General features: G+C 62.9%; 47 protein-coding genes and 1 riboswitch (1 of these 48 cut by a window edge). Of the genes, 30 read left to right on the plus strand and 17 right to left on the minus strand.

Annotated features, from left to right (window positions below):
* Positions 1 to 14: 14 nt before the first annotated feature.
* The 3 genes from serS to HXS66_RS02880 form a co-directional block, all read right to left on the minus strand.
* Positions 15 to 1292, minus strand: a complete 1278-nt coding sequence (serS, locus tag HXS66_RS02870) for a serine--tRNA ligase (RefSeq protein ID WP_077371807.1) — start codon at positions 1290 to 1292, stop codon at positions 15 to 17.
* A gap of 135 nt (positions 1293 to 1427) precedes the next feature.
* Positions 1428 to 1805: a fluoride efflux transporter CrcB gene (gene crcB, locus HXS66_RS02875; RefSeq protein ID WP_077373113.1), complete on the minus strand. Its 378-nt coding sequence runs from the start codon at positions 1803 to 1805 to the stop codon at positions 1428 to 1430.
* A gap of 206 nt (positions 1806 to 2011) precedes the next feature.
* The gene (locus HXS66_RS02880) at positions 2012 to 2869 is read right to left on the minus strand and encodes a pyrroline-5-carboxylate reductase (RefSeq protein ID WP_077371804.1); all 858 of its coding nucleotides are present in this window, start codon (positions 2867 to 2869) and stop codon (positions 2012 to 2014) included.
* A 350-nt stretch (positions 2870 to 3219) separates the two neighbouring features.
* Here HXS66_RS02880 and HXS66_RS02885 point away from each other — a divergent pair, with 350 nt between their 5' ends.
* From HXS66_RS02885 to cobO, 5 genes are all read left to right on the plus strand, one after another.
* Complete coding sequence (locus HXS66_RS02885) at positions 3220 to 6435, plus strand: FAD-binding and (Fe-S)-binding domain-containing protein (RefSeq protein ID WP_176502803.1); 3216 nt, start codon at positions 3220 to 3222, stop codon at positions 6433 to 6435.
* A 209-nt stretch (positions 6436 to 6644) separates the two neighbouring features.
* Positions 6645 to 8612, plus strand: coding sequence for a sodium:proton antiporter (locus HXS66_RS02890; RefSeq protein ID WP_077371798.1), 1968 nt, complete (start codon positions 6645 to 6647; stop codon positions 8610 to 8612).
* A gap of 282 nt (positions 8613 to 8894) precedes the next feature.
* Positions 8895 to 10136, plus strand: a complete 1242-nt coding sequence (locus tag HXS66_RS02895; RefSeq protein WP_077371796.1) for a NupC/NupG family nucleoside CNT transporter — start codon at positions 8895 to 8897, stop codon at positions 10134 to 10136.
* Positions 10137 to 10294: 158 nt separating this feature from the next.
* Positions 10295 to 10536: riboswitch (cobalamin riboswitch) on the plus strand.
* Positions 10537 to 10667: 131 nt separating this feature from the next.
* On the plus strand, positions 10668 to 12554 hold the full coding sequence (locus tag HXS66_RS02900; RefSeq protein ID WP_084209184.1) for a TonB-dependent receptor domain-containing protein: 1887 nt from the start codon (positions 10668 to 10670) through the stop codon (positions 12552 to 12554).
* Positions 12555 to 12637: 83 nt separating this feature from the next.
* Positions 12638 to 13237 (plus strand): cob(I)yrinic acid a,c-diamide adenosyltransferase, encoded by a 600-nt coding sequence (gene cobO / locus HXS66_RS02905; protein ID WP_077371790.1) that lies wholly within the window; start codon positions 12638 to 12640, stop codon positions 13235 to 13237.
* 15 nt (positions 13238 to 13252) lie between these two features.
* On the opposite strand, the gene HXS66_RS02910 is transcribed toward cobO, so the two are convergent.
* On the minus strand, positions 13253 to 14113 hold the full coding sequence (locus HXS66_RS02910) for an ABC transporter substrate-binding protein (RefSeq protein WP_167593048.1): 861 nt from the start codon (positions 14111 to 14113) through the stop codon (positions 13253 to 13255).
* Between the two features lie 257 nt (positions 14114 to 14370).
* Between HXS66_RS02910 and HXS66_RS02915 the strand changes: the two genes are divergently transcribed.
* Complete coding sequence (locus tag HXS66_RS02915) at positions 14371 to 15198, plus strand: SIMPL domain-containing protein (RefSeq protein WP_170212639.1); 828 nt, start codon at positions 14371 to 14373, stop codon at positions 15196 to 15198.
* A gap of 130 nt (positions 15199 to 15328) precedes the next feature.
* Here HXS66_RS02915 and pyrF read toward each other — a convergent pair whose 3' ends face one another.
* On the minus strand, positions 15329 to 16036 hold the full coding sequence (gene pyrF / locus HXS66_RS02920) for an orotidine-5'-phosphate decarboxylase (RefSeq protein ID WP_084209187.1): 708 nt from the start codon (positions 16034 to 16036) through the stop codon (positions 15329 to 15331).
* A gap of 293 nt (positions 16037 to 16329) precedes the next feature.
* On the opposite strand from pyrF, the gene HXS66_RS02925 reads away from it, so the two are divergent.
* Positions 16330 to 16701: a helix-hairpin-helix domain-containing protein gene (locus HXS66_RS02925; RefSeq protein ID WP_176502804.1), complete on the plus strand. Its 372-nt coding sequence runs from the start codon at positions 16330 to 16332 to the stop codon at positions 16699 to 16701.
* A 15-nt stretch (positions 16702 to 16716) separates the two neighbouring features.
* Here the strand turns inward: HXS66_RS02925 and HXS66_RS02930 are convergent, their stop codons facing one another.
* From HXS66_RS02930 to rfaH, 3 genes are all read right to left on the minus strand, one after another.
* Complete coding sequence (locus HXS66_RS02930) at positions 16717 to 16881, minus strand: hypothetical protein (protein ID WP_176502805.1); 165 nt, start codon at positions 16879 to 16881, stop codon at positions 16717 to 16719.
* A gap of 561 nt (positions 16882 to 17442) precedes the next feature.
* Positions 17443 to 17949: a peptidylprolyl isomerase gene (locus HXS66_RS02935; RefSeq protein ID WP_176502806.1), complete on the minus strand. Its 507-nt coding sequence runs from the start codon at positions 17947 to 17949 to the stop codon at positions 17443 to 17445.
* Positions 17950 to 18016: 67 nt separating this feature from the next.
* Positions 18017 to 18544, minus strand: coding sequence for a transcription/translation regulatory transformer protein RfaH (rfaH, locus tag HXS66_RS02940; protein ID WP_077371768.1), 528 nt, complete (start codon positions 18542 to 18544; stop codon positions 18017 to 18019).
* 265 nt (positions 18545 to 18809) lie between these two features.
* Here rfaH and HXS66_RS02945 point away from each other — a divergent pair, with 265 nt between their 5' ends.
* The 9 genes from HXS66_RS02945 to HXS66_RS02985 all read left to right on the plus strand — a co-directional run bounded on the left by HXS66_RS02945 (position 18810) and on the right by HXS66_RS02985 (position 30084).
* Positions 18810 to 20015, plus strand: coding sequence for an AmpG family muropeptide MFS transporter (locus HXS66_RS02945; protein WP_103751364.1), 1206 nt, complete (start codon positions 18810 to 18812; stop codon positions 20013 to 20015).
* 276 nt (positions 20016 to 20291) lie between these two features.
* Positions 20292 to 20648, plus strand: coding sequence for an STAS domain-containing protein (locus HXS66_RS02950; protein WP_176502807.1), 357 nt, complete (start codon positions 20292 to 20294; stop codon positions 20646 to 20648).
* A complete protein-coding gene (locus HXS66_RS02955; protein ID WP_176502808.1) occupies positions 20648 to 21820 on the plus strand; it encodes a polysaccharide biosynthesis/export family protein in 1173 nt (390 codons plus the stop codon). The genes HXS66_RS02950 and HXS66_RS02955 overlap by 1 nt, the downstream gene beginning before the upstream one ends.
* Before the next feature lie 58 nt (positions 21821 to 21878).
* Positions 21879 to 23333: a hypothetical protein gene (locus HXS66_RS02960; protein ID WP_176502809.1), complete on the plus strand. Its 1455-nt coding sequence runs from the start codon at positions 21879 to 21881 to the stop codon at positions 23331 to 23333.
* Between the two features lie 7 nt (positions 23334 to 23340).
* Positions 23341 to 24714: an O-antigen ligase gene (locus HXS66_RS02965; RefSeq protein ID WP_218015135.1), complete on the plus strand. Its 1374-nt coding sequence runs from the start codon at positions 23341 to 23343 to the stop codon at positions 24712 to 24714.
* A 139-nt stretch (positions 24715 to 24853) separates the two neighbouring features.
* On the plus strand, positions 24854 to 26236 hold the full coding sequence (locus HXS66_RS02970) for an oligosaccharide flippase family protein (RefSeq protein WP_176502810.1): 1383 nt from the start codon (positions 24854 to 24856) through the stop codon (positions 26234 to 26236).
* The gene (locus tag HXS66_RS02975) at positions 26233 to 27315 is read left to right on the plus strand and encodes a glycosyltransferase family 2 protein (RefSeq protein WP_176502811.1); all 1083 of its coding nucleotides are present in this window, start codon (positions 26233 to 26235) and stop codon (positions 27313 to 27315) included. The genes HXS66_RS02970 and HXS66_RS02975 overlap by 4 nt, the downstream gene beginning before the upstream one ends.
* Positions 27312 to 28769 carry a WecB/TagA/CpsF family glycosyltransferase gene (locus tag HXS66_RS02980; protein ID WP_176502812.1) on the plus strand — a complete coding sequence of 486 codons (1458 nt, stop codon included), beginning with the start codon at positions 27312 to 27314 and terminating at the stop codon, positions 28767 to 28769. The genes HXS66_RS02975 and HXS66_RS02980 overlap by 4 nt, the downstream gene beginning before the upstream one ends.
* 70 nt (positions 28770 to 28839) lie before the next feature.
* Positions 28840 to 30084, plus strand: coding sequence for a hypothetical protein (locus HXS66_RS02985; RefSeq protein ID WP_176502813.1), 1245 nt, complete (start codon positions 28840 to 28842; stop codon positions 30082 to 30084).
* Between the two features lie 192 nt (positions 30085 to 30276).
* Here the strand turns inward: HXS66_RS02985 and HXS66_RS02990 are convergent, their stop codons facing one another.
* Positions 30277 to 32103: an SEC-C domain-containing protein gene (locus HXS66_RS02990; RefSeq protein WP_176502814.1), complete on the minus strand. Its 1827-nt coding sequence runs from the start codon at positions 32101 to 32103 to the stop codon at positions 30277 to 30279.
* Between the two features lie 107 nt (positions 32104 to 32210).
* Entirely contained in the window at positions 32211 to 33170 is a 960-nt protein-coding gene (locus HXS66_RS02995) for a homocysteine S-methyltransferase family protein (protein ID WP_240499581.1), read from the minus strand.
* Positions 33171 to 33424: 254 nt separating this feature from the next.
* Between HXS66_RS02995 and HXS66_RS03000 the strand changes: the two genes are divergently transcribed.
* The 3 genes from HXS66_RS03000 to HXS66_RS03010 all read left to right on the plus strand — a co-directional run bounded on the left by HXS66_RS03000 (position 33425) and on the right by HXS66_RS03010 (position 38657).
* On the plus strand, positions 33425 to 35332 hold the full coding sequence (locus tag HXS66_RS03000; protein WP_077371752.1) for a hypothetical protein: 1908 nt from the start codon (positions 33425 to 33427) through the stop codon (positions 35330 to 35332).
* A gap of 70 nt (positions 35333 to 35402) precedes the next feature.
* Complete coding sequence (locus HXS66_RS03005) at positions 35403 to 37517, plus strand: DNA topoisomerase III (RefSeq protein WP_176502815.1); 2115 nt, start codon at positions 35403 to 35405, stop codon at positions 37515 to 37517.
* Between the two features lie 45 nt (positions 37518 to 37562).
* Positions 37563 to 38657, plus strand: coding sequence for a ketopantoate reductase family protein (locus HXS66_RS03010; RefSeq protein ID WP_176502816.1), 1095 nt, complete (start codon positions 37563 to 37565; stop codon positions 38655 to 38657).
* A gap of 220 nt (positions 38658 to 38877) precedes the next feature.
* On the opposite strand, the gene HXS66_RS03015 is transcribed toward HXS66_RS03010, so the two are convergent.
* From HXS66_RS03015 to zwf, 3 genes are all read right to left on the minus strand, one after another.
* The gene (locus HXS66_RS03015) at positions 38878 to 39540 is read right to left on the minus strand and encodes a bifunctional 4-hydroxy-2-oxoglutarate aldolase/2-dehydro-3-deoxy-phosphogluconate aldolase (protein WP_077371743.1); all 663 of its coding nucleotides are present in this window, start codon (positions 39538 to 39540) and stop codon (positions 38878 to 38880) included.
* An 82-nt stretch (positions 39541 to 39622) separates the two neighbouring features.
* A complete protein-coding gene (pgl, locus tag HXS66_RS03020; protein ID WP_255303070.1) occupies positions 39623 to 40324 on the minus strand; it encodes a 6-phosphogluconolactonase in 702 nt (233 codons plus the stop codon).
* 1 nt (position 40325) lies between these two features.
* Positions 40326 to 41816, minus strand: a complete 1491-nt coding sequence (gene zwf / locus HXS66_RS03025) for a glucose-6-phosphate dehydrogenase (RefSeq protein ID WP_077371740.1) — start codon at positions 41814 to 41816, stop codon at positions 40326 to 40328.
* A gap of 372 nt (positions 41817 to 42188) precedes the next feature.
* Here zwf and HXS66_RS03030 point away from each other — a divergent pair, with 372 nt between their 5' ends.
* The 6 genes from HXS66_RS03030 to HXS66_RS03055 all read left to right on the plus strand — a co-directional run bounded on the left by HXS66_RS03030 (position 42189) and on the right by HXS66_RS03055 (position 48111).
* Positions 42189 to 43046 (plus strand): MurR/RpiR family transcriptional regulator, encoded by an 858-nt coding sequence (locus HXS66_RS03030; RefSeq protein WP_077371737.1) that lies wholly within the window; start codon positions 42189 to 42191, stop codon positions 43044 to 43046.
* 119 nt (positions 43047 to 43165) lie between these two features.
* The gene (locus HXS66_RS03035) at positions 43166 to 44047 is read left to right on the plus strand and encodes a putative selenate ABC transporter substrate-binding protein (RefSeq protein ID WP_084209792.1); all 882 of its coding nucleotides are present in this window, start codon (positions 43166 to 43168) and stop codon (positions 44045 to 44047) included.
* Between the two features lie 3 nt (positions 44048 to 44050).
* On the plus strand, positions 44051 to 44776 hold the full coding sequence (locus tag HXS66_RS03040; RefSeq protein WP_176492897.1) for an ATP-binding cassette domain-containing protein: 726 nt from the start codon (positions 44051 to 44053) through the stop codon (positions 44774 to 44776).
* Entirely contained in the window at positions 44766 to 46325 is a 1560-nt protein-coding gene (locus HXS66_RS03045; protein WP_255303071.1) for an ABC transporter permease, read from the plus strand. Before HXS66_RS03040 ends, HXS66_RS03045 begins: the two co-directional genes overlap by 11 nt.
* A 78-nt stretch (positions 46326 to 46403) precedes the next feature.
* Entirely contained in the window at positions 46404 to 47684 is a 1281-nt protein-coding gene (locus HXS66_RS03050; protein WP_176502817.1) for a cation diffusion facilitator family transporter, read from the plus strand.
* A 124-nt stretch (positions 47685 to 47808) separates the two neighbouring features.
* Entirely contained in the window at positions 47809 to 48111 is a 303-nt protein-coding gene (locus tag HXS66_RS03055; protein WP_077371726.1) for a hypothetical protein, read from the plus strand.
* A 47-nt stretch (positions 48112 to 48158) separates the two neighbouring features.
* Here the strand turns inward: HXS66_RS03055 and HXS66_RS03060 are convergent, their stop codons facing one another.
* A complete protein-coding gene (locus HXS66_RS03060) occupies positions 48159 to 48659 on the minus strand; it encodes a pilin (protein WP_176502818.1) in 501 nt (166 codons plus the stop codon).
* Positions 48660 to 49422: 763 nt separating this feature from the next.
* On the opposite strand from HXS66_RS03060, the gene pilB reads away from it, so the two are divergent.
* From pilB to yacG, 5 genes are all read left to right on the plus strand, one after another.
* Positions 49423 to 51159, plus strand: coding sequence for a type IV-A pilus assembly ATPase PilB (gene pilB, locus HXS66_RS03065; protein WP_176502819.1), 1737 nt, complete (start codon positions 49423 to 49425; stop codon positions 51157 to 51159).
* 245 nt (positions 51160 to 51404) lie between these two features.
* Complete coding sequence (locus HXS66_RS03070; RefSeq protein ID WP_136938322.1) at positions 51405 to 52643, plus strand: type II secretion system F family protein; 1239 nt, start codon at positions 51405 to 51407, stop codon at positions 52641 to 52643.
* Positions 52644 to 52742: 99 nt separating this feature from the next.
* On the plus strand, positions 52743 to 53603 hold the full coding sequence (locus HXS66_RS03075) for an A24 family peptidase (protein WP_077371717.1): 861 nt from the start codon (positions 52743 to 52745) through the stop codon (positions 53601 to 53603).
* Positions 53603 to 54250, plus strand: a complete 648-nt coding sequence (coaE, locus tag HXS66_RS03080) for a dephospho-CoA kinase (RefSeq protein WP_176502820.1) — start codon at positions 53603 to 53605, stop codon at positions 54248 to 54250. Before HXS66_RS03075 ends, coaE begins: the two co-directional genes overlap by 1 nt.
* Positions 54243 to 54488 carry a DNA gyrase inhibitor YacG gene (yacG, locus tag HXS66_RS03085; protein ID WP_141392184.1) on the plus strand — a complete coding sequence of 82 codons (246 nt, stop codon included), beginning with the start codon at positions 54243 to 54245 and terminating at the stop codon, positions 54486 to 54488. Before coaE ends, yacG begins: the two co-directional genes overlap by 8 nt.
* Before the next feature lie 128 nt (positions 54489 to 54616).
* Here the strand turns inward: yacG and HXS66_RS03090 are convergent, their stop codons facing one another.
* From HXS66_RS03090 to secA, 3 genes are all read right to left on the minus strand, one after another.
* On the minus strand, positions 54617 to 55570 hold the full coding sequence (locus HXS66_RS03090) for a Nudix family hydrolase (protein ID WP_077371708.1): 954 nt from the start codon (positions 55568 to 55570) through the stop codon (positions 54617 to 54619).
* A gap of 108 nt (positions 55571 to 55678) precedes the next feature.
* Positions 55679 to 56902, minus strand: a complete 1224-nt coding sequence (argJ, locus tag HXS66_RS03095; RefSeq protein ID WP_176502821.1) for a bifunctional glutamate N-acetyltransferase/amino-acid acetyltransferase ArgJ — start codon at positions 56900 to 56902, stop codon at positions 55679 to 55681.
* A gap of 116 nt (positions 56903 to 57018) precedes the next feature.
* A protein-coding gene (gene secA / locus HXS66_RS03100; protein WP_176502905.1) for a preprotein translocase subunit SecA crosses the window boundary here: on the minus strand, positions 57019 to 57671 show its 3' portion. The gene runs 2110 nt beyond the window's last position; the window shows 653 of its 2763 coding nt (coding positions 2111–2763); the start codon falls outside the window, past its right edge; it ends in the stop codon at positions 57019 to 57021.

Genomic DNA, 57671 nt, shown 5'->3' on the forward strand with positions numbered 1-57671 from the left:
CTGCGCGGCGGGCCTCAGACGTTGAGGGTGTCCACACCGCCCATGTAGCTGCGCAGCGCCTGCGGCACGCTGATGGAACCATCCGCATTCTGATGGTTCTCGAGCACCGCGACCAGACAACGTCCCACCGCCAGGCCGGAGCCATTCAGTGTGTGTACCAGCTGCGGCTTCTTCTGTCCTTCGACACGGGCGCGTGCCTGCATGCGACGTGCCTGGAAGTCTTCGCAGTTGGAGATGGAGGAAATCTCGCGATAGGTATTCTGGCTCGGCAGCCAGACTTCCAGGTCATAGGTCTTGGCCGCCGCGAAGCCCATGTCGCCGGTGCACAGCGTCACGGCACGGTACGGCAGCTCCAGCGCCTGCAGGATGGCCTCGGCATGGCCGCGCATCTCTTCCAGCGCGTCATAGCTCTTGTCCGCCTCGACCACCTGCACCATCTCGACCTTGTCGAACTGGTGCTGGCGAATCATGCCGCGGGTATCGCGACCATAGGCACCCGCCTCGCTGCGGAAGCACGGCGTATGCGCGGTGAACTTGAGCGGCAGATCGCTGGCGTCGAGAATCTCGTCGCGCACCATGTTGGTCAGCGGCACTTCGGCGGTCGGGATCAGGAAGAATTCGCGATCGTCATTGAGCTTGAACAGGTCTTCCTCGAACTTGGGCAGCTGGCTGGTGCCCATCAAGGAATCACGGTTGACGATGTAGGGCACGTAGAACTCTTCGTAACCGTGCTCGAGGGTCTGCTTGTCGAGCATGAACTGCACCAGCGCACGATGCAGGCGTGCGATGGAGCCGTGCATGATGGCAAAGCGTGAACCGGTGATCTTGGCGGCGAGCTCGAAGTTGAGCTGCCCCTTGAGTTCCCCGAGGTCAACGTGATCACGCACCTCGAAATCGAACTCACGCGGGGTGCCCCAGCGATGCAGCTCGACATTGTCATTCTCGTCGGCGCCTTCCGGCACGTCGGCGTTGGGCAGGTTCGGGATGCTGGCGGCCATGGCCTCCGCCTTGCTCTGCAGCTCGGAGAGCTCTTTCTTGGCGGCGTCGAGGCGCTCGCCCAGATCACTGACTTCCGCCAGCAGCGGTGCGATATCTTCACCGCGAGCCTTGGCATTGCCGATGGACTTGGAGCGAGTGTTGCGCTCGTTCTGCAGCGATTCGGTCTCGATCTGCAGATCACGGCGACGCGCTTCCAGGGCGGCGAAGGCCTCGGTATCCAGCTGATAGCCACGACGTGCGAGGCGCTCGGCGGTCGCGTCAAGATCGGCGCGCAGAAGTTTCGGGTCCAGCATGTGGGAAGGCTCTCTCGTCAGTTCACTCAGGCCGCATCGCGGCACGGTAAGGTCATGCGCACTAGTCTACCTCAGCCACGCCCCGCTTCGCAGCCGCCGCAATGCCGAGGCAGCCACCCGGGGGCAGGCCGTCGCTCACAGCAGGGCGCGGGCGAGCTTCATGCCGAGCGCCACCATGCCCAGACAGGCCACCACGCTCACCGCGACGTAGATCAGCCCTGCCAGCATGCGCCCGCTCATCATCAGATTGAGCGCTTCAAGGGCGAAGGTGGAAAAGGTGGTGAAGGCGCCGGTGAAGCCGGCCACCATGATCGCCTGCCAGACAGGCGCAAGCTTGAGCTCCTGGGTGACCCAGATGAACAGGAAGCCCATCAGGCAGCTGCCGAGGAGATTGACCCCGAGCGTCCCCCAGGGGAACCCTCGACCCGCCGTTCCCGTGATCCAGCCACTGACCAGATAACGTCCAAGAGCGCCGATGGCGCCGCCCGCTGCTACTGCCAACCAGGTTCCCATGTCTCGCATCTGCCTCATGTCATGAGCCGCCAGCGGCTCGTCCAGCTGTCGAAATACAAGACCATGCCTCAGGTACGCAGCCGCACCTGAGGCATGTCATTGACTGCCAGTGTAAGAAAATCGCGGGACGCGGGGAACTCGGGTCACGGGAAAGACGGGTTCAGCAAAGCATGACTCGCCGCCCGTGATGACCGACGGACATGGAATCAGTTCAGCTCGCTTCTCAGCCCATCCAGCACTTGCTGCCACCGATGGTGGGCACCGTCCTTGCCGCCCAGTTGCTCAAGCCCGCGTGCCGTCCAGGTGCCGGGCGTGCCGATGCGCGAGGCAAGCTCGCCCGGCGGGGTATCGGGATGGGCTTCCATCAGGGCAAGGGCATCACGCATCTGGGTCATCAACAACTGGCGGGCCTGCGGCCCGGTGATGCCGGGAACGGTCTGGAACCAGTCAAGCAGCGCCTGCTGCTGGGCCAGCTGCCAGGCATTCACGCAGACTGCCAGCATGCTGGCCTCGAAGGCGGCCTCTTCCTCGAAGGCAATCACCTGCCGGACTGCCGGACTGAGCAGGTCCCGCGTGAGGGGGTCTTCCGGATAGAGCGTGAGCGCGCTCTGCCCCTCGGATACCGCCAGCCCCGTCATCACGCGCACCACCCTGGCCGGCGCGAACCAGCGCTGCAGGTTGGCGAGTGAGACACCGGCCGCCATCACCATCAGATGATGGTCCTTGCTCAGAGCGCGGCTTTCACGCAGTTCCATGGCCAGCGCTTCCAGCTGCTGCGGTCGGACCCCGACCAGCACGCAGAGGCTGGCTTCGCACACCGCGACGTTGCTGGCGTGGCGGACGGCACCGAAACGCCAGCCCAGGCGGTGGCTGCGGACATCATTGCGCGGCGAGAGGTGGAACTCCAGATCATGCCGCGAGCGCCCATCGCGCAGGCAGCCTCGCGCCAGCGCGACCAGAAGAGACTCCGCCAGTTCTCCCACGCCCAGCACCCCCAATCGCGTAGGAGGCTGACGGGATTCGCGATGGCAGGTGGAGGTCGAGGGATAGGATGACGATGCCATGGAACGGCTCCTGCTGAGAGAAAGGAAACGAGCAAACCACAAGGGTGTCGGTCGATGGTGCCTCTGCCGATATCCTGCATCGGTAGCTCCTTCACGGCAGAGGATGCGGCAAGGGGGATTGCCTCGAGAAGCTCCCGCATGAAGGGGCGTGCCACAACGAGACGTGGCGGGAACTTCCCGGCGATCTAGCCCCTTTCTAGCGTAGTCAGTCCTGACTCGGATGACCGGATTATCCTGACGGAACAGCGCAGGATGCCCCTTGAGGCTGGGGCCACGCCTTCAGCTCAGGTAAGCTTAGGCACATCGGCCCACGTGGCCTGCCTGACGCGACTCACTGCCCGAGCGAGATCATGACCGAACGCCTGCTGGATACGCCTGCCCCCGTCGATGCCCTCTACCTGGACTTCCTGGCCGCCCTGCGCGATGCAGGCTTTGCCGGTGACATCAGTCCGGACTACGCCAACCGTACCGTGTTGTCGACTGACAACTCACTGTATCAGGTACTGCCTCAGGCCGTGGTCTATCCACGTCATGCCGAGGACATCCAGTGCATCGCGCGGCTGTCCAACGACCCCCGCTTCGCGGCGGTCACCCTGGCACCACGTGGCGGCGGTACCGGCACCAATGGCCAGTCACTCAATGATGGTGTGCTGGTGGATGTGTCGCGCCACATGAACCGCATTCTCGAGATCGATGTCGAGAAGCGTCGCGTACGGGTCGAGGCCGGGGTGGTGAAGGATCAGCTCAATGCCGCGCTCAAGCCGCATGGACTGTTCTTCGCCCCGGAACTCTCGACCTCCAATCGTGCCACCATCGGCGGCATGATCAATACCGATGCGTCCGGCCAGGGGAGCTGTGAATACGGCAAGACTCGTGACCACGTGATCACGCTCGACAGCGTGCTGCTGGATGGCACGCGACTGGCGAGCCATGCCATCGATGATGCCGAGCTCGAGGCACTGTGCGCACGCGAGGATCGCGTTGGTGAGATCTACCGCACCGCGCGCGCCATCGCCGATGAGCGTGCCGAGGAAATCGCCGACATCTTCCCGCCGCTCAATCGCTGCCTGACCGGCTACGATCTCGCCCACCTGCGCGAGGCCGATGGGCGCTTCAACCTCAACAGTCTGCTGTGCGGCGCCGAGGGCACGCTGGGCTTCGTGGTCGAGGCCGAGCTGAATGCCCTGCCCATCGCGCCCTGCTCGACGCTGATCAACCTGCGCTACGCGAGCTTCATGGACGCGCTGCGCGACGCCAAGACACTGATGGCGGTCGAGGGCAACCGTCCGACTTCCATCGAGACGGTGGATGACACCGTGCTCAACCTGGCCATGCAGGATTTCGTGTGGGACAGCGTCGAGGAATTCTTCCCGGCCAGTGCCGAGGGCTCCCCGGCCATCGGCGGCATCAACCTGATCGAATTCAATGCCGACAGCGACGCGGCACTGGACGCCAAGGTGGCCGCCTTCAGCGAGCATCTGGCCAGTGACACCAGCGTCGAGCGCCTCGGCTTCACCGAAGCGCGTGGGCGTGCGCAGATCAGTCGCGTCTATGGCATGCGCAAGCGCTCGGTGGGCTTGCTGGGCAATGTCGAGGGGGAAGCCCGTCCGCTGCCCTTCGTCGAGGACACGGCCGTTCCGCCGGAGCATCTGGCGGACTACATCGCCGAATTCCGCGCCGCTCTCGATGCCCGCGGCCTGCGTTATGGCATGTTCGGGCATGTCGATGCCGGCGTGCTGCACGTACGCCCGGCACTCGACATGAAGGACCCCGCCCAGCAGGCGATGATTCGCGAGATCTCCGACGAGGTCGCCGCCCTCACCCACAAGTACGGTGGCCTGCTGTGGGGCGAACACGGCAAGGGCGTGCGCTCGGAATATGCCCCCCGCTTCTTCGGCAGCCTCTATGGGGCGCTGCAGGACGTGAAGGCGGCCTTCGACCCGCGCAATCAGCTCAACCCGGGCAAGATCACCTCGCCCCGCCTGTCAGTGACGCTGGTCGACGACGCTGGCGCCAGCGAAGGTGAGAGCGAGAGCGACAAGCGTGATCACGCTGACAGCGCCGTCGAAGCCTTCGACCCCCACCTGATGCGCATCGATGACGTGACCATGCGCGGCGATCTCGATCGCCAGATCGATGAACGCGTGTGGCAGGAATACGCCAGCGCCGTCTACTGCAACGGCAACGGTGCCTGCTACAACTACGACCCCAACGACGCCATGTGCCCGTCCTGGAAGGCGACGCGACAGCGCATCCATTCGCCCAAGGGACGCGCCAGCCTGATGCGTGAATGGCTGCGCCTGGAAGGCAATGCCGGACGGGACGTGATCGCCGAGGCGCAGGCCGCCCGGACGCCGGGCCTCAAGGGGGCCGGCCTGTGGCTGGCGCGTCTGCCGGCGCGTATCGGCGCTTCGCTGAAGGCGCGTCGTGGTGGACAGACGCAGACTGGCGCTCAGGAGGCCGGCTTCGATCAGCAGGTCTATCAGGCGATGGCCGGCTGTCTGGCGTGCAAGTCCTGCGCGGGCCAGTGTCCGATCAAGGTCAACGTGCCGGACTTCCGCAGCCGCTTCCTCGAGGTCTATCACCATCGCTATCAGCGTCCGCTGCGCGATTACCTGATCGGCAGCCTCGAGTTCGTGCTGCCGTGGGCCGAACGCGTCACGCCGCTCTACAACGGCCTGCTGTCCAATCGCCTGGTCAGTCGTCTGCTGGAAGGCCCGATCGGCATGGTCGATGCCCCACGCCTGTCGCGCGCCAGTCTGCGCAGACAGCTCAAGAGCTGGGGCGTCTCGGAGGCGACCCCGACCCAGCTCGGCCGCCTGACCGAGTCCCAGAAGGCCAGAAGCGTGATCCTGGTGCAGGACGCCTTCACCAGCCACTTCGAGGCCCAGCTGGTGATGGACATCATCGAGCTGCTGTCACGACTCGACATTCGGGTGTTCGTCGCGCCCTTCGCCCCCAATGGCAAGCCGCTGCAGGTACAGGGCTTCACCGGCGCCTTCCAGCGCACCGCGCGCGCCCAGGCCAAGCGTCTCAAGGCGATCGCCGATTTCGGCGTGCCGCTGGTCGGCATCGACCCGGCGATGACCCTGACCTATCGTCAGGAGTATGTGAAGACCCTCGGCCCGGACGCCGTGCCGGATGTCCTGCTGCTTCAGGAGTGGCTGATCAGCCTGCGCAAGCTGCTGCCGGTGGGTGTCACGAAGACGGTGCTGGGCAAGATGGACCCGGGCCTGACACTCCTGAGCCACTGTACCGAGAGCACCAATGCGCCGGGGTCCGCCAAGGCCTGGCAGCAGGTGTATGCCGCCTTTGGTCTCAGCCTCGAGACACTCTCCACCGGCTGCTGCGGCATGTCCGGCACCTATGGTCACGAAGCGCGCAATCTCGAGACCTCACGTGCCATCTATGAGCTGTCGTGGAAGGCGGTGGTCGAGGACGAGACCAATCAGGGCAAGCTGGTGGCCAGTGGTTATTCCTGTCGCAGCCAGAGCAAACGCTTCTCCGAACGTCAGCTGCCGCATCCCCTCCAGGCGCTGCTGCCACTGGTGCGTCGCGCGCAGTGACAGCCAGGAGGCCCAGTGGCCGTTCAGGAGGAATGACATGAGGGGAGCGCGATAAGGCAACGCGACGTTGCATACCACGGAATCAATCGCTAGTCTGCGCCCTTCCGGCCAGCCGTGATGTTGGCACCTGGCCGAGACAAGACGATTCGATGAGCGGTGACCGCGTCAGTGGCACCGCTCATTTTCGCTGACTCCAAGGAAGCTTCCCGATGACGGAACCCGCACTGGCCCTGACCCTGATCGGTCTGATGGCTCTCGGCTGTCAATGGCTGGCCTGGCGCATGCGTCTGCCCGCCATCCTGCCGCTGCTGATCGTTGGCATCCTTGCCGGCCCCGTCACGGGCTGGCTCAAGCCGGATGAGCTGCTGGGAGACCTGCTGTTCCCGCTGGTCTCGCTGGCAGTGGCGGTGATCCTGTTCGAGGGCAGTCTGACGCTGGACTTCAAGGACCTGCGGGGACACGGGCACATCGTCAGACGACTGGTGACCACCGGGGTGGTGATCACCGGCGTGATCGGTACCGTGGCGGCGCATTATCTGCTCGACATGCGCTGGGAGATGGCCGCCGTGCTCGGGGCCCTGCTGGTGGTGACAGGCCCGACCGTGGTGATGCCATTGCTGCAGACCCTGCGCGCGCGCGGCAACCTGACCCAGATCCTGCGCTGGGAAGGCATCATGATCGACCCGGTGGGCGCACTGCTGGCGGTACTTGTCTATGAGTACGTCGCACTGGGCATGACCGGCAATGCGGTGTCACATACCCTGGTGCTGTTCGCCCAGACCGTGGGCCTCGGCCTTGGCATGGGCGCGCTGGGCGGCTGGTGCTGGGGGCTGGTGCTGCGCCACTTCTGGCTGCCCCAGAAGCTGCACAACTTCGGCACCCTGATGGTGATGCTGGGACTCTTCGCCATCTCCAATACCCTGTTCCACGAATCCGGACTCCTGACCGTGACCGTCATGGGGGTATGGCTGGCCAACATGCGCGGCGTGCCTACCCAGCAGATCATCGAGTTCAAGGAGACGCTCACCGTCCTGCTGATTTCCGGGCTGTTTCTGCTGCTGGCGGGGCGCCTGACCGTCGAGCAGCTTTCGCTGCTGTCCTGGCCGGCGTGGGTCTTCCTGGCCGTGTTGATGTGGGTCGCGCGCCCGCTGACTGTCTGGCTGTGCACCCTGGGCAGCGAATTGACGCTGCGCGAGAAGGCGCTGCTGGCCTGGCTGTCTCCTCGCGGTATCGTCGCGGCCGCCGTGGCCTCGCTGTTCGCGCTCAAGCTCGAATCCCAGGGCATCGAAGGCGCCGAGATGCTGGTCCCGATGACCTTCCTGGTCATCATCGGCACGGTGGTGATCCAGAGCTTGCTGTCGCGCCCCATCGTCAAGGTGCTGGGTGTCGGTGAGCCACCGCCCTCGGGCTTCCTGATTCTCGGGGCCAACTCGGTGTCGCGCCTGGTCGCCCGCGAGTTGGTGGATGCCGGCTTCTCGGTACGCCTGACCGATACCAACTGGGACGCGGTACAGGAAGCCCGCATGGCAGGCCTGCCGGTCTATTACGGCAACCCGCTGTCCGAGCATGCCTCACAGCATCTCGAGTTGACGGGCATCGGCCATCTCATGCCGCTCTCGCCCTATCGAGAGCTCAACAGCCTCGCGGCGCTGCATTTCGAGCACATCCTCGGCCACGGCCGGGTCTTCCGGCTCGCCGAGGACAATGGCAAGAATGCCAAACGCCAGCAGGACCAGGCGCTCGGCCACCTGCCGCTGTTGTTCGATGGCCAGGTCACCTACGCCAAGCTGGCCAGCCTGCTGTCACAGGGGGCGGAGTTCCGGCGTGCCCGCATCAGCGAGAACTTCAGTCTCGAGGACTATCGCCGGATTCATGATGACCGCCTGCTGACCCTGTTCTGCATCAGCAGCCAGGGCCGGATTCGCATCGCCAATTCCGCCGTCGCACTGGAACCCAAGGCCGGTGAGACGCTGATCAGCCTGATCTATGCCGACTCGCCTGAGCTGACCCGACCGGCACAATCGAAGGCGGACAAGGCCGAATCGAGCAAGTCATCCCAGGCCGCAGAAGGGGCAGGCTCTGACGCGAGTTCCTCCACCCGCTCCACCGCGAATCCCGGCACCGCCACGGGCTCCGGCCCCCTGCCCGCCAGCCGTCTCCCCGGTGGCCGAGCCTGATGACGGCTTGAATGCATCCCGAAAACGGCATGCGCGCAGACAGCACGGCGCCCGGAGATGATGCCAACCCCCTGACCACGAGGCCCGCTTCCGGCGGGCCTCGTGGCGAATGGCGCACAGCCGCGAAGCGGGATTCACAAAAAATGCCTAAAACGTTAGTGGCAGACTCCGACAGCCGCCCAAAATGCTGGTAGAGTACGCGCCAGTTTTGGCAGCCCTGTCCGGCAGCCAGCGCTATTGCCTTGTCCTCAACGTAACACCTACGCATTCAGGAGCTGCTTGATGCAGATCGTCATGGGCCTGGTGGGCGTCTTAGCCCTCCTGGGGATCGCCTTCCTATTATCTGAAAACCGACGCGCCATCAGCTTGCGCACCGTACTGGGGGCCTTTGCCATCCAGGCATTGCTGGGGGCATTCGTACTCTACGTTCCCGCCGGCAAGAGCATGCTGCTCGGTCTCAGCGAAGGGGTTCAGGCCGTCATGTCCAGCGCCAACGTGGGCATGGACTTCCTGTTCGGTGGCCTGGTCAGCGACAAGATGTTCGAAGTCTTCGGTGGCGGTGGTTTCGTGTTCGCTCTGCGCGTACTGCCGATCATCGTGTTCTTCTCGTCATTGATCGCGGTGCTCTACCACCTGCGCGTGATGAACGTCGTGATCAGTGTGCTGGGTGGTGGGCTTTCGAAGATTCTCGGCACCAGTCGTCCCGAATCGCTGTCCGCCGCGGCCAACATCTTCGTCGGCCAGACCGAAGCACCGCTGGTCGTGCGTCCGTTCATCGCCGGCATGACCCGCTCGGAACTGTTCGCGGTGATGACCGGTGGCCTGGCCTCCGTGGCCGGTTCCGTGCTGGTGGGCTATGCCTCGCTGGGCATTGACCTCAAGTACCTGCTGGCAGCGTCCTTCATGGCAGCCCCGGGTGGCCTGCTGATGGCCAAGATGCTGATCCCGGAGACCGAATCCAAGACCCAGAGTGTCGAGGAAGCCCTGGGCAAGGACATCGATCGCCCGACCAACGTCATCGATGCTGCCGCGTCCGGCGCAGCATCCGGCGTGCAGCTGGCCATCAATGTCGGCGGCATGCTGCTGGCCTTCATCGCCTTGATCGCGCTGGGCAACATCATCATCGGCTGGGTCAGTGGATTGTTCGGCTATCAGGACATCACGCTGCAGCTGCTGCTGGGCTACGCCTTCGCGCCGGTCGCCTGGGTCATCGGCGTGCCGTGGCATGAAGCTATCCAGGCCGGCAGCTTCATCGGTCAGAAGCTGGTGCTCAACGAGTTCGTCGCCTTCGCCGACCTCGCCAGCCATCAGATCAAGCTGTCCGAGCATTCCGAAGCGATCATCATCTTCGCGCTGTGTGGCTTCGCCAACCTGTCCTCCGTGGCCATCCTGATGGGCGGCCTGGGACTGATGGCACCGAACCGCCGCAGTGACATCGCGCAGATGGGCATGAAGGCGATTCTCGCCGGTACGCTCTCCAACCTGATGTCAGCCAGTCTTGCCGGACTGTTCCTGTCGCTGTGACGCTCATCGCAAGCCTCGCATGCGAGTGAGACACGCCGTCAGGTGACCTCTCGACAACGCCCGCCCAGTGCGGGCGTTGTCGTATCCAGCCCGCGTCACGAGCCAGCGAACGCCAGACCGGCAGACGACGGGGCCTGCCGATTGACTCCCTGTCGCCCTCCCCAGACAATAGCTCGGGTAGAAGCCTGGGTGCTCGGGAATCGGGTGAAAGCCCCGTACTGCCCCCGCAACGGTGATCGCAACGCTCATGCCGGTCGAGATGACCAGCCACTGCCTCCGGGACGTCCTCGTGACGACCCTCAAGGGAAGGAGGTGGGAAGGCGCATGAGGGGGTGAGACGTTCCAACAGGACGTCCGCCAGGCGTCAGTCCGGAGACCGGCCCTCGCTTCCACACTGGTTGATGCGGAGGGCCTCACCAGTGGCAAATTCGTCGGGATGTCCTTTTTCAAAGGGGCACGCCGCGACGATGTGCATCCACGCACCCTGTCACGCCTGTCCTCCTCATTGCGTCTGACGCTTGAGGATCATTCATGAATACTTACAAGACCCGTGGTCGCGCGCACGCGCAGGCCAAGTACACCCTCGTGGGCAGTCTACTGCTGCTGACACCTCCTGCCCTGGCGGCACAGGAGACCACCGCCCCTTCATCGGATAGCCTGGAGACCGTTCAGGTCACCGCCAATCGCATCCCCCAGCTGCAGAATGATGTGCTGGCCAGCACCGACGTCATCACGCGTGACGAGATCGAACGCCTGCAGGCCAGCTCGCTGGTGGACCTTCTGCAGTCGCGCAATGGCATCGAAGTCGCGCGCAGCGGTCCGATGGGGAGCCAGACCAGCCTGTTCATGCGCGGCACCGAGTCCGATCACACCTTGATCCTGGTCAACGGCCAGCGCATCGCCAACAGCGCCGATGGCCTGGCGCACTTCGAATTTCTGCCGCTGTCTGCCATCGAACGTGTCGAGATCGTGCGGGGGCCGCGCGCCAGCGTCTACGGCGCCGATGCCATCGGCGGCGTGATCAACCTGATCACGCGTGGCGGCAGCGAAGTCGGCCAGCACGCGGAAGTCACGCTGCGCGCCGGCAGCGACGGCACCTTCCGCCAGAACGCCCAGTTCAGCTCGGTGGAAGATGACACTCGTCTCTCCGCCAATCTCCATCATGATGAAAGCGATGGTTTCTCCGCCCGCGATACCGGCAGTGAAGATGATGGCTACGAGGCCACGGGCGCCGAACTGCGCCTTGGGCACGACTTCGGCCAGCGAGCCACGCTGTCTCTCGGCGTCGCCAAGACCGACACGGACTACGATTACGACGATTGCTACGACAGCAGCTTCAGTGCCTCTGAAGACTGCAGCGGAGAAGGTAGCCAGCTGGTACTGGATGCCAGCCTGCTGACCCACCTGAACCCGAACTGGGACATGACGGTCAGCGTGGCGCGTACGCGCGACGAGTACGAGAACACTGAAGCCGGCAGCGATGCCGGGCGTGTCGCCAGTGCCCGCAACGAGATCGGCCTGCGCCACGACTTCTACACCGACCTCGGCACGCTCAGCCTGGGGGTGGATCACCGCGAGGAAAGTCTGGACGCCGATGGCCCCTACTTCACCGCCGACGGCTATGAAGTGGACAGCCGCTATGCCACGGGGGTCTATGGCAGCTGGCAGCTCCAGCAACAACGCCATCACGTCACCACCAGCCTGCGGTATGACGATGACAATCGTTATGGTCATCAGATGACCGGTGGCTCCAGCTATGCCTATGACCTGACTCAGGCACAGCAGCTCGGCGCCAGCTACTCGAGCGCCTTCAAGGCCCCCAACCTGATCGATCTCTACAGCCCTTACGGCTCAGGCAACCCGGATCTGGATGCCGAGACCTCCACCACGGCCGAACTCTTCTGGCGTCTGCAGGAGCAGCGGTGGCATGTGGGCGTCAATGCCTTCCAGACGGATATCGACAATCTGATCAGCTACGAAGGCGCCGACTTCACGCCGATCAATATCGACCGCTCACGCATCCGTGGCATCGAGCTGAGCAGTGGCTGGAAAGGTGACGCGCTCAGCGTGAATCTCGCCATGACCTGGCAGGACCCGGAAGACCGCGAGACAGGAGAGCAGCTGAAACGTCGGGCCAAGCGCTTTGCGCGCCTGGATGCCGATTACGCCCTCGCCGACTGGAGCTTCGGAGCAACGCTGCGTGGCAGTGCCAGCCGCAGCGATACCGATGCCGATACCTACACGGACACTCGCACCGCCGGCTATGGCGTCTTCGACCTGCGCACCAGCTGGCAGGTGATGCAGAACGTCAAGCTGAGCGCCAAGCTGGAGAACGTCTTCGATCGTGATTATCAGCTGGTCAACGGCTACGACACCCAGGGGCGTTACGTCGAAGGCGGCGTGACCTTCTATTTCTGAGCACCTCTTACTGACGACGGGCCACACTCCTCACTGCGCCGCCCCGAGAGCGGCGCAGTGACAATGACTGACGGAGCACACGCATGACGGACCGCAATACCCGCCACAAGACGGCAATGGAAAAGCTCAAGTCACATGTCGACGACAAGGTGGCACAGGCCAATGAGGAGCGCGGCCAGCTGCTGGTCTTCACCGGCAACGGCAAGGGCAAGACGACCGCTGCATGGGGCACCATCACCCGGGCACTCGGCTATGGCTACAAGGTCGGTGTCATCCAGTTCATCAAGGGACTGTGGGAGTGCGGGGAGCGTGAGCGCCTTGCAGAGGATGCCAATCTGGAAGTCCACGCCATGACCACCGGCTTCACCTGGGACACCCAGAATCGTGACGCCGATACCGCGGCCTGTCAGGCGGTGTGGCAGGAAGCGAAGCGCCTGATGCGCGATGAAAGCGTCTATCTGGTCGTGCTTGATGAACTGACCTACATGGTCAAGTTCGGCTACCTGCCATTGGAAGAGGTGATGACGGCGCTGGAAGGTCGCCCCGAGGAGCAGACCGTCATCATCACCGGACGCAATGCCAACCGCGAGATCGTTGCCTGTGCCGATACCGTCACCGAGATGACCGAGATACGTCATGGCTTCAATCATGGCCTCAAGGCGCGCCGCGGCATCGACTTCTGAGCAGCTCGACCCACGTCACCGCGCTGCGCGCTGCACCGAGATGGCATGGCAGATCTGCGCCATCGCCTCGACGCTGCGCGGCCCCGGACGGCTGACCGGGTCCGGATCCAGTCCGACAAGCGCCACCGAGGCCAGCGGGCCACCCCTGGCTCGCCAGGCTGCCTTCCAACGCTCACGGGGGGCGCCTGCGGCCACCGGATGCAGAATCAGCCGAGGCCCTGCCAGCCACAGCGCTTCACGGCGTATCTGAGGCACCACGGTGGGGGCGTCAGACAACAACGGCTCTCCCCCGCAGCGGCGAATCAATTCATTGACCAGATGCCCTCCTGCCAGAGTCGTCATCGGGCTCTCGCCCAGCTGGAAGAAGACCGGCAAGGGCGCGTCGCCCTCCATGCCATCGCGTGCCTCCAGGTGACTGATGCGCTTCTCGAGACGCGCCACGTAGGCCTCTGCCTCGGGCCGGGTGCCCATCAACACCCCCAGGCGCTCGATATTGGAGAGTACCTGCGCCAATGTCCTGGGCTCGCTGAGGAAGGTCGTCAGCCCCAGCGCCGCCAGGCGCGCCTGCATTTCCGCGGACAGCCCGCTGCCCCACGCCACGATCAGCGCGGGTCTGGCCGCCAGCACCGCCTCCAGATTCGGCCCTTGATAGCTCGCGACACGCGGCAGCGTCTTGACCTGTGGCGGGTAATCACTGCCCTGGCTGACGGCGACCAGATGTGCAAGCCCTCCCGCCGCCGCGACCAGCTCCGCGGCATGGGGCGCCAGGGTGACCACACGATGAGCGGGCCGGGAAAGCGTCACCGTCTCGCCACCATCATCCACGACGGAAAGACTCGCCGCCCAGGCGAGCGACGGCATTGCGGTGAGCAGCAACGCTGACAGTCCCCCGAGGAGCGCGCGTCGCCCCTGAGATAGCGTGACGGTATTGATGGTATCGCTCCTGTATGACCGCGACGTCCCTGACGCCATGAGATGCCTGATCGAGGCACACGATCGCTTCAGCGCGTCTCGTGCGAAGTGCTATCGTGATCCACGCGATGTCGGACGTTCACGCCATCATTCTGTGTCAATATCGACATATGAAAATATCACCATATGACAATATCTCCATGTGCCAAAAAGGAGTTTCCATGCCCCGCATCCTGCCATCCGTAACTGCCGACGCGAGCTCAGGCGTCCAGCATTCCTTCTTGCGTCTAGGGCTGGTGCTGGCACTGAGTGCCGTCAGCGCCGTGAGTACGGCACAGGCTGACCAGACACCTGCACCGGCGCTTGTCCATGTCAGTGCCAGTGCCAGCATCGAAGCCGCGCCGGACAAGGCCAGCATCGAGGCGCGTCTCTGGGAGAAGACACCAGCCAGCAAGGTGGACGACAAGGCACCGGACAGTCAGAAGCAGGGAGAAGCCGCGCGCCAGGCCCGCCAGACACTGGAAGGCCGCATGAGCACGCTGATCCAGGCACTGGAAAGCGCCGGTATCGAGAGTCGCCTGATCAAGGCGGGCAGCCTGACCCTGCGACCGGAGCGCTATTACGAGCGCACGGCCAATGATCAGAACCCGCAGCAATGGCAGCGTACCCATCTCGAGCGCCCGATCAGCATTTCGCTGAAGAATCTGGACCAGGTGCCGGAGGTGATCGACCTGCTGTTGGGGGCGGGGGTGAATCAGCTGGCGGGCGTGCAATATCAGCTCAGTGATCGTGCAGCACTCGAGGACAAGGTACTGCAGCAAGCCCTGACCAAGGCACGCCACAAGGCCGAACTGATGGCCGAGACGCTGGGAGCGACACTGGGTGATGTGCAGTCGATCAATGAATCTTCCCAGAGCCCTCGCCCGCCGATGATGGCCATGCGCGCCGACATGGCAGAAGCCAAGAGTGGTGGCAACGAGTATCGTCCCGGCGAGCTGTCACTGGAAAGTGATGTGCAGGTCAGCTGGGGACTGACATCAGCCGACTGAGCGTCGACACCCCGAACGCCACTCTCAAGACGCCAGCCGCTTGTCCAGAGCCGCTGGCGTCCACGCGTGACGGAAGCTCGGCCTATCTCGAGAGTGATGCCCCGCGATTCACATCCCCTCGGGCGCTGACTTACGCCCGGCCACCAAGCTCCGTCTCGATGGCGGCAAGCGCTGCCATGGGATTCTCGGCCTGAGTGACCGGACGCCCGATCACCAGGTGGGTGCTGCCAGCCGCCATTGCCTCGCCCGGCGTCATGGTGCGTCGCTGATCACCGGCCTGGGCAAAGCTCGGGCGGATACCGGGCGTCACCTTGAGGAAGTCCGGCCCACACAGCGCCTTGAGACTGGGTGTCTCGCGCGCCGAGCACACCACACCGTGCATGCCGCTTTGCTGGGCAAGGCTCGCCAGACGCTCGACCTGGGCCAGTGGCGTGACATCCAGACCGATACCCGCAAGATCACTCTGCTCCATGCTGGTCAGCACGGTCACGGCAATCAGGCGCGTCTCGAGCTGGCGCGTGGCCAGTGCACTGGCGGCGGCTTCCATCATGCGCGCGCCACCACCGGCGTGCACGTTGGTCATCCAGACACCGTGCTCGGCAGCCGCCAGCACGGCCTGCGCGGTGGTATTGGGAATATCGTGGAACTTGAGATCCAGGAAGACCTCGAAGCCGCGCTGATGCAGCGCCTTGAGGATGTCCGGCCCTACTCGCGTGAACAGCTCCTTGCCCACCTTGACGCGGCAGCGCGTCGGATCCAGCTGGTCCGCCATGGCCAGTGCGGCGGCCATATCCGGGTAATCGAGGGCGATGATCAGGGGGGAAGTCGTGGCAGGCATCCGGGCTCCGGGCAATGAGACTAGGCGCGATGACAGGGGGTCATGGGCTCGGGGCAACATTATAGCGCCCACCAACGCACCTGTAAGCTCAGAGAAAGCCGAATCGAATCAGCTCGCTATTCGCGTTAGCACTTTCGCGCGTTGAGCGCTGAAGCGGCCCCAGGGATGAGGAATCGTTTAATTCTTAATGACTACAAAACTCATCCTTCAGCCACAGTGATTCACGTGCTGGGCACAGGGCATCACGGCCCGACCAGACGCCCCGACAATCATCATGAAACAAGGAAAAGCTCATGAAAACTCTGATGGGATCACTCGTCGTCGCAGGCCTGATGGCTTTCACCCCTCTGACGCAGGCTGCCGAGATGAACATCAACACCGCCACCCCTGAGCAACTGACTCAGCTCAAGGGCATCGGTGACAAGAAGGCACAGGCCATCGTCGCCTGGCGCAAGGCCAACGGCCCCTTCACCAGCATCGATCAGCTGGCTGAGGTCAAGGGCATCAGTGCCAACACGCTCGAACGCATGGAGACCACACTGACGCTCGACAAGACCGGCAACAGCGCCATAACGACGGGTCAGCCGGTCAGCGACAAGGTCGCACCGAAGGTCAAGACATCCGGTGAGGCGACGCCCAGGGAGATCACCAGCAACCAGAGCTGACCAAGACGGCCGAGGTCAGGTCTCGACTCCCGCCACCCTGCAGGTGGTGAGAATCCACCAGCGAAAGACCAGCCTGGCCAGCGGCAGGGGAGTCCCGACAAAAGCAGCGCCGCAGACTTCCTGCGGCGCTGTTTCATCGTCGGGGTCAACACGACGGTGCCCGAGAAGCACGGCTTCCATGAGGCGTGGCTTTCCTGCCACGAAAAAAAGCCGACCCGAAGGCCGGCCAGCGGGGTTTCCCCCTCCCCTGACGGTGAATCGGGCACCTGCATGCCCGATTCTGGCAGTGAAGCCATCCCTGGCTTTCCCCTTCCCCAAGGGGCTTCCTCAAGCGCCTGCCTCTGCCGGCAACCGACGCCCTGCAACTCCTCCCTGACCAGACGGTGGCCTGCGCCGCTTTCCGACACCTCGAAGAGTATCTCCCCCGAAGCATGATGCCCCATGCGGCATCCTCGTACGCCGCCCGTCTCGACATGAGCACTTTATCGCGATCATCGGCAGGCGAAGATGACATGCGTCAATTTCGAGAGCCTGGGTGGCATCACGCCGCTGCCTTCATGATCCACGTCAATTCATGGGCACTCCGCCCCCATGAATCCGTCCCGGAATGACACGCAGCAGACCCGAAACGAAGCAGACCCGAAACGAAGAAGGCGCCTTCGATCATCATCGAAAGCGCCTTCCTGATCAGCGACAGGGAGACCCCTGAAGCGACATGCGGCATGCGGCATCAGCGGGACTTCAGCGACGCACCTTCTTGTCTTCCACTTCGGTATGGCTCACCTCAAGCCCCAGCGGATGGCCTGCTGCCAACTCGGCCCGAGTGGCATCGCGGACCTCCAGTACCTCGACATCCCAGCTGAGCGCCTGGCCTGCCAACGGGTGATTGGCATCGACCTTGACCTGCTGATCACCGACTTCCAGTACGGTCACCGAGCGCTGCCCTTCGGGAGTTCGCGCCTGGAAACGCATGCCCGGTGCAAGCTCCCCCGGGCCGAAGGCATCACGCCCGAAGTACTGGACCAGCCCCTCATCCCGCTCACCGAAGCCTTCCGCCGGCGTCAGGTTGACGACCTTGCTGTCGCCGACGCTGCAACCTTCAAGCGCGGATTCCAGAGCGGCAAGTATATTGTCGTGGCCATGCAGATAATCTATCGGTTCCCGATCACGAGAAGTGTCCAGGACGGTGCCATCTGCGGTACGCAGCGTGTAGTGCAGGCTGACCACCTGCTGAACGGTAATCGACATGAAACAACTCCAGAAATGACAAGTGCGGTGAGCTCACGCCCTCCCCGGAGGGCGCAGGCACCGAGACTCAGGATTCGCGACGACGCAGCTGACGACTGGACAGCTCGACGCGCTGCTGCTGATTGATCAGATTGAGCAGCACGATGACGCGCTCGTCGCCCTTGGCACTCTCGAAGACACCACTGAGCGAACTCAGCGGCCCATCGATGATCTCGACCTGCTCGCCGGCACGGAAGTAGAGGTTCTCGGCTGGCTGCTCCTGGCGTTGCTCACCATTGGCGATCAGCGCCTCCACCAGCGAGGTGGGGACCGGTGTCGGGGTCGTGCCGAAGCTGACCAGCTTGAGCACGCCACGTGTCGAGCGAATCGGGCGCCAGTTGTCGTCCACCTGATCCAGACGGATGAACAGGTAGTAGGGGAAAAGGGGCTCTTCCACCCAGCGCAGCTTGCTGCCGCGCTTTCTTTCCACTTCCAGCAGGGGGTGGAAGACGTGAAATCCCTGATTGGTGAGGTTCTCCGCCGCACGGAAGGACTCTCCACCCTTGCACTGGATCAGATACCAGTGCGCCTTGGCAGCGTCTCGGACTTCACTCATGATGACCTCTCATTGCCTACCTGCCCACAGGGGCCCGACGCAAGCCCTTCATCACGCCAGCCAGCTGATGGTCAGCGGCACCTCAGGACAATGCATGGCCCTTGCGCTCAGGCAGTGCGACAATCCCGCCATTGACGATGCATGTGGCGCATGGCCATGGGTCACGCGCGACTCCCGCGCGGATACACTCTCTGCAAGGACAGGCAAGGCTTTGACTTCAAAGGATTTACGCTTACTCGTTGGCCGTCATGGTATCACGTTCCTGATGGGATTCGCCTCAGGCCTGCCGCTGCTGCTCACCGGGAGTGTCCTGCAGGCCTGGATGACGGATGCCGGCGTATCACTGGACGCCGTGGGCCTTCTGGCACTGGTCGGCCTGCCCTATACCCTCAAGTTCCTGTGGGCCCCCTTGCTGGATCGCATCATGCCGCCCGCACTGGGGCGGCGACGCGGCTGGCTGATGATCGCGCAGCTGGCCCTGACCGCGCTGATCGCGCTGCTGGCCCTGCAGGACCCGCACATGTCGCCGCTGACCATGGGGGCCATCGCGCTTTCCGTCAGCTTCTTCAGTGCCACCCAGGACATCGTGATCGATGCCTACCGACGTGAGCATCTGCCGGACAACGAACTGGGGCTGGGCTCCAGCTTCTATGTCTATGGCTATCGCATCGGCATGCTGATGGCCTCGGCCGGTGGCCTGGTGCTGGCAGACATGATCGGTTTCCGCATGACCTACCTGATCATGGCCGCGACCCTGGGAGCCTGCATGCTGGTGACCCTGCTGGCGCCGGAACCCGAGGCACAGGCAGCGCCGCGTGCCCATCACCTGCACGAGATCCTGTGGGACCCCATCCGCCATTTCATGAAACGTGATGGGGCCATCTGGCTCTTGCTGTTCATCCTGCTCTACAAGCTCGGCGATTCCGTGGCAGGCAATCTGACGACGCCTTTCTACAAGGAGATCGGCTTCAGCAACTCACAGATCGGCGCGACCGTGAAGCTGTTCGGCCTGTGGCCATTGCTGGCAGGCACCTTCTTCGGCGGCCTGATGATCATGCGAATCGGCATCTACCGTGCACTGTGGTGGTTCGGCATCCTGCAGATGGTGTCCACAGCCGGCTTCATCTGGCTGCATCACGTCGGTGACTCGCTGGCCTGGCTTGCCGGAGTGGTGGCATTCGAGAACCTGGCGGCCGGCATGGGCAGCGCCGCCTTCATCGCCTTCATGGGCGCACTGACCGACAAGCGTTTCACCGCCGGCCAATATGCCATGCTCTCCTCGATCATGGGCTTGCCACGTGTGGTGATCGCCGCCCCCTCGGGCTATCTGGCCGATGCCGCCGGCTGGGACAGCTTCTTCTGGATCTGCACCCTGGCCGCCATCCCGGGGCTGTTGCTGCTGCTGCGCTTCCGTCATTGGGGGGCAATGCTGGCAACGCCCCACAAGGCGCCAGCGATGTCGGGAGATTGAGAGACAAGCTCCCTGAACGGTCTGGGCCATCGACAGGCTGAGCCGGAAGAAGAGAAAAGCAGGGAAGGATGAAAGAAAGAAAGGAAGATAGGAAGGGTGAAGGAAGGAGAAGGAACCAGACATCTCATCAGTCAGGACTGAGACAATTCCCGTCATGTCGTTGACACCGCGACGACAGGCAAACGATGCTTGTGCGGCATAGTGCATAAAGATAACAAGTCGCACCGCAGGCCCGACATGGCGCCAGCCGGTGACGGCAGGCACAGGGAATTCGCCATGCCCATCACCACCAGAATTGACCAAGGCACCATGATCACGCCGCCGGCTCAGCTGACAGGCGAGGTCGCGCGCTATTTCCGCGAGGAGATGCTCGCGATGATCCCTGACCACACCGGCAAGCTGGCAGTGGATCTGAGTCATGTGACAGCCATCGATGCCGACGGACTTTCCGTGCTGGTCAGCCTGCATGATGCTTTGTCACCGCAGGCTCTGATCGTGGTGGAACCCTCTCCCATCATGCAGACCGAGCTGGAACGCGTGCGCCTGTTCGAACTCTTCGACATCTACTATCAGCGCGACCCGCTATTGGTGCCAGATGCCCACGCGCCAGGGTCTTCTCGCGAGGTAGCCTGATGACGTCTTCCCTGGCACGCCTCACCTCATGGACCCAAGTCTCACGCCGCCTTTCGGGGATTGCCATGCTCGCCGGTCTGATCAGCGGCTGTACGCCGCTGATGCTGGACGACACCCCGGCCGAAGAGCACTGGCAACAGGTGACCTACTGGCCACTGGAGCTGCCCACGCCGCAGGCCGATGATCGCTTTTCCCATCGGCCTGCAAGCGATGACCAGCGCCTGGCCGCCGGCGATCGAGTGAACGTCAGGGTCGCCGGCAGCGGGCTGTTCGATGGCAGCTACGAGGTGGATCACGATGGGCGTCTGCGCCTGCCCTGGCTCTCGCCGGTCGATGCCTCCAACCAGACCATCGATGCCCTGGCACGTGAGATCACCGAGCGTCTGATACAGGAAGAGTTGATCCGCCCGGGGCTGGCCCATGTCAGCGTTCGTCTCGAGGAATGGGCGCCGTTGGCGGTCGCCGTCTCCGGGGCAGTGTTCTTCCCGGGCGAAGCCGTCGTCAATGCCCGCGAACCGGAAGAGCGCATGGTGCGTCGCGACTTTGCCGGAGGCGATGCCAGCCAGCAACGGCGGCTGTCAGCGGCCTTGACCACGGCTGGCGGCGTGCGGCCGGACGCGGATTTGAGCCACGTCGAACTGATTCGCGACAACCAGACACAGATTCTCGACATGCGCGGCCTGATCGATGGCGAATATGCCGCCAACCCCTGGCTGCGCGAAGGGGATCGCATCCATGTGCCCTCCAGCGGTGCCTTCCAGGCAGCGCTGATGCGCCCGTCCCCCATCACCGCGCCGGGCATCGTCATCTACGCCTCCAACCTGACCACACCGGCCAACAACAACAATGTCAGCAATTACACGGTGCTGCGCTCCCAGGTACCTTACGGCGTGCGCATGTTGCAGGGGGTGATCAACGCCAACTGTGTCGGTGGTATCCAGGCGACGTCCGGTTCGCGACGCGCCGTGCTGGTCAGCACCAATCCGATGACGCATCAACCGGTCGTGGTGGATCGCGGCATCGACGACCTGCTGGCCAATCCAGCGGACGTGGGCGTCAACCCGTATCTGATGCCGGAAGATGTCGTCGGCTGCTATGACTCAGGTGTCACCAACATCCGGGATATCGCCAGAACGCTGACGGACCTGCTGACGCCGGCCACTCTGCTGTAACGCTTCGCCTGTGCGTTGCCGGAAGGCAACTGATCACTACCACGCGACAAGGATGTGCATGACAGAGTCCCGCTCACCCGACACGCCGCAAGACACGGCGAAGCCCTCACTGGGGCGTCGAATGCTTGGCGTATTGCTGGGCTGGGCAGCTCGTGGCTCCAGCATGCGCCCGCGCACCCGCCGCGCGGCCTATCTGTTGTTGACCACCGCCATCCTGAGTGTCATCTGGGGGCTGACCATCGCCTTCATCGCCGTGGCACCCGTCACCTATACCACCAGCTGGACGATGATCCTGCCGGGTACCGGCTCGGGGCTTTCGGTGAACTTCGAGAGCATCGGCCAGGCCAGCACCAGCGCCAACTCGTCCTATTCCAGTTCCTCGCTGGACCCCAAGGTCAACTACCGCGCCATCGCCGAGAGCCCTGCCGTGCTGGAGCGTGCCGCCAGGACGGTCGACATGCATCCCGACGATTACGCCAAGCCCAAGATCAAGCTGACCGACCAGACCGCCCTGATCGCCTTCCAGACCAGCGCACCGAGCGCCAAGGCCGCGCTTGAACGCGCCAATGCGCACATCGATGCCTTCAATGAGGTGATCGAACAGCTGCGCAACGATGAACAGGCGCGACGCGAAGCCGTCATCCGTCGCTCGCTCGAGACCTACGATCGCACGCTCAAGGACACCCAGCGCAAGCTGCTGGACTTCCAGTCCACGTCAGGCCTGGTCTCCATGGAGCAATTCAAGGAGCTGACACTGAGTGTCGAGGAGTTCAAGGACACCCTCGAGATGCGGGATGGCGAGCTGTCGGCGCTGAACGCCCGCCTCACCACCCTGTCCAGCCGACTGGGGCTCGATGCCAGTCAGGCGGGGGGCGTGATCGCACTGCAGCGTGATGCTCGCTACCAGGCGCTGCTGACGCAGGCAGCGGAGCAGGCAGCCAGTCTCGATGAAGCGCGCGGCAAATGGGGCGAGCGCAACCCGGAAGTCATCAATCTGGCCGCGGGGCTCGCTTCACTGGAACGCTCGCTGGCCTCACGCATGCGGGAGTTGCTGCCCCGCCAGACCTCACGCAACCAGAATGCACTGCGGGCCGCCGCCGGCCATGCCAACCAGGACAGCCTGGTCGGTGAGTTGATCACCCTGGACACCCAGCGGCGCGGCGTGATCAGCGAGCTCGAGACCGGACGCGCCAATCTGGCAGCTCGCCAGCAACGACTGGACAACAGTGTCGCCAAGGCAGCCCAGCTGCAGGACCTGCTGCGCGAGCAACAGGTCGCCACGGCGGTCTACACCACGGCACTGGCCAAGATCGACATCGGCCAGATCGACCCCTTCGCCAGCTACCCGATGCTGCAGATCCTCGACCCGCCACCACTGCCCGAGAAGGCTGACTCGCTGGGCATCAAGCTGGCCATCGTCGGTGCGCTGGCCGCGAGCGTCTTCAGCATCATCGGCCTGATCCTCCTGTGGATCAGAAAACCCTACCTGCTGCGCTTGCAGCAAAGCGTGTGAGCCGCCGATGTTTTCCCTGAAGGCCGGGCCAGAGGCGGATGTCCGCCCCGAGACCCCGGAAGAGCGCATCATCTGGTTCTCGATCACCGCGACCTACCTGTTCTACCTGATCGGTGGACTCTACGTACTGGCCCCGGTGCTGGCCTGGTCTCTGGTGATGCGCGCCGCCTGGCTGCACCTCAAGGGCCGTCAACGCTTTCCGCGCCTCCCCTGGCCACTGTGGGTATGGATCATCGGCATGCTGGTGATGGAATTCTCGCTGCTGGCCGGCCATCTGATCGAGAATCTGGGCACCGGCAAGCTGATCAAGTCCTCCATCGGCTGGGCCAAGGGCTGGGCGCTGCTGGCGGTCTTCCCGATCATCGGCTGCCTGGCGATCCGCCCGGCGGTGATCATCCGCGCGGCCATGCACGTCTGCCTGCATACCATGCTGTTGCTGCCGGTGTTCGTCGGCGCCTGGCTGGCAGGGCTGCCCCAGGTGCCCTTCGTCTCGCCACTGCAGGCCATCGGGGGGCCGGGACCGGAATTCTTCGCCGTTTCCCTCTACGAGATCGACCCCGGCAGCGGCATGCCACGCTGGCGACTCTTCACCCCCTGGGCACCGGCGGTGGGCTTTGTCGCCAGCATCTATTTCGCCTGCGCCCTGCTGGAAAAGCACCCGATATGGAAGGCGATCGGCATCGGTGGCAGCGTGCTGATGATTCTGATGTCCGGCTCGCGCATGGCGCTGGTGTCGCTGGTATTGATCAGCGCCGGGATGTTCCTGCTCAAGCGCCTGCACAAGCCGTGGCTGTGGTTCAGCTTCTCCGGCGTGAGCTTGATCGGCGGCTTTCTCGGCGCGCCGATTCTGGAAGCCATCGACAACTTCATCGCCGCCTTCAAGGGCTCACGGGCGGACTCGACCCGCGTGCGCGCCGCGCTCGGGCGCATCGCGGTGGATCGCTGGCGCAACGAGGCACCGTGGTTCGGTCACGGCATCGTCGAGCGCGGCCCGCACCTGGTGGAGTACATGCCGATCGGCTCGCACCACAGCTGGTATGGACTGCTGTTCGTCAAGGGCATCTTCGGTCTGTTCGCGCTGTTGATTCCGATGCTGGTCAGCCTGCTGCATCTGCTGCGCTTCGTGGTCGGCCGGCCTGTCGTGCAGCTGGGACTGATCATGGTCGGGCTGCTGTTCGTCTACTCCTTCGGCGAGAACCTGGAGATCCTGGCCTATCTGATCTGGCCGGGACTGATCCTGATCGGCAAGGCACACCAGCTGGCGAACCTGCCCGCCAGTGAGGGGCATATCCACAACAGGGGGTCGGTGGATGTGGAGGCATCTCATCCCGAGCCCGATGCCCACCCCGTCAGCGCAGGCAACGGTGATGCAGCGAAATGACCCGATAGTGGAACAGGACTGCGTCAGATCACGCCAATTCATCAGTCCATTGCGCTAGAGTGGCGACACAAGTCATCAATCCGCATGACTGACAAGATCAGATGCCTGCACAGGGCACGGCAAGGCAGGGAGCCAGGCGATGGGAGTGATCACGCGACTCAGGACACGCCTGTCAGGTGGCGGAGAAGGCGGCAATGGCCGACTGATCCGCAACCTGGCATGGATGGGCATGTCGCAAGGAGTTCACCGCATCGCCCGACTGGGTGCCACCCTGGTGGCCGCACGCATGATCGCGCCGGAATCCTTCGGTATCGCCGCCATCGTGCTCACCGCACACGAGATCATGCACGCCATCTCCAATGCCGCCGTGGTGCCTGCCCTGGTACAGGCCGGTCGCGACGGGTATGAGCGTCTGTGCCGCGATGCCTACTGGTTCAATTGGGTGGTGTGCCTTGGCCTGATGGCGCTGCAGATGGCACTGGCCCCGCTGCTGGCCTACCTCTATGACGCTCCCGATCTGACCCTGCCGTTGATGGCGCTGGCGCTGATCTTCCCGATTCTGCCCCCCGCCGCCATCAACGCGGCGCGCATCCTGCGCAGCAACCGCCTGCACGTCACGGCCCGCATCGAGATGGGCCAGAGCATCGGCGAGGCACTCGGCGTGATGCTGCTGGCCGCCATGGGAGCCGGGTTCTGGGCGCTGATCCTGCCCAAACTGATCGTGACGCCCATCTGGACATTGAGCTACCGCTGGTGCGAGTCATGGCGCATCGATGAGCGCCCCTCCACGCTGTGGTCGCGTCCGCTGATGCGCTTCGCGCGCCCGATGATGGGCGTCGAGGTGGTCTCGGTGCTACGTCAGCAGATGGATTACCTGCTGGTCGGCGCCCTGTTCGCCATGGACGTGCTCGGGGTCTACTTCTTCGCCTTCAATGCCGGACTCGGTATCAGCCTTGGCCTCCTGCGCGCCTACTCCACCGCCATCTTCCCGCAGCTGTGTGGCGACATGACCTCGCGTGAGCGACTGGCGCGCATGCACCACGGCATGCGCCTGTTCGCGCTGGTCGCGGTGCCCGCCATCATCGCCCAGAGCCTGCTGGCGCCCTGGTACGTGCCGATCCTGTTCGGGGAGGCCTGGGTCGAGCGTGGTGCCCTGCCGATCCTGATCCTGATCTGCCTCTCGGCCCTGCCGCGCATTCTGCTCGACAGCTGCGGCCAGCTGCTGCGCGCCCAGGGCATGCCCGGGGCAGACCTCAAACTGCAGATCTTCATGACGCTGATGCTCGGCGCCGGCATGTTCGCTGGCGTGCCCTTCGGCATCAACGGCGTCGCGGCCGGCATTCTGGTCGGCATCAGCCTGGCCGCCCTGCCCGGCTATCTGTGGACACGCCGACTGATCCTCGCTCAGGACGGCTTGATGACACATACATCGACCCAGCCACCAGACTCGCCAGACACACCTCACGCAGCATCCACCGCATCGCTTTCCCCAGACAGGGACGTCCAGGAGGCCAGACCATGACCCCGACCTTTTCGGTCATCATGCCGATCTACAACGTCGAACGTTTCGTCACGGCCGCCATCGACAGCGTGCTGGCGCAGGAGGATGGCGATCTTGAACTGCTCATCATCGATGACTGCTCCCCCGATGGCAGCCGGGCGATCTGCGAGGCCTATGACGACCCGCGCATCACACTGATCTCTCATCCGGTCAATCGCGGTCTGGCCGGGGCCCGCAATACCGGCGTGCGCGCCGCACAGGGCCGTTATCTGGCCTTCCTCGACTCCGATGACATCTGGGAGCCCGCGAAACTTGCGCGCCACCGCGAGCACCTCGAGGCACGCCCCGAGGTAGGGTTGTCCTTCTCGCGCTCGGCCTTCATCGATATCGATGGCGCACCGCTGGACTACTACCAGATGCCAAGCCTGACCGACATCACGCCGGGGCTGCTGTTCTGTCGCAACCCGGTGGGCAATGGCTCGGCGCCAGTCATCCGCCGCGAGATTCTCGAGGCCATCGCCTTCGACTGTGAGGTCAAGGGAGGTGGCGTGCTGCCCTGCTACTTCGATGAAAGCCTGCGTCAGAGCGAAGACATCGAGTGCTGGACACGCATCGCCCTCAAGACCGGCACCACGGTGGAAGGCATTCCCGAGCCGCTGACCCGCTACCGCCTCAATGAAGGCGGGCTTTCGGCACAACTGGAGCGCCAGTACCAGAGCTGGCTGGCGATCGTCGAGCTGACCCGCGCCTATGCGCCCGACTTCATCGAACAATGGTATCCCCGCGCCCAGGCCTACCAGCTGCGCTATCTGGCACGCCAGGCGATTCGACTGCGTGACGGCAAGGCCGCCTGGGATTATGTCCGCCGCGCCATCAAGGCCTGGCCAGGCATCTGGAAGGCCGAATTCGGCCGCACTGCGGCCACGGCAGGTGCCGCACTGATGCTGCGCGTGATGCCCGAGCGCCTTTATCTGCGCTGTGAAGGGCTCGCCCAGGGCATCATCGGCAAGGCCCAGAAGAAGAAGATCGACAGTGATCCACGCCCACGGTCCGTCACGCCAGAACGCCAGCAGGACGCTCACGAAGCGGAGTCGCCATGATGAGTCAATCCATCGACCAGACGCTTTTCACCACTGAGCACGTCAGGACACTGCCTCACGTCAAGGTGCTGGGCGTGCCCTTCGTCAACACCAGTCTCGAGACCTGTCTGCGCCTGCTCAGGAGCTGGATCAGCGACCCGCAGCCGCGCACGGTCAATTTCGTCAATGCGCACTGCCTGAACGTGGCACAGCATGATCGCTATTACCTGCAGGTACTGCATGACAGCGACCTGCTGCTGCCGGATGGCAGTGGCGTGAAACTGGCCTGCCGCATGCTCGACCAGGAGCTGGAAGCCAACCTCAATGGCACCGACCTGCTGCCGCATCTGTGCGACATGCTGGTCGAGGATGACAAGCGGCTGTTTTTGCTCGGGGCCGCGCCAGGCGTCGCCGAGCGGATGGCGGAGAAACTCAAGGAGCGCTGGCCAGATCTGGAGATCAGTGGCGTGCACCATGGTTTCATCGGGCCGGAAATCATCGAGGACGTTCTGGCACAGATCAATCAGGGCACTGACCTGCTGCTGGTGGCGATGGGCGTGCCCGCTCAGGAAAAATGGATCGCTGCACACCGAGAGCGCCTCCAGGTGCCAGTGGTGATGGGCGTCGGCGGTCTGTTCGACTTCTATTCGCAACGCATTCCGCGTGCGCCAGGTGTCGTGCGCAAGCTTGGCATGGAGTGGGCCTGGCGTCTGCTGATGGAGCCACGCCGCATGTTCAAGCGCTATGTGCTTGGCAATCCGAGCTTCCTGCTGAGCGTGCGCAAGTATGGCGAGGAGGCCATCCCCGGCCGAGGCCTGTGGATGAAGTCACGCTCCAACTGGCGACATTTTCGATGGCGAGTGAGCAACTGGCTGACCCCACGCGCACGCCGCACGATGGACATCGTCGGCGCCAGCGGTGTGCTGCTGGTGCTGTCACCGTTGCTGCTGGGCACTCTGCTGGCCATTCGCCTGGAATCCCCCGGGGCCATCCTGTTCGGACAGGAGCGCATCGGTCGGCATGGCAAGCCTTTCAAGCTGTGGAAGTTCCGCTCGATGTATATCGACGCGGAAGAGCGCCTGCGTGAACTGCAGGCCGCCAACGAGAGTGAGGGCGGTGTGCTGTTCAAGATGAAGCAGGACCCGCGGATCACGCGGGTGGGACGCGTGATCCGCAAGCTGTCCATCGATGAACTGCCGCAACTGTGGAACGTGCTGCGCGGCGAGATGGCGCTGGTGGGGCCGCGCCCCGCGCTCGCCCGCGAGGTGGCGTTGTATGAGGCTCGCGCCCGCATGCGCCTGGATGCCACCCCGGGGCTGACCGGCCTGTGGCAGGTGTCCGGACGCTCCGATCTGTCCTTCGAGCAACAGATTCATCTGGATCTCTTCTACCTGCACCGTCAGGGCATCAAGGAGGACATCAAGCTGCTGTTGCGCACGATTCCTGCCGTCCTGACCAGTCGCGGAGCCTATTGATGCGTGATACCCACCTCGCCACGCGCCCTGCAGCGCGTCACTCTCACGATGCATGCCAAGGAGGTCTGCGATGCATGTGATCCTGTTGGCAGACCGCCTCGGTCAGGAGATCGCACCGATTGACCGCCGTTATTCTCCGGCCCTGCTGCCGATCGCCGGCCGCAGCGTGCTGGAACGCAATCTCGATCTGCTGGTCGGGCGCGGCGTGACGCATATCAGTCTGATCATCGCCCGTGACCCCGAATGGTTCCGGGCACGACTCGCCGATGGCTCACGCTGGGGGATCGAGCTCGACATCCTGCCGATGCCCGGGGAGCGCGACCCGCGCGAGCAGCTCAAGCGCCTCGGGGCCATGGCAGCCCTGCCCGCCCCGGTACTGCGCGCCGATGTACTGCTGATGCCGGAGTGGTTCAGGCCCGACAGTCTGGACATCAGTGAGCTGGCCATGACGCTTGAGGCACCGCTTTGCCTGCCATCCTCTCTCAAGGACCCGGCCCTTGGCCGACTGCATTGGCGTGATGTGCGCGACAACTCCCGGCTGGGGCCAGCCCTGCTGGGCTCGCTGTCGCATTACCACGCTCTGGTGATGCAGGCTCTGGCGACCGACGACACACGCCTGTCACCCCATGGGGAGCGCGGTGTGCTACCCGGCGAGCAGGACCTGCACCACGTCTATTATGCCGCCGGCGCGACGCGCCTGGATGAATCGCGCCTCAGCGGAGGCTTTGCCGGCATCACCACCCATGTGGAGCCCGGCGTGCTGCTGCAGGGACGCTGCTGTGTCGAGCAGGGCAGCTATGTGGAAGAAGGCGCCATGCTCGAGGACTGCGTCATCCTGCCCTTCACCCGTGTGCATGGTGGTCAACAGATGACCGCCGGCATCCTGTTTGAAGGGGAAGCACTCGATGAGCGCGCCCCCCACTGGTTCAAGGACCGACGCCAGGCGGGAGCAGCCTCTCAGCGTGGCGTGGCCTATCGCAACCCGGCACGCCCTCAATGGCAGGAACGTCTCCTGGCCGGCTTGATCAGCGTGGCGGTCCGGCCTCTGGGAGCGCGCCACAAGGCGCTCGTGCATCGTCTTCGCCAGGTACAGAACGGTCACATGCGCTTGCTGGGCATACTGCCGGAACATGCCCCGCCCCCACTGGACCGAGTCGGCGTCAGCAGCGCCGGGGCTCTCCAGCCTCCTGACTGGCGTGCCACGCCGGACGCCTTCGCCGCGACGCTGGAGGCCATTCAGGTCGGGCAGACCCCGGGCCTGCGCGCAGCCTTGCGGGAAGCCTGGCGGCTGCGCCAGCAAGGCAAGCAGCAGTGATCGCCCCTCTACACGCATCCCCCTGAGCCCGCCTCACGATACGAGGCGAGGTACAAAAAACCCCCGCAGTGCCTAAGCACTGCGGGGGTTTTTCCTTCGGGCCTCGTCATACGGGACCTTGGCACACGAGGCCATGTCATGTGAGCGCTTGCGATCACTCGTCAGGCAGCATGAGCGACCCTTGACACCGGCTCAGCGGTGCTTGGCCAACCAGGCAAGCGCGCCTTCGCTGCGCTTCCACTGATCGCGCATCAGGGTGCGATACTGCCAGGCCTCGCCTCGCGTGCCGGGCTCCGGCGCTTCCACCGCCAGACTCACCGGTCGCGGGTGCTCCACCACCAGCAGGCTGATCAGATGGGAGTTGGCCTCGCGCACGATCACCAGTGCCTCTTCGGCATCCGCCTGACGTCCCAGACGATAGAGTGCCAGCACATGCCCCATCAGAATGCCCAGCAACGGCATTTCATCCTCGAGGGCACGGCGTGAGATATCGTGCTCCGCCAGGGTGACGGCCTCATCATCGCGGCCTTCGCGCAGCAGCTGATCCAGCACCAGCTCGCGCAGACCGAGACTGTCTTCCTCGTCCAGCTTGAGCAGGCGCTCCGCCAGCTGACGTGAGCGCTCGCGCTCACCGCGCTCCATGCCGATCACCAGTCCCAGCCCACAACGCAGCAACTGGGCGTTGTCACCATCCTCCCAGCGCAGCAGGCCGCCGGCCTGTTCGATCTGGTCGAGCCAGCGCTCGAAACGACGCGCCAACGGCACGAAGAAGGTGTCCGACATCCACGGCAGACTGCCGAAACGACTGGCCAGCGCCAGGATCAATCCCTGACAGACCGCAGGAACATCCAGCCATTCGGGACTGGCACACAGCTGTTGCAGCCACTCGTTGGGGTCCTGGGTCTCCCACGGGTCGACATCCAGCGCCAGCGCTGCCTCTTCCTCGATCCGCGCCGGGAATACCGCTTCCCAGAGCCCCAGTGTCACCGCCTGCTCGGCATTCTGACGAAACAGCAGACTGCCGTCGTCCTGAGTCTCCAGCGCCAGACGCGACGGGTGCTCGATCACCTCAAACAACGCCTGCAGCGAGGCCAGTGAATCCGAGAGTGACTCGTCGGAATTGACCATCTGCTCGGCGAGCGTCGCACGCGGGTTCTCGGCCAGATCAGCCAGGAACTCCAGCTGCCCCGGTTCGATATCCTTCTGCTTGGAGAGACGCCGCCACCAGAAGCGCGCACGCTCCTGCGCCTCTTCCGGCTGCCCTTCATGCAGCAGCAGCATGGCTTCGATGTAGGCCAGCGTCGGCGAGTCCGGCAGGGTCTGCTGCGCGCGGACGAAGGCGGCTCGCGCCGAGCCGAGGTCATCACTGTCCAGGTGCAGCAGGCACTGATGCTCCAGTGCCACACCGCGCAGGAAGGCGGGACCACGCTCCAGCACCTCATCCAGCAACAGGGCCTTCTTGCGGGTGAAGCCGCGCTCCTGATAGAGATCCAGCAGCAGCTCGAAGCCAGGCTCGGCCTGCTCCGGAAGGCGCGACCAGTCACTGGTGTCAAACAACGCTTCCATGATCTGCTGGGCACGCCCGCGGCTACCGGCCTCGGCACTGATCAGTCCCGCCTCCAGCAGCGCCTGAGCCGGCGCGAGCCGCGAAGCCAATGCGGCCTTGAGCTGCTCGCCCTTGAACTCGCGCAGCGACAGCATCCACATCAGGTGCTCCGGTATCGGCGGCAACTGGACCTTGTCACAGCACTGCTTGTACTTACGGCCGGAATCGCACCAGCAGGGCTCGTTGCGACCGGGCGGTGCCAGCGGCTCGCAGGCGAAATCGAGGCGTACCAGCGGCGTCTGGCTCCACAGCACCGGTGCCAGTGCTACCGCCAGCGCCTCATCACCACCGCTGTAATTCACCCCCTCCGAATGCGCCCACTGCATGAAGGCAGGAAAGGATTCATCAGAGCGGATGGCATCAAGTGCCCCACTGGCGTAACTCAAGAGCCGTTCGACCCACTCGGCAAGCATGGCATCTCCCTAGAAAAAACGTTTCACGGCCCCGCGGACATGGCGCCCGACGGGGCCTGCGAAGCAGGAGGCGGAGTCTATCACGATGATGCCTCACGCCTCATCGTTCACTCCCCCAGTCGGGAGACACAGCGATGACCGGCCGCCTTGAGCTGCTCGGACAGGCAGGCGATGTGCGCCGGACCGACCTCGCAGCAGCCGCCGACGATACGCAGTCCCCGCTGCACCCAGCCCAGCGCATGGGCAGCATACTGCTCGGGCCCGAGATCCTCGCGCGCCTTGAGGTCCTTGACGGTACCGCCGGGCTTGAGCGCCGCGATCGACGTGAAACCGTTGGCATAGGCGCCCGCCGGCAGCGAACTGCCAAGCAGCGTGTCAAGGCTGCCCTGAATGGCCTCCGGCGCACTGCAGTTGATCAGAATGGCATCCACGCCGAGCGCTTCCAGCATGGCGACGGTGTCCGCCAGCGGCTCACCGCTGCGCAGGGTCGCATTCAGATCGTCCTTCACGGTCAACGAGACCCACACCGGCAGGCCACTTTCCAGCGCTGCAGTGGCGGCGGCCTGCGCCTCGTCATGCGAGGACAGCGCTTCGCAGAGCAGCACATCGACCAAGGGCGCCTGCAGCGCCACCAGGGTGCGATAACTGGCCAGCGATTCTTCCTGATCCGGTGCGACATCGGGCCGGTAGGTCGCGACCAGCGGCGGCAGACAACCGGCCACGCGGATATCCGTCTCGCCACTCAGGGCGATGGCATCCCGCGCCGCCTTGCCAGCGGCCGCATGCACGGCGCCGATGGTCTCGCCGACTCCCGCCAGCGTCAGGCGTTGGGGCGTGGCCGTATAGGTATTGAGCGTGATGACCCGGGAGCCGGCACGAATGAAATCCAGATGCAGATCACGCACCAGCTCGGGCTGATCCAGCATGACCTGGGAGGACCACAGCGGTGTCGGCTCACGACCGCTGCGACGCACCAGCTCCTGCCCCATGCCGCCGTCCAGCAGCACGACATCCCCGGCGCGCGCCCCTTCCCCTGCTGGCGCCCCCGTTACTGCGACTTGTTCCACACGACCTCCTGAGCGATTCGATGTCTCTGCAGCATCTGAACTGATGAACTGGCGGCCTACACCTGGCTGTCAGCCGCGGCGAAATTCTAGCATGGTCAGGCGCGTGACGGCGTGCCGCTCACTGGAGCGAAATGGGTCGCCAGTGCTACTGTTAGCAGCGCCTTTCGCCAGCGATCCCTTGCGCTGCCCCTGCCTGCCTAGCAAGCCCATGCCGCGTCCCGCGGACGTGCCCCATTGATTGAAGGAAGTCTGTCTTGTTGCTGCCGAGTCTCTTTCGTCCCCGCGCCAACCCTGCCAATGATGCACCCCAGGTGCGTCTTGAGCGTGAAGGCCGGGACGAGATTCGCCGCATCACCCAGGCCGTCGAGCGCGTGCCATGGTCAGTGAGTCTGATGCAGATCCTGTGGACGGCCGGCCCGGTGACGCTGATCGGTGCCTGGGGGGGCTATCTGCTCGGGTATGGCAAGGAACCCACCTTCGAGAACTACATCTTCTTCATCTCCTACACCGTCATCACCGGTGTCGCGGGGATCGTGGCCAACATCGCCCACAACCTGACCAGTTCTCGCCGCTATGACCGCACCGAGGCCAAGATCGAGCGCGTCATCGATACCGTGCCTGAGCTGATCCTCGCCACGCGCAACCTGATCGTCGAGAGCCTGGAAGGTGATGCCCGTCGCCGTGAAGCCGCTGCCATGCTGCTGCGCAAGCAGGATCTCGCACCGGAAGGCGTGGAGCTGGCGGCGCTGGAGCTGCTGGATGATCGTGATGCCGCCCGCATCATCAGTCAGATCGACGTCTATCGTCGCATCGGTCTGCACGCCCGTATCCGCGACATGAACACCCTGAACCGCGAATGGCTCGAGCCCCAGTTCAATGAGCTGGCGGAGCTGGCGCCCGAGGCCATCGGCCTGCTGCGCGAGCGCTTCGAGGGCCGAGCGCCGGATCTGCACAAGGGCGTGCCTCGTGACGAGAACTTCATAGAGCGTGTGCTGGCCGCCATCGAGCAGGACAACGACCTGCTGATGACGATGCAGGACGTGGAGGAGATGCTGATCCTGGCCTTCGAGTTGATCAGCGGACGCAAGATCCCGCTGCTGACCTTCGAATATCGTGGACGCTGGAAGCTGGCTCGCACGCTGGACAATCTCGAGCACGCCCGCTCCCGCTACCGCATCCGCCAGGCGACGGGGCTTTCACGCCTCAAGGCGCTGACGGTCTATCTGGCGGAGCAGTCCGGCACTCTGGTGGAAGATGCCGCTTCCGGGCTCAGGGCCGAGGTACTGCTGGAGCGCTCCACCCAGGCCATGGACGCGCTCGCCGAGCAGGTGACGCACCTGGCGATCGCCGTCAACGAGGGCGACCGTGAACATCGCAGCGCCCTGCGGACGCGCGCCGACATCCTCACCAACGCCATTCGCCTCTACAAGACGGTCACCAGTGCCTATGAGCAGGTCGGTCGCAGCCACGCCGTCTTCCTCAAGATGTCCAAGCGCTGGGAGAATATCTCCTCGCAGATGTCCGACGATGCCACGCGCCTGCGTGTCGGGCCGGGGCGGCGCGGTCTGCGCATCCAGGAAAAGACCATTGCGCTGGATGACGAGGCCAAGGCGGAGGTCTGCAAGCACCTGGCGGATCACCTCAGCAAGAGTCACATCAAGCGCGTCGACAGCGAGATCGCCTCTCAGGCCCGCGAGACGATCCTGCGCGTCGGCGTCGACAAGGCAAAGGCCATGGCGATCGAGATCGCCCTGGCGCTCGAACCGCACATCCACCTCTCACGCCCGGCCGTCCAGCGCGCCATCAATGGCTCGAATGCCGCCTACTTCGGCCAGCTGGAGCCCAACCAGTCCGCCGCCGCCAAGGCGGCCCTCGGCAGTGCCATGGTGCGCGAGATCGACGACGACCTGTCACGTACCGCCGAATCGCTGGCCATCGCGCTGGTGCGTCACTATCGCGTCGAACTGGAACCGCTGGCGATCGACTTCCTGCGCGACACCTTCGGGGCGCGGGAGGCGACGCTCAACATGCTCAGCAACTACCAGCCGGCGGATCACCACCCGATCAGCTACCTCTCCAACCGCCCGCCGCTGATCCAGACCGCCAACCGCGACTGGTATCGTGCGCTCGTTCAGGCACGCCGTGCCCTCGACGACGATTGATCCCCGCGCCGTGCCAGCGGCATACTGTATGGATCACCATGCAACGTGCCACTGACCGCCAGGATGACCGATGCGCCTGATCATCGCCGAAAAGCCCAGCCTCGCCCGCGCCATCGCCGAGGCCCTACCCGGGCGCAGCAGCAAGCGCGACGGCTATATCGATGCCGGAGACACTCGCGTCACCTGGTGTATCGGCCACCTGCTCGAACAGGCGCCGCCGGACGACTATGACGAGCGCTTCAAGCGCTGGTCACTGGATCATCTGCCGATCATTCCAGCACAGTGGAAACTCAAGCCACGCAGTCAGGCACGCGGCCAGCTCAAGACCATTCGAGAACAGCTCAAGCTGGCTGACGAGGTGATACATGCCGGCGACCCGGATCGCGAAGGCCAGTTGCTGGTGCAGGAAGTGCTCGAGCACATGCGCTGGCGTGGGCCGGTCAAACGCCTGTTGATCAGCGACATGAACCGCCCCGCCGTCACGCGTGCCCTCGACAAGCTGGATGACAATCAGCGCTGGCAACCCCTGTACGAAGCCGCGCTGGCCCGCCAGCGCGCCGACTGGCTGTATGGCATGAATCTGACACGCGCCTGGACATTGACGGGCCGTCAGGCCGGCCATGACGGCGTGTTGTCGGTGGGGCGCGTGCAGACACCGCTGCTGGGGCTGGTGGTGCGTCGCGACGAGGAGATCGAGACCTTCGAGCCGCGTGCCTTCTTCCCGTTGTGGATCGAGGCCGGCGTGGCGACCGGCAGCTTCAAGGCCTGGTGGCATGCCCCCAGTTCCCCGTGGCTGCAACGACTCGCGGCCAAGGGCACTCAACTGCCACTGGATGACAAGGGCCGCCTGCTGGACAGCCGCCCCGCCGAGCGCCTCGCCCGCCACTTGGCGACACTGAAGACCCCGGGCGATGGTCACGTCGAGAGCGTCGAGGCCAGCGACAAGTCCCAGCCCGCGCCGCTGCCCTACTCGCTCTCGGCGCTTCAGGTCGATGCCGCTCGACGCTATCGCCTGCCGGCCCAGAAGGTGCTCGACACCTGCCAGGCCCTCTACGAGCGACATCAGCTGATCACCTACCCGCGCTCCGATTGCCGCTACCTGCCCCGCGAGCATCATGCCGGCATGGCCAATCTGATGATCAGTGCCTGCAGTGGCGATGAAGAGCTTGAGCGTTTCAGTGGCGGCGCGGATTTCAGCCTGCGCTCACGCGCCTTCAATGACGCCAAGGTCAGCGCCCACCATGCCCTGGCACCGACAGGGCGCGAGCCGGACTACGCACGCCTGTCGCGTGACGAAGCCAACCTCTACCGTATGATCACCCGCAACGTGCTGGCCCAGTTCTATCCGGCCTACCGCTATCGTGAGGTCAAGGTCGAGCTGCGTTTCGCCAAGGAGCCCTTCCGCGCCAGTGGCCGCAGCGTCATCGACGAAGGCTGGAAGGTGCTGTTCCAGCGCGCGGCACAGGCATCCGACGACAAGGCCCCGGCAGACGACAAGACCCCGCCTCCTCTGCCCGCCTTGCAGGAAGGCGAGCCGGCCTGCGTGCTCGACTGCGGTATCGAGGAGAAGGAGACCCGCCCGCCGGAGCCCTTCAATGATGCCAGTCTCATACAGGCGATGATGAACATCGCCCGCTACGTGGAAGATGATGCGGTACGCCGGACGCTACGTGATGTGGATGGCCTGGGCACCGAGGCGACACGTGCGGGCATGCTGGAGACACTGATCAATCGCGGCTACCTGGTGCGCGATGGCCAGGCCATGCGCTCCACGCGTATCGGTCGCGCCCTGATCCATGCGCTGCCGGACGCCGTCTCCCGCCCCGAACGTACCGCCCTGTGGGAGCAGCGCCTGAGCATGATTCACGAGCAGGGCGATCCGGCAGCGCCTTTTCTGAGCGAACTGGTCGATGACCTGCGTGCCCTGCTGGCTGACAGCTCGGCCAGCCGCCTGAGCGCTGCGCTGGCCAGTGTGGGTGGCGCGACACCGCGCAAGAATTCCGGGGCACGCAAGGGCAATGGTGCGCGGCGCAAGAGCGGAACCTCTCGACGCAGCAAGACCGGCACGAGCAAGACCAGTACGAGCAAGACCGGCACAAGTAAGGAAGCCGGCTCCGGCAGCACCCGACGCTCGAGCGGCACTCGCAAGCCGGCCGGCTCCCGCCGCAAATCCCCCAGCCAATGAGCCACTTCGCCTCTGTGCCCGCTCACCCATGATGAGAAATCACGCATGACGACTTCCACGCCGGCTGACGACAATCACACACTCTCGACGGCTTTCGATTCACTTTCCCAGCGTCTTGCCGTTGCAGGCGATTGGCTGTGGATCGTCGGCCCCGGGGCCATCGGTCGATTGCTGGCGGCCACGCTCGCTCACGCCCGCCTGCGCGAAATGGCAACGCAGGGAAGGAGCACATTGCCAAACCTTCTGTTGGTGGGTCGCCGGGCATCCGTCAGCGAGATGGTGACGATCGACATGACCTCACCAGAAGGCCAAGCTGTTAGCTCAGAGATAACTTATACCTCGATTGACCAGCTGGAAACCTTGCCATATCCGCCACCTGCCGCGATCTGGATGGCCACCAAGTCACATGCCATTGAGTCTGCCTGGGCACACGTCTCGCCGCTGATAGACTCACGGACACCAGTTACCTGTTGGCAAAACGGACTGAGCGCACAACCCTGGTTGGCAGAGCAGCACCCTCAACTGCTGTGCGCCAGTACGACCGAGGGTGCCTGGATTCCGGAATCGACCGCGCTTGCCACGCACACCCTCCCAGAACGCCTGGCCGTGCAACACGCCGGCCATGGCCAGACCTGGCTGGGCACCTGGTCATCGCAGGCCGACCCGACATCCTCCTCCTCTGCCATGGCGGCCGCAGAAAGGCAGGTTGCCTGGCTGCAGGCGGCTGGCCGTGAGTGTCATGTCAGTGCCGACATCGGCACTCGCCTATGGCACAAGCTGGCGATCAATGCCGCCATCAATCCACTCGTGGCACGCTTTCGGATTCGCAATGGACAGCTGCGTGATCGCCCCTTTTCCCTGATGGTGCGCCAGGCCGTCGACGAGATCACTCGGGTGCTGGAAGCCGAGGGTATCGCCCCGCCACCGAATGGCTGGCAGGCCCTGGTCGACCAGGTCATCCGTGCCACGGCGAACAACCGTGCCTCGATGCTTCAGGATGTGCTGGCAGGTCGCACCACGGAAGTGGAGGCCATCCTTGGCCCGTTGCGACACGCTGCCCTCCGTCACGGGCTGTCACTGACCGATGACCTGCCTTTGCTCGAGCAACTCCACACTCACCTGAGCAGTCAACAGCCCTGAGCGCTTAGCGCTGGATCCCCGACCCCTCCTTAGCCATAACCTCAGACCTGTGACTGCTGGCCCGCCTCGACGCCATTCTCTGGCATTCGGCCAAAAAAAGACCCGCCTCGCGAGAGACGGGTCACAAGCAACAGCCAAGCTGTCGAGAGAGAGCAGCAATGTTCGGTCTTGCGCGTCAGGCCACCGATTGCCGTATGGCAACCCGCTGACCTGGCGAAAATCAGTGGTGGAAACGCTCGGACGCTTCGCGCGCCAGCTCACGAATGCCATCCCAGTCGCCTGCATCGATCAATTTCTGCGGCGCCACCCAGCTACCACCGACACACATCACGTTCTTGAGTGCCAGATAGTCACCGGCATTGTTGAGCGTGATGCCGCCGGTCGGGCAGAAGCGTGCTTCGCTGATCGGGCCACCGAAGGACTTGATGGCATTCACGCCACCCGCGGCCTCGGCCGGGAAGAACTTGAAGCGGCGGTAGCCGTACTGCCAGCCGGTCATCAATTCGGACACGGTCGCGACGCCCGGCAGCATCGGCACGCTGCTGGTCACGCCATACTGATAGAGCGCTTCGGTAGTACCCGGCGTGACGACGAAATCGACGCCCAGCTCTTCCACCTTGCGATACTGTTCCGGCGTGAGCACGGTGCCGGCACCGATGCTGGCATTGGGCAGCGCTTCACGCATGCGGCGAATCGCCTCGAGAGCGCAGTCAGTCCGCAGGGTGACCTCGAGAACGGTCAAGCCGCCTTCATAGAGCGCCTTGCCCAGCGGCACGGCGTCCTCGATGCGCTCGACGGCGATCACCGGCAGCACGGAAGCCTTCTGGCAGATGCTGTCGATCTCGGTCGTGCGCGTCGAGGGAAGTTGTTTTTCGAAGCTCATGGCGTTCTCCTTGCGCCGCAGCGCTGATGTTGTCTAGTACGCCACGGCGCTGATGTGGTTGATAGCGCCGTGGCCGATAGGATCAGGGGGCCCAGTACAGCGCCAGGGGCGCGGACAGGAAGGCGCGGATCGGCAACTCGCTGACGGCCTCGACATCGCCCAGTGCACGTGACAGCACGGACTGCTTGTCGGTGCCCGTCAGATGCAGCACGGTACGGCGCGTCTGGCGCAAGCGCTCGAGGCTCAGGGTGATGCGCGCCTGCGGGACGCTGGGGGCACGCATCGGCACACAGCAATCACGGCTGGTCAGCGCTTCCTGGAGGCGATCCCCATCCGGGAACAGCGAAGCCGTGTGACCATCGCCCCCCATGCCGAGAATCACCGCGGAGGCCGGCCAGGAGAGTGCCGCGATGCGAGCACTCACTTCCTCGCAACCCGCCTCTGGCTCTGCTTCGGCGCTGGTCAGCGGATGGAAGGTCGCGGCAGCGGCTGCGCCCTTCAACAGATGCTCACGCACGAAACGGGCATTGCTGTCGTCGGCGTCTTCACTCACCCAACGCTCATCCGCGAGGGTGATGTCCACACGCGACCAGTCCAGCGGCTTGTCACGCAATGCGGCGAACAACGGCTTGGGCGTCGAGCCCCCGGAGACCACCAGCAGTGCGCGAGCCTCAGGCGACGCCGCCAGGTCAGCGGTCAGTGCTGCTGCGAGATACTCGGCCAGCGACTCGGCAGTCTGCTGGCGCGGGTCCTGGGTGGTGCTCTGTGTCATGTCGACAGCCATCTCAATACTCCTCATACCAGCTGCGACCATCACGCGTGATCATCGCGATGGAGGAGACCGGCCCCCAGGAGCCCGCCGGGTAACGACGCGGCGTGGCAGCGCGCGATTCCCAGCCATCGATGAGGGTATCGACCCAGCGCCAGGCGTGTTCGATCTCGTCACGACGCACGAACAGATACTGTTGGCCCTTGATGACCTCGAGCAGCAGACGTTCGTAAGCTTCCGGAATCCGGCGCTTGGGGAAGGCGCTGTTGAAGTCGAGATCCAGCGGACCCGGACGCAGGCGCATGCCCTTGTCGAGACCGGAGTCCTTGGTCAGCACCTGCAGCGAGATGCCTTCGGAGGGCTGGAGACGAATGATCAGCTTGTTGGCCGCCAGCGAGCGCTGGTCCGGATCGAAGATGTAGTGCGGCTGCTGACGGAAGTGGATCACGATCTGTGACAGCTTCTCGGGCATGCGCTTGCCGGTACGCAGGTAGAACGGCACGCCTGCCCAGCGCCAGTTTGACACTTCGGTCTTGAAAGCCACGAAGGTCTCGGTGGAGGACTCGGTATTGGCGCCCTCTTCTTCCAGATACCCCGGCACGTGCTGACCATCGACGGCACCCGCGATGTACTGACCACGTACCAGATCAGTGTTCAGACGCTCACCGGTGATCGGGCGCAAGGCCTTGAGCACCTTGACCTTTTCATCGCGAATGGCATCGGCGTCCAGATTGGACGGCGGGTCCATCGCGATCAGGCACAGCAGCTGCAGCAGGTGATTCTGCACCATGTCACGCAGCTGACCCGCCTGATCGAAGTAGCCCCAGCGTCCCTCGATACCGACCTTCTCGGCCACGGTGATCTCGACGTGGGAGATGTGGTTCTGGTTCCACTGATTGCCGAACATCGGGTTGGCGAAGCGCAGTGCGATCAGGTTCTGAACGGTTTCCTTGCCCAGATAGTGATCGATGCGATAGATCTGCGACTCGTGGAATACCGCGCCGATGGCATCGTTGATGACACCGGAGCTTTCCAGGTCGGAGCCGATCGGCTTCTCGACCACGACACGCGAGTTCTCATCCAGACAACCGGCGGCCTGCAGGTTGTTGCTGATGTCACCATAGATGCGTGACGGCACGGAGAGGTAGATCATCAGCGGGCGCGGCGAAGGCTTGCCCTTGGCGTCAACCCGCCAGTCGGCGATGGCCGAGTAACCTTCCACCGTGCTGAAATCCAGCGCGGCGTAGCTGATACGGGCGAGGAAGCGCTCGATGGCAGCCTTCTCGAAATGCTCCGGCTTGACGCGCTCCTTGAGCGAGGCCTGCACGGTTTCCTTGAAGGATTCGAGGCTGACGTCCTGACGCGCCAAGCCGATCAGGCGAGTTGCCTTGTCGAGCAGACCATCGCGATCAAGGTGATAGAGGGCTGGATACAGCTTGCGCTTGGCGAGGTCGCCCAAGGCGCCGAACAGGGCAATATCCACGCCCGGAATGGTGTCGGAACTCATGCAGCCGATTTCTCCCGTCGAAACTGCCCTGCATGCCTGGCTGGCCGATACGGTGGTGCCCTCCCTGAATCTCCGATGGCGCGACGCGAGGGGCGCAGCACGCAGGATTTCAAGAGGCATGTGGGACACCGGGACGGCTGTGGCGATACATGGCTGGTTATATTAACAACAAATGTAGCGATAACGTCGCGCTCTCTCAAGACAAATCGCCCAACAAGTAGGTAAACTTACCTAAAAGTGGTAGCCAGCGGACGTTTCACTGAGCTTGGAGCATCGTCCGAGGCAAAGAGATGCTTGGCCTGCCAGACGAGTGAGGCTAGGATGCCCAGATTACGTAGTTATTTCACTACACAATGGCAAGGTAATCGGCGAATGGCAGTACACGACCTCATCAACCGCATCCGCGAACGTCTCGACGACCTCAATCGTTCAGAGCGCAAGGTCGCTGACGTCATTCTGACAGATCCGTCGGCCGCCACGGGAATGAGCATCGCGGCACTCGCTCAGGCCTCGCTGGTCAGCGAGCCGACCGTCAACCGTTTCTGTCGCAATTTCGACGCCAAGGGCTTCCCGGACTTCAAGATCAAGCTGGCCCAGAGTCTGGCCGGTGGCACGCCCTATGTCTCGCGCAGCGTCGAGCAGAATGATGACGCCGAATCCTATGGCGACAAGATACTTGGCGCCACGGTTGCCGCTCTCGATGATGCGCGCCGCGCCCTTGATGCCAAGCGCATCGAACGTGCGGTGGATTATCTGAGCCAGGCCAAGCAGATCTGCTTCTTCGGCCTGGGGGCTTCCGGGCCGGTGGCGGCAGATGCCCAGCACAAGTTCTTCCGTTTCAATCTGCCCGTGATGGCCTATGAAGACGTGCTGATGCAGCGCATGGTCGCGGCCGCCTGCCATACCGGTGACGTGATCGTGATCATCTCCTATACCGGCCGCACGCGGGAACTGGTCGATATCGCCAGGCTGGCGCGCGGCAACGGTGCCGCCGTGCTCGGCATCACCGCGCCGGACTCTCCGCTGGCGCGCGAGTGTACCGAGGTGCTGGAAGTCATGGCACCGGAGGACACCGACATCTACATGCCGATGACTTCGCGCATGATCCATCTGGCTCTGATCGATGTGCTGGCGACCGGCGTGACGCTCAGGCGTGGCGTGGACTTCCAGCATCACCTCAAGAAGATCAAGGATAGCCTCAAGGACACCCGTTTTCCGCCGGAATCCTGACGGCTCAAGCAGCGGTGGACTTGCACCGATGCCGCCAAGGCACAACAATACGCGCCATGAACCTGCATGCGGCCGCTGGCTGCATGATCTCCCATGTCGTGAATGCCGAGGAAGCCCCCATGCGCTGGTTGGCCACTGCTGCTCTGACCCTGTTCTCTGCCCTGCCTTTCAGCATCAGTCTGGCGCAAGCCGAGACCTTCAAGTTCACTGCCATTCCCGATGAAGATGAGTCGCGTCTGGTGGAGCGCTTTGACAAGGTCGCCGACTACCTGGAAGAGAAGCTCGGGGTGGATGTCGAGTACGTGCCGGTCAAGTCCTACAGCGCCGCGGTCAGTGCCTTCCGCAATGATCAGATCCAGATGGCATGGTTCGGCGGCCTCACCGGTGTCCAGGCCCGCCAGCTGGTGCCGGGCTCCCAGGCGATCGCCCAGGGTGTGGAAGATGCCGCCTTCCGCAGCTATTTCATCGCACGACGTGATCTCAAGCTGGCCGGCGATGCACAGACGCCGCTGGAGACGCTGCCCGAATCCGTGGAAGGCCACTCCTTCACCTTCGGTGCCAAGACCTCCACTTCCGGGCGCCTGATGCCGGAATACTATCTGCGCGAACAGTTCGATGACGCCCCCGAGAAGGTCTTCTCGCGCGTCGGCTTCTCCGGTGATCACTCACGCACCATCGCGCTGGTTGCCGCCGGCACCTACGACGTGGGCGCCGTGAACTACGCCGTGTGGGAAGCCGCCGTCAAGGATGGCAAGGTCGATCCCGCCAAGGTCCAGGTACTGTGGGAAACTCCGGCCTACCCCGACTATCAGTGGACAGTGCGCGGCGATGCCGACAGCCACTACGGTGCGGACTTCACGCAGCACCTCACTCAGGCGCTGCTGGACATGAAGGATCCGGACCTGCTGGAAAGCTTCCCGCGCTCCGGCTTCATCCCGGCCAGCAATGATGACTACGCCCCGATCAAGACGGTTGGCGAGCAACTCGGTCTGCTGCGCTGAGTCATGACCCAGGCAACACCCTCTCCCCTGCTGCACCTGTCACGACACCACCTCGGCCATGGCGCCGAGGTGGTGTTGCGCGATCTGGACGTTCATCTCGAGCATGGCGAGCGCGTCGCTCTGCTTGGCGCCAGCGGTGCGGGCAAGTCCACGCTGCTGGAAGCCTTGCGCAGCGCCCTGCACGAGCAGGGTACGCCTGCAGCCTGGTGCCCTCAGCGTCAAGGACTGGTGCCTCAGCTCTCCGTGTATCACAACATCTTCATGGGCAGGCTGGATCAGCAATCGTCGCTGACCAACCTGCTCAATCTGCTGCGCCCCAGGCCCGCTCATTGGCAGGCAGTCGCCGCCGTATGTGAACCTCTGGGCATCGCCGGCCTGATGGAGCGCTCGGTCGAGGCGTTATCCGGTGGACAGCGTCAGCGGGTGGCCATCGCCAGGGCACTTTATCAGGGACATGATCTGTTTCTCGGGGACGAGCCTGTGGCGAGCGTGGACCCGCATCAGGCCAGCCAGCTGATCCACTGGATTCACTCTCGCCATGCCACCAGCGTGGTAGCGCTTCACCAGAAGGAGTTGGCACTCACTCACTTCACTCGTGTCATCGGTCTGGGCAAGGATGAGAACGGCAACGGCAAGGTGCTGCTCGACGCCAATACCGACGACCTGAAGCCGCAAGACCTCGACTGCCTCTACCCTGCCGCCAGCAGTGAGCCACTTGATGTCGACTGATCCCGGCCTCGCGCTCTCCAGACTGCGCAAGCCGCCACGCTGGTGGCAGGCGCGCAGTGAAGGCTCACACTTGCTTCGGCTCGGTATCGGCCTGCTGGCTGCCATGCTGATACTGGCACCCTTCGGTGATCTCTCCATTACCTCACGGGAGCCATGGCAGGAGCTTGGCCGCATGCTGAATGGCCTGGTGATGCCGGCCCCCAGTGCACTGGAATCACCAGTGCATGCCTTGATCCTGACGGTGGCGTTCGCCTTATGGGGGACGCTGCTGGGGGCGCTGCTGGGACTGCCCCTTGCGCTGCTCTACTCCCGCTCACGAGCATTGCGCGCTGTCTGCGCCGGCCTGCGGGCCGTGCATGAGCTGTTCTGGGCACTGCTGCTGCTGCAGGTATTCGGCCTGTCCGCCATCACGGCGCTGGCCGCGATCACCATCCCCTACGCGGCAACCTTCGCCAAGGTCTACGCCGAGATACTGGAACAGGTCCCCCAGGCACCGCGCCGCGCTCTGCCTGCCACCACATCACGCCTGATGTGCTTCGTGTATGCAGAACTCCCACTGGCATGGTCGCGATTGGCGAGCTACACCCGTTACCGTTTCGAGTGTGCGCTACGCGCCAGCGTCCTGCTGGGCTTCGTCGGCTTGCCGACGTTGGGCTTCTATCTGGAAAGTGCTTTCCGCGAAGGGCGCTACCATGAAGCCGGCGCCCTGCTGTGGATCTTCTACCTGCTGATCGCGACGCTGCCATGGTGGGGACATCGTCGCCTGCTGCCCCTTCTGGGAGTCGCCAGTCTCTGGTGGCTGGGGCCATGGCCGGACGTGAATCCGACACTGCTGTGGCGCTTCCTCAGCCACGACATCTGGCCAGCGCCGCTGGTCAATACCAGCGTCGAATCACTGATCTCCGGCCAGCTACTTGCTGATCTGCTGGATTGGGCGAGCCATCTGCCCCACCTGCTGTCCGCGCTGGGCAACACCTTGCTGCTCGGTCTGCTGGGCACCGCAGGCAGCCTGCTGATCGCCATGTTGCTGTGGCCATTGGCCAGCCGACATGTGGGCAATCGCGCCTCCCGACAGGCCACTCAGGGGCTGATGATCTTCCTGCGCACCACCCCTGAGCTGATGCTGGCCTTCATTCTGCTGCTGCTGCTGGGCCCCTCGCTCCTGCCTGCCTGGCTGGCACTGTCCCTGCACAATGGCGCCATCATCGCCTTTCTGTGTGCACGGCATGCCAACCAGATCCAGCTGCCGCCCGGCAAGCCCCGCGGACGACTGGAAAGCTGGCTGTATGAGATCAACCCGAGAGTCGCGCCCGGCATGTTCGCACTGCTCTTCTATCGCGCCGAGACCATCATTCGCGAGACGGCGATTCTCGGCATGCTCGGCGTGGCAACGTTGGGCTTCCACATCGATTCGAGCTTCGAGTACCTGATGTTCGACCAGGCCTTTGCATTGCTGCTGCTGACCGCAATACTCAATATCGTCGTAGACAGCGTCGCGCGCCGTCTGCGTCCGACGCATGAAATCGCCGAAGACAGCTGCGTTCGCTGACCTCACTCCTTGCTGACCTGCATTCGATTCATGTGCAAGCAGTCACTTCCCTCACACCCGGCCTGCCGCGAGCTTCCCATGACGACATCCGCTCAGACGAAGACAGATTCTGCCGCACAGGCCAGACGTGAGGCGCAGCGCATCACCCTGATCGGCGCGGCGCTGGATGGGGTGGTGGGCATCGCCAAGCTGATCGTCGGCAAGCTGGTCGGCTCTCAAGCCTTGATGGCCGATGGCATCCATTCACTGTCAGACCTGGTGACGGATGCCTTCGTGTTGGTGGCCACTCACTTCGGCCGTCAGGCACCGGATCGCTCGCACCCCTGGGGGCATGAACGCATCGAGACGCTGGGCACGCTGGTGCTTGGCAGCTTGCTCATCGCCGTGGCGGGTGCAATCGGCTGGGAAGGTGTGCTGCGCAGCTGGGAGCTGATATTCGGCACGCTGAGCATTCCGCTGCCAGGGGCCCTGGGCATCGGCGTCGCGGTGATTTCCTTGATCGCCAAGGAAGCCATCTTTCGTGCAACGCTCAAGGTGGCTCGCAAACAGAAGTCCAGACTGCTGGAAGCCAATGCCTGGCACTCACGCAGCGATGCGCTCTCGACCGTCGCCGTGCTGGTGGGCTTGATCGGCACTCAGCTCGGGGCGGGCTGGATGGATGGGATAGCTGCCATCATCGTCGCGGTGATGGTCGGCAAGATCGGCATATCGCTGGCGTGGGAAGCCTCACGGGAATTGATCGACACCGCTCTACCACGCGAACAACAACGCGCCATGAGTGAATGCCTGCTGTCATTGCCGGAAGTGCGTGGCGCACATGATCTTCGCAGTCGCACGCTCGCCGGTCGTATCGTGCTGGAAGTCCACCTGCTGGTCGCGCCACGCATCAGCGTCTCCGAAGGTCATGCCATCGGCCATCACGCCGTGGCACGCCTCAAGTCAGAATTCCCCCAGCTCAGCGATGTGCTCTACCACATCGACCCCGAAGACGATTCACATATCGGCCAGGCGGATACGACACATCCCACACCCATGCAGCCACTGCCGCTGCGCAGCGAGATCATCACTGCACTTGATGTCTGCTGGCAGTCACACCCTGTATGGCAAGAACGCAGCGGGCTGATGCTTCACTATGTCAATCATGTCACCACACCCCCCTCTGCTCCCTCGAGTGCTCCACATGTCGATGTCCAATTGGAGGTTGCCGAACAGGCATTCACTTCGCTCAGCGAATGTAACCTGGCACCTTCCTCACGCAACACGACAGTCGATGAACTGCAACGCCTGGCGAAGGACATCCGCTGGCTGGGCACGGTAAGACTCAGCATCATTTCGCGTGCCCAAGACGCCGAAACGTGAGTTACACTTTGCGATACACAGCAGTCTGCGCGGCGGTGCAGTGCCTCAACGAACCCACTAGTGACGATGATGTTCGTCACCTTGCCCATCTTCAGTGATCACACAAACACCCAAGGAGCACGCCATGAGCAACGCATCCGGCGAAATGCACAAGACACGCATCATCAATGAACTAAAAGGTTTCATTCGCAAGCTGCTGCAAGACCCGAAGATTCTCGAGCAGTCACTGGTGGTGGCGCGAGCGCGCCTCAAGGAAGGGGCAGAACAAGGAAAAAGCGAGCAAGCGGTGCTGGCTATCATCGCCAACGAGATTTCTGACACTACCAGCATTCATATCCCGGAAGACCCGGCAGAACATTCCGATGCGGATAAGCTGTTTTTGGAACTACTGAAGGATGTGGTAGAGGAGGAAGAAGCGCTTTATTGAGCACAATAAAAAACCGCCCCGAAGGGCGGTTTTTTTAACAAATAAACTTATAATTCCCCACCTTCTTCCAAGCCATCGTCACGACATGTAGTAGGCACCCAAGCAGGATCCATATCACCACCATAAGTGCAGGTCCAAGTAATTGAACCAGAACCAGATTCCGGTGTAAGCACGATAGTGGCAGCATCATCTACTTTAGAATTATATGTAATTGTCACTTCTGTAGGTGTATCACCACCATCGGCAATAGCAATACTACTCACAGCATTACCCGGATCAGTAGTTTCAGTATCACTCACATTACCATCGGCATCCGCGCTAACAGCAATACCCATATCAGTCAGAGTAGTAGGCCAAGTACCCTCAGAAGAGTAATATTCCGTAATCCCTGTCTTATAAGGAGCTGCGAGCGTCAAACCTTCAGAAACGTGGGCACGCTTCGTGTAATCTTGATAACGCGGAATAGCGATGGCCGCCAAGATACCGATGATCGCGACCACGATCATCAGCTCGATCAATGTGAAACCTGCCTGTTGCTTGCGTGTCATGGTGAGACTCCCTTGCCTTTGCGTAGTGAGATCAGGTCGTACGTCCTGAAACCCCGGTTACTGTCCCTGAACATCAAATTGTTACTTAGGGTGACATGCCGTGTCGAGCGTTGCGACTCTGTATCAGCATTCCACCATTGTTAGCATAACATTTTGATATCACGGGGTATCGACCGGACGGGACGATTGATACCACAGCCACAGTTCAGGTGCCATTGCCATGTCGCAAGTCGCTTTCAAGGCGGCGCTGACGGCTGCTTGTGAGTTACAATAGATTACACTCGGTCACATTGCAAGCAACACCAAGAAATTCTTTCTGCTCATCAAGCCAACGCAGCTCAACGCTCACTGCTACTGCCTGACTACATCAGACTTCCCCTCCTAGATGGCAGCCTGATGACAAGACGGCGTTCAAGGGCCTGCTTTGATCTTTCCCTGTTACCCTCCCTCTTTTGCCCTTCAATCCAGCCTCTCAAGATGCACCGTCAGGTGATCTCCTTCCAACCACCGCTCGATCATCACCGAGGTCGCCTGAAGAAGCTGGTGGCTGCTTCCAGACCTCTAGCTCGGGAGTGGACTGGTAAAGTGAGGGTGACGGCATTTCTGCCAAGTGCCAATCAGGCTACACTGGAGACAACATCAGCACTCTCGCAACTCACCACGCTGGCAAGAGATTGCAACAATATTGTGGGCTGTCAGGTATCGCGGCGCTCATCGACACGAGCCGCAGGACAGACTTCCAGATTCGCCACAGGACATTTCCATGCCCCAGACTGATCAGACGTTGAAGGGATTTGCCGCTCGCCTGGTGGAATCAGGCTTGCTGGAGCCTCAAGCTGCCTTGCTGGCTGAGCAGGAGGCCAATGAAGCTGGCGAGAGTCTGCTGCTGCATGTCATCACTCATGGCCTGGCCTCGGCACGTGAGGCCACCTTGGTGGCAGCATGGGAATACGGGCTGCCCTATGTGGATCTCGATGCAATACGTATCGATTCCCTACCGAGTATTGATGAGCTACCGGAGAAGGTACTGCGCAAGCTGGGGGTACTACCGCTCTATCGACGCGAACATCGTTTGACCGTTGGCGTGCCCTCGCCATCGACACTGACTCATCTTGATGAGTTGCAGTTTGCCACCGGCCTGTCGATTGAAAGCGTGCTGGTTGCAGCCGATCAACTCGCACCTGCGCTAGAACAATATCTGGAAGCCGGCGAAGAAAGCGCCATGGACATGCTCGGCGAAGAAGGTGAAGCGCTGGATGGACTCGAATTCGAAGGCGAGGAAGATAACAGTCACGATCTGGCTATCACGGCAAGCAGTGATGATGCACCGGTGGTGCGCTTCGTTCATAAGGTACTGATGGATGCCATCAAGCGTGGTGCATCGGACATTCACTTTGAACCCTATGAATCCACGTACCGGATTCGCTTTCGTATCGACGGCATGTTGGTCGAGAATACTCGCCCGCCCTTCAACATGCGCAATCGTATCTCGGCGCGCTTGAAGGTGATGTCACGCATGGATATCTCCGAGCGACGTCTGCCTCAAGATGGCGCCATCAAACTGCGCCTGTCCAAGTCACGCTCCATCGATTTTCGTGTCAACACCTTGCCAACCGTTTACGGGGAGAAGTTGGTACTACGTATCTTGGACCCCAGTTCCGCCAAGATGGGCATCGAGGCGCTGGGCTTCGAGCCCGAACAGCGTGCCATGTTCGAGAAGACACTTGCCGAGCCTCAAGGCATGATTCTGGTCACCGGCCCTACCGGTAGCGGCAAGACCGTTACCCTTTATACCGGCTTGAACATCCTCAACACGCCTGAGCGCAATATCTCGACCGCGGAAGACCCGGTCGAGCTCAAGGTAGAGGGTGTCAATCAGGTCAACGTATTGCCCAAGATAGGGCTCGATTTCGCCTCGGCACTGCGCGCCTTCCTGCGCCAGGATCCCGACGTGGTGATGGTTGGCGAGATTCGGGACAAGGAAACCGCGGAAATCGCCGTCAAGGCCGCGCAGACAGGCCACCTGGTGCTCTCGACCCTACATACCAATTCTGCCCCTGAAACGTTGACGCGCCTCAGCAACATGGGCATCGCGCCCTTCAACATCGCAAGCTCGGTTTCCTTGATCATCGCGCAACGTCTGGCGCGGCGTCTGTGTCCCCACTGTCGCCAACCTGCCGAGATCCCCCAGGAAGCCATGGCCTCGATGGGCTTCAGCGCAGAAAATGGCTTCAGTGCGGAAGATCTGGAAAATGCCACCATCTATCGCCCGACGGGTTGCAGCCAATGCACGCTAGGGTACAAGGGACGCGTCGGCATCTATGAAGTGATGCCCATCTCAGATGAGATGAGCCGCTTGATCATGCGGGAAGGCACCGCGATAGAACTGGCAGACCAGGCGCGCAAGGAAGGGTTGTCGGATCTACGTCGCAGCGGCCTGCGCAAGGTCATGGCGGGCATGACCTCGCTGGAAGAAGTCAACCGTATCACCAAGGATTGATGACAACATGCTGGAGCGTTGACAGCGCCGATGTGAACAATCTTCACCAGCGCTGACTTTTGCTCAGTCATCAGGCACATTGAACATGGATTACCTCCCCCTGCGATGAGCAGGTCACTCATGCACTGACTGCCAGCAGTGTAAATCGCGGCATAGGGAGGGAGCAGCCACTGGCCTGCTCACGTGTAACATGAGTCTCGCGAGTCAAGACAGGGACTCTCATTCATCAGGGAATGACAACCGACATGGCGACGATCAGAACTGCCAAGAAAGACAAGAAGAAGGCGGGCATAGAAACCTGGCAATGGACGGGCAAGAATTCGCGTGGTGAAAAGGTCAAGGGCGAGTTGATGTCCGCCAATGTCGACCAGGTGAAGAATACGCTGGTCGGCCAGGGTATCGTCGTCAAGCGTTTGCGCAAGAAATCCGCCCTGTTTGGTGGCAGCAAGAAAGTCAGCGGCAAGGATGTCACCATGTTTGCCCGCCAGATGGCAACGATGATTCGCGCCGGTGTCCCCGTTCTGCAAGCCTTCGGTATCGTCGCTGAAAGCATGAAAAGCCCGGGCATGCGACACTTGGTGGAAGATCTGATGAATCAGGTCGGTGCGGGCGCCAGCTTCTCGGAAGCACTACGCAAGCACCCGCAACATTTTGACAATCTCTTCTCCAACCTGGTCGCCGCAGGTGAGCAGGCCGGTGCCCTCGACAAGATGCTGGACCGCGTCGCGACCTACAAGGAGAAGATCGATTCCCTCAAGGCTCGCGTGAAAAAAGCGCTCTACTACCCCATCGCCGTCATTGGTGTGGGTATCGGGGTAACGGCGATTCTGTTGATCAAGGTCGTTCCCCAATTCGAGAGCCTGTTCCAGGGCTTTGGTGCTGAACTACCTGCTTTTACTCAGCTGACCATCACTTTGTCGGAATACGCCCAGAATTATTGGTACATCGCTTTGGGCGCCGTGATTCTGGCAGTCATACTTGTCGCTCAAGGCATGAAGCGCTCCGACAAGTTCGCCTATGCCATGCATCGCTTCATGCTCAAGATACCGGTGCTGGGTGATATTCTCGACAAGTCATCCGTGGCACGTTATTCACGCACTCTCGCCACCACCTTTCAGGCTGGCGTGCCGCTGGTAGAATCACTGGATACTGCGGCAGGCGCTTCCGGCAACAAGGTTTATGAACGCGCCATCGCCCAGATCAAGGAGGATGTCTCCACGGGTCAGCAGCTCAACTTTGCCATGCGCAATACTCAGCTGTTTCCCACACTTGCGGTGCAGATGGTGGCCATCGGAGAAGAAGCCGGCTCTCTGGATGCCATGCTCAACAAGGTGGCCGACTTCTATGAAGAGGACGTCGACAACAAGGTCGATGCCCTGACCTCACTGCTGGAACCCCTGATCATCGTGGTGCTGGGCACTCTGGTTGGCGGGCTGGTGGTGTCGATGTATCTGCCGATCTTCGAACTCGGCAACGCTATCTGATACTTCACGGTCAGATGCTTCATCGTGACAGGCGGCCGCGACACCCGAAGGGGCGCGGCCGCCTCATTTCCAGTCCAGCTTTTCTGACAAGGATGTTCCGTGGATTCTCTCGCCTCCCTCTCCCCCGCTCTTCAGGCCTGCCTCTCGGGGATTTTCGGCCTGTTGATCGGCAGTTTTCTGAATGTAGTGATCACACGCCTGCCGGTGATGATGATGCGTCAGTGGCGTGCAGAAGCACGTGAAGCGCTGGAACTGGAGCCGGAAGCGTCGCCACGCTTCAATCTGTTGGTGCCTGCCTCACGCTGCCCTGGCTGCGACACCCCAATCAAATGGCATGACAATCTCCCTGTCATCGGCTGGCTGAAACGCCGCGGCCGCTGCGCGAGCTGCAATACCCGTATCAGTGCACAGTATCCACTGGTGGAGCTCGCCGGTGGCGCGCTCGGCGCTTCCATCGCGTTGATCTACGGCCTGGAAGCACAGAGCCTGTGGATCTTCGGCGCCTGTCTGACACTGCTGGTGTTGTCAGTGATCGATTTTCGCACCCAGCTGTTGCCTGATGCCATCACGCTACCGTTGCTGTGGGCCGGTCTCGCCTACCAACTGCTTTTCCAGCCATTGATGCTGCCCAGTGCCGTGATTGGTGCCATGGCCGGCTATCTGGTGCTGTGGAGCTTCTACTGGCTGTTCAAGCTGGTGACTGGCAAGGAAGGCATGGGCTATGGCGATTTCAAGCTGTTGGCGGCACTGGGCGCCTGGCTGGGCTGGCAGTGGTTGCCACTGCTGTTGATCCTCTCTGCGGGACTCGGCGCAGTACTCGGCATCCTGTTGCAACTGCTGGTGCCGCGCCTGCGGGGAGCCCCCATGCCATTCGGCCCTTATCTGGCCGTGGCAGGCTGGATCGCGCTGTTGTTCGGCACCCCGCTGATGAGCCTCTACCTCAGCGTGATAGGTGCCTGATGACGACTGCGTTCAATCAAGGCCCCATCATCGGGGTGACGGGCGGTATCGGAAGCGGAAAATCCAGTGTGGCACGGATGTTCGGAGAGCTCGGCATCCAGTGGGTGGACGCCGATGATGTCGCGCGCGAGATCGTGCGTCCCGGCGAAACCGCACTGGCCGAGATCATCGCCCACTTCGGCGAGTCGATCGTCACGGCGCAGGGCGAGCTTGATCGCGCCGCGCTGCGCGAGCGGATCTTTGCTGCCCCCGAGGAGCGTCAATGGCTGGAGCGCTGCACCCATCCGCGTATCCGGGAGCGCATCGTGCAACACCTGGCGGCCATGACCAGCCCCTACCGTCTACTGGTCTCTCCCCTGCTGTTCGAGTCCGGCCAGGACAGCCTCGTCTCACGCACCCTGGTGGTGGATGTCAGCCAGGATGTTCAGCTGGCGCGCACGCTGAGCCGCGATGGCGTCAGCGAAGCGCAGGTATGCGCCATCCTCGCGGCCCAGCTGCCGCGCGAGACACGACTGGCCAAGGCCGACGATGTCATCGACAATAACGGCAATCAGGCGAGCTTGCGTGAGCAGGTCGCGGCCTTGGATGTCCGCTATCGCTCGTTGGCCGCCTCCACTGCATCATTTCAGGAGCTTCCCGATGTCTGACTCCGCGTCCTCACAGCCCCACAAGGCGCCCTTGTCCGTTGCCTGCCCGCAATGTCGAACCCCCGTGGCCTGGAGCGCCGCCAGCGAATTCCGCCCCTTCTGCAGCAAGCGCTGCCAGCTACTGGACCTCGGCGCCTGGGCTGATGAGTCCCACAGCATCGCCGGCGAGCCGGCCATGGACGAGACCAGCATCGACGAGATGGTGGCACGCATGGAGCGCGACATGAATCAGCAGTAGCGCTCGAGAGAGCCCTGCTGGTTCAGACTGGCTCAAGCTCGACGCTCAAGATGCTCGCCAAAAAAAGACCCTCGAGGCTGGCCTCGAGGGTCTTTTTCGTTCAGGCAACTGCCATCAACGCGCGATCATCACTTCCAGAAGTCACGGATCGATGCGATACCCTGGGCGCCGACGGCGCGCGCATGGTCACTGTCATAGCGCGACATCCCCCCAAGGGCATAGACCGGCATGCAGGCCTGCTCGACCAGCTCCTGGAAGTCATGCCACCCCAGTGGCGCACGCTCAGGATGGGAAGGCGTGACACGCAGCGGTGAAAGGCTGACGAAATCACAGGTCACCCGTCCCGCCTGATCCAGCTGTGCCTGATCATGCGTCGAGGCGGACAACCACTTGTTGGCTGCGATCGGACGCTCGCCCTTCTCTGCCAGCTCCGCCAGACGCACGCTGGTCAGGTGGATACCGTCCGCATCGACCTTGTCGAGCATGGAAGGCTCGGCATTGAGCAACAGACGCGCACCACGTGCATGACAGATCGCCAGCGCCTTCTCGGCCCGGGCAATGTACGCCGCCTCATCGAGTTCCTTGGCACGCAGCTGTACCAGGCGCACGCCATCTTCATCCAATGCACGGATCAAGCGTGTCTCGAAGATTCCCTCATCAGCCTCTTCCGGCGTGATCAGATACTCGCGTGGCAGCGAGACCGCGCGCAGAATCGGCAGATTCGCAGCCGGGAAGGCATATTTGTAAAGGTCCTCGATCTCGACCCAACGCACTGCCTGCCCTTCGCGGCCAAAGGGCTCGCCATTGAACTGACGCGTTTCCCACACGTCCAGCAGGATATGCTTGTCCGGGTATTCGTGATGAATGCGGATCAGCGGCTGAGCACGCGTGATCTCGACACCCAGCTCTTCGCACAGCTCACGCTTGAGCGCTTCCAGACCGGTTTCGTAGGGCGCCAGCTTGCCACCCGGAAACTCCCATAAGCCGCCCTGATCCACCGTCGAGGGACGGCGTGCAATCAGGACCTGGCCCTGTTCGTTTAAGATGGCGGCAGCCGCCACGTGAACCCTTCGCTTCGGCATGATGCCTGTACCTTTGACTCGCGTTGTACATCCGACTCCACCCTGATGAGGCGAAGCCTGCGGGAGATGTTGCATTACCGTTTCAGCGTAAGCCTCTGCCCTCAGGCATCAGCTACGATAATCGGCATTGATCGAGACGTAATCGTGGGACAGATCCGATGTCCAGATACGCGCCTTCTGCTGGCCACGCCCCAGGCGGATACCGATCACCAGCTCTTCCTCGGCCATGGCAGCACTGCCGGCAGCCTCGGTATAGCTGGCGGCTCGTCCGCCCTGCTCGACGATGCTCACGCCGTTGAGCGTGATCGCAACGCCGTCAACCTCAAGATTTTCCAACGGCGCCCGTCCGACGGCCGCCAGAATTCGTCCCCAGTTGGCATCACTGGCGTAGAGAGCCGTCTTGACCAGTGGCGAGTGAGCCACGGTGAAGCCGACCGCACGCGCCTCTTCCACGGAGCGCGCTTCCTCCACCTCGAGGGTGACGAACTTGGTCGCCCCTTCACCATCACGGATGATGGCCTGCGCCAGCTCGAGCATGACGTCGGCCAGCGCAGCCTCGAAGGCGACCAGATCCTCACCCTCGACCCGAGCGGCCCTGGCCGTGACAGCCAGCATGCACGCATCATTGGTCGAGGTATCGGAATCCACCGTGATGCTGTTGAAGCTTCTGACCACGACCCGGCGCAGCATCTCATCCAGCGCAGACTGATCGATGCCGAGATCCGCGTCAGTGGCCACGAAGCCCAGCATGGTCGCCATGTTGGGGCAGATCATGCCAGAGCCCTTGGAAACCCCGGCAATGGTGACACACTCGCCATTGGCCAGCGTCACGCTACGCCAGCTGCCCTTGGGCCGGGTATCGGTGGTCATGATGCCGTGTGCCGCGTCGGACCAATTCCCCTTGCCCAATGCCGCGAAGGCCGTCGGCAGTGCGCCGGTCAGACGATCCATCGGCAAGGGCTCACCGATCACGCCGGTGGAGAACGGCAGAACGGCCTGTGCATCACAACCCGCGACATCGGCCAGGAACTCACAGGTAGCAAGCGCGTCTGTCATGCCCTGCTCACCTGTCCCCGCGTTGGCGTTGCCGGTGTTGATCACCAGATAGCGCGGCCCATCGATCTCGGCCTTGAGATGCCGACGCGCGACATGCACCGGTGCCGCACAGAAGGCATTGCGCGTGAAGGTTCCCGCGAGACGCGATCCTGCATCGAGCGCCATGATCACCAGATCACGTCGCCCCGGCTTCTTGATACCGGCTTCAGCAACCCCGATCTGCAGGCCGGAAATTTCCGGCATGTCTGCGGGGAAAGTGGAAGGCCCTACCGCCATCGTTCACGTCTCCAGTCGCGTTGTCCTGTCACTACACGGCATCGCGGGACAGACGGTGCTGCTCCGCGATGCATTCGATGCTCAATACTGAAAAGCTATGCTCAACGCTGAAAATCTCAGCTCAGCTTGCCATGGCACTGCTTGTACTTCTTGCCGGAACCGCAGGGGCACGGATCATTGCGGCCAACCTTGGGGACATCACGGCGCATCGGCTCATTATCGCCCTGCGCCTGCGGTGCCGCACCGTACTGCGCCTCGACGATCTCCTCGGCAGCCTGAACGCTCTCATCGCTGACGGTGTCATCTTCCACGCGACGCGTCTCGGCACTGGCCTGCTCGCGCTCGAGATTGGCACGCCGCTCCTCTTCCAGCGTGTCGACCTCTTCCTGACGACGTACCTGGACGTGACTCAGAATGCGCACCACGTCAGCCTTGATGTTGACCAGCAATGACTGGAACTGTTCGAACGCCTCGCGCTTGTATTCCTGCTTGGGATTCTTCTGAGCGTAGCCACGCAGGTGGATACCGCGCCGCAGGTTGTCCATCGCCTGCAGATGCTCTTTCCAACGCGTATCGAGCACCTGCAGCATGACCTGCTTCTCGAAGCGGCGCATCAGCTCGGGACCGACAGCCTCTACCTTGCCGGCATAGAGTTCCTCGTGTGCCGTCTGCAGTCGTTCGCGCAGAGTCTCTTCATGGAAGTGCTCATCCTCTTCCGCCCATTGCATGAGCGGCAGGTCGAGGTTGAAGTCCGTCTTGAGGTCATTCT

This window comes from Cobetia sp. 5-11-6-3 (genome assembly GCF_013374055.1).
Taxonomy (GTDB): domain Bacteria; phylum Pseudomonadota; class Gammaproteobacteria; order Pseudomonadales; family Halomonadaceae; genus Cobetia; species Cobetia marina.

Excerpts from the sequence above, each read along its gene's own strand:
- serS (WP_077371807.1), bottom strand. The coding sequence starts at position 1,292 with ATGCTGGACCCGAAACTTCTGCGCGCCGATCTTGACGCGACCGCCGAG.
- crcB (WP_077373113.1), bottom strand. The coding sequence starts at position 1,805 with ATGGGAACCTGGTTGGCAGTAGCAGCGGGCGGCGCCATCGGCGCTCTT.
- HXS66_RS02880 (WP_077371804.1), bottom strand. The coding sequence starts at position 2,869 with ATGGCATCGTCATCCTATCCCTCGACCTCCACCTGCCATCGCGAATCC.
- HXS66_RS02885 (WP_176502803.1), top strand. The coding sequence starts at position 3,220 with ATGACCGAACGCCTGCTGGATACGCCTGCCCCCGTCGATGCCCTCTAC.
- HXS66_RS02890 (WP_077371798.1), top strand. The coding sequence starts at position 6,645 with ATGACGGAACCCGCACTGGCCCTGACCCTGATCGGTCTGATGGCTCTC.
- HXS66_RS02895 (WP_077371796.1), top strand. The coding sequence starts at position 8,895 with ATGCAGATCGTCATGGGCCTGGTGGGCGTCTTAGCCCTCCTGGGGATC.
- HXS66_RS02900 (WP_084209184.1), top strand. The coding sequence starts at position 10,668 with ATGAATACTTACAAGACCCGTGGTCGCGCGCACGCGCAGGCCAAGTAC.
- cobO (WP_077371790.1), top strand. The coding sequence starts at position 12,638 with ATGACGGACCGCAATACCCGCCACAAGACGGCAATGGAAAAGCTCAAG.
- HXS66_RS02915 (WP_170212639.1), top strand. The coding sequence starts at position 14,371 with ATGCCCCGCATCCTGCCATCCGTAACTGCCGACGCGAGCTCAGGCGTC.
- pyrF (WP_084209187.1), bottom strand. The coding sequence starts at position 16,036 with ATGCCTGCCACGACTTCCCCCCTGATCATCGCCCTCGATTACCCGGAT.
- HXS66_RS02925 (WP_176502804.1), top strand. The coding sequence starts at position 16,330 with ATGAAAACTCTGATGGGATCACTCGTCGTCGCAGGCCTGATGGCTTTC.
- HXS66_RS02930 (WP_176502805.1), bottom strand. The coding sequence starts at position 16,881 with ATGGAAGCCGTGCTTCTCGGGCACCGTCGTGTTGACCCCGACGATGAA.
- HXS66_RS02935 (WP_176502806.1), bottom strand. The coding sequence starts at position 17,949 with ATGTCGATTACCGTTCAGCAGGTGGTCAGCCTGCACTACACGCTGCGT.
- rfaH (WP_077371768.1), bottom strand. The coding sequence starts at position 18,544 with ATGAGTGAAGTCCGAGACGCTGCCAAGGCGCACTGGTATCTGATCCAG.
- HXS66_RS02945 (WP_103751364.1), top strand. The coding sequence starts at position 18,810 with ATGGGATTCGCCTCAGGCCTGCCGCTGCTGCTCACCGGGAGTGTCCTG.
- HXS66_RS02950 (WP_176502807.1), top strand. The coding sequence starts at position 20,292 with ATGCCCATCACCACCAGAATTGACCAAGGCACCATGATCACGCCGCCG.
- HXS66_RS02955 (WP_176502808.1), top strand. The coding sequence starts at position 20,648 with ATGACGTCTTCCCTGGCACGCCTCACCTCATGGACCCAAGTCTCACGC.
- HXS66_RS02960 (WP_176502809.1), top strand. The coding sequence starts at position 21,879 with ATGACAGAGTCCCGCTCACCCGACACGCCGCAAGACACGGCGAAGCCC.
- HXS66_RS02965 (WP_218015135.1), top strand. The coding sequence starts at position 23,341 with ATGTTTTCCCTGAAGGCCGGGCCAGAGGCGGATGTCCGCCCCGAGACC.
- HXS66_RS02970 (WP_176502810.1), top strand. The coding sequence starts at position 24,854 with ATGGGAGTGATCACGCGACTCAGGACACGCCTGTCAGGTGGCGGAGAA.
- HXS66_RS02975 (WP_176502811.1), top strand. The coding sequence starts at position 26,233 with ATGACCCCGACCTTTTCGGTCATCATGCCGATCTACAACGTCGAACGT.
- HXS66_RS02980 (WP_176502812.1), top strand. The coding sequence starts at position 27,312 with ATGATGAGTCAATCCATCGACCAGACGCTTTTCACCACTGAGCACGTC.
- HXS66_RS02985 (WP_176502813.1), top strand. The coding sequence starts at position 28,840 with ATGCATGTGATCCTGTTGGCAGACCGCCTCGGTCAGGAGATCGCACCG.
- HXS66_RS02990 (WP_176502814.1), bottom strand. The coding sequence starts at position 32,103 with ATGCTTGCCGAGTGGGTCGAACGGCTCTTGAGTTACGCCAGTGGGGCA.
- HXS66_RS03005 (WP_176502815.1), top strand. The coding sequence starts at position 35,403 with ATGCGCCTGATCATCGCCGAAAAGCCCAGCCTCGCCCGCGCCATCGCC.
- HXS66_RS03010 (WP_176502816.1), top strand. The coding sequence starts at position 37,563 with ATGACGACTTCCACGCCGGCTGACGACAATCACACACTCTCGACGGCT.
- HXS66_RS03015 (WP_077371743.1), bottom strand. The coding sequence starts at position 39,540 with ATGAGCTTCGAAAAACAACTTCCCTCGACGCGCACGACCGAGATCGAC.
- pgl (WP_255303070.1), bottom strand. The coding sequence starts at position 40,324 with ATGGCTGTCGACATGACACAGAGCACCACCCAGGACCCGCGCCAGCAG.
- zwf (WP_077371740.1), bottom strand. The coding sequence starts at position 41,816 with ATGAGTTCCGACACCATTCCGGGCGTGGATATTGCCCTGTTCGGCGCC.
- HXS66_RS03030 (WP_077371737.1), top strand. The coding sequence starts at position 42,189 with ATGGCAGTACACGACCTCATCAACCGCATCCGCGAACGTCTCGACGAC.
- HXS66_RS03035 (WP_084209792.1), top strand. The coding sequence starts at position 43,166 with ATGCGCTGGTTGGCCACTGCTGCTCTGACCCTGTTCTCTGCCCTGCCT.
- HXS66_RS03040 (WP_176492897.1), top strand. The coding sequence starts at position 44,051 with ATGACCCAGGCAACACCCTCTCCCCTGCTGCACCTGTCACGACACCAC.
- HXS66_RS03045 (WP_255303071.1), top strand. The coding sequence starts at position 44,766 with ATGTCGACTGATCCCGGCCTCGCGCTCTCCAGACTGCGCAAGCCGCCA.
- HXS66_RS03050 (WP_176502817.1), top strand. The coding sequence starts at position 46,404 with ATGACGACATCCGCTCAGACGAAGACAGATTCTGCCGCACAGGCCAGA.
- HXS66_RS03055 (WP_077371726.1), top strand. The coding sequence starts at position 47,809 with ATGAGCAACGCATCCGGCGAAATGCACAAGACACGCATCATCAATGAA.
- HXS66_RS03060 (WP_176502818.1), bottom strand. The coding sequence starts at position 48,659 with ATGACACGCAAGCAACAGGCAGGTTTCACATTGATCGAGCTGATGATC.
- pilB (WP_176502819.1), top strand. The coding sequence starts at position 49,423 with ATGCCCCAGACTGATCAGACGTTGAAGGGATTTGCCGCTCGCCTGGTG.
- HXS66_RS03070 (WP_136938322.1), top strand. The coding sequence starts at position 51,405 with ATGGCGACGATCAGAACTGCCAAGAAAGACAAGAAGAAGGCGGGCATA.
- coaE (WP_176502820.1), top strand. The coding sequence starts at position 53,603 with ATGACGACTGCGTTCAATCAAGGCCCCATCATCGGGGTGACGGGCGGT.
- yacG (WP_141392184.1), top strand. The coding sequence starts at position 54,243 with ATGTCTGACTCCGCGTCCTCACAGCCCCACAAGGCGCCCTTGTCCGTT.
- HXS66_RS03090 (WP_077371708.1), bottom strand. The coding sequence starts at position 55,570 with ATGCCGAAGCGAAGGGTTCACGTGGCGGCTGCCGCCATCTTAAACGAA.
- argJ (WP_176502821.1), bottom strand. The coding sequence starts at position 56,902 with ATGGCGGTAGGGCCTTCCACTTTCCCCGCAGACATGCCGGAAATTTCC.